Raw genomic sequence first — 57,671 nt, forward strand, 5'->3', positions numbered from 1 at the left:
TTAATGGCCGTAAACTTAAGGAAATATGCGCAAAGAGGATAAACTCTGAATCGCATACCTCGCAATAAAATAGAAAAAAAGTGAAATCGCATCGACGATTTCACTTTTTTCTATTTCAGAAGCTATTTGTCCCAGCCTCTTATTTTAGCGTAATTGAATGCCTAGTATAATAATTACCGTATCTATAATAAAACTCAATTTCAGCCTCTTGGCTTTCAATTGTGAATGTATATATCGTTGTTACTGGTTCGCAATGCTTAGTATAGGTTATTCCCATATTTGCAGCGTATTCTTCCAGGAATTCCTCTAATTCTTTTTTCTTGATTGTATTAGGCTGCTGCAAGTCCGAGTTGACCAGTTGTTTTTCTTTTAAAAATTGCTCGATGCAATTGATTAATTCTGTTTTGTTAGTAGTCATTATATAGAAGTATCATCCCTTTGCTTGTTTTTTAATCTAAAATATCCCATTAAAAAAAGTCAGAAAAGGAGTATCTTTCTATACCCTTTTCTGACTTATGTCCGGTTCCATGCCCATTCATCGCGATCAGAATTTATAATTATGAAGTTTATAGGTCAAATTTAAGTTAAGTAAGATTAATAGTATAATCATTACCCTGAAGAGTATCTTACCATCTGAGTAGCATTTATGCAAGCTTTTATGGGGAAATAATTATGGTTTAAGGATGAATGCAGTATAGCTTTTATCCTTCTCAAAGTTCCAATCTACAAAAGCGTCAGTTATGCGTGCTGATAATAACTTTTCAAAGTTCTTTTTATGCTCGCTCATTAATCTCTTCTCAAGATTCCTTTTGGCGATTTTCAATGTCTCCGAAAATCCAAGATCGATGAGCTCCTTTTCGATACTGACAAGGATTCCCTCCCTAATAATCAGGAGTGTCCTTTCATTGAGCAATTTAGAGGACGTTTTTTCCGGGGCCTTCTCAGCTTCAATGCTCAGATCGACAATTTCCTGATGGATAAATTCTCTATTCATATAAGGCTGAAAATTGAAATCCTGTTTATTTTCCAGGATAATCAGGAACATACCAGTTTTACCATCAAGATTCCAGTCGTAATAAAATTCCCTTACTTTTTCCTGTGTATTTGCTTCTATGTAGTTTTTAATTTTATCTTCCAATGTTTCCATCATTAAGTCCCTTGTTTTTTGAACGTAGACACTCTGCCGATTGCTTATGAGGGATTTTTCCATAGGTGATAAGAAATTGGTAATATAAACTGTGACAAATGGACTTGTGAAGGTACAAAAAACGTTGCCAGGCCCTCTCCCGAAATTTTCCCGCAACAGACTTCCGATATAGCCACTGATTTCTTTCTCTAACAGCATCAATTCCATAAAATACCTCGCTATACAATATACTCCTCATTATTTTCCCTTTTTACTATAGAGTAAAACTTATGACTCTTATATACAGTTTGGATTTTCCCGATATTTTATGTAGGTAAATTATTTGTGGATTACTTTTTGCCTTGAGGAAAAGCTATACATGGCAGAAGAATATCGATTTGATGTTTTGAGTGTGAAGATGAAACGAAAAAGCCTGCAAGAAGAGGTCCGGATTTTGGACCAATATTACAAGCAAGCCATTTCCGTTCTTGCTAACAATAGATAAGCGCAGGTTAAGAATGCTCTAATCCGCCATGGAAATTACTGCTTCCATGCCGGAATTAACCAGCTTTGTTAATTGCTCATTTGTTTTTTCAGTTGCCAGACCGCCGTGATAGCAAATTACATTCTCGATTTCATAATCAAGATACTTGCGCAGTGATTTTACTGCAAGTTCAATATCAGGTGTAACATGGGCAATCGGCCCTTTAAGCGCTCCTTCCATACAGAACATCGAATCTCCAGCAATCAGAGTCTTGCTGTTTTTGTGGTACAGGCTTATATGTCCAGGTGTATGTCCTGGAGTATGGATGACTTGAATCCCTCCACATACAGGTAATTCTTCTCCGTCTGTCAAAGCTCTGGTTATGATCGCTTTAGGCGGATTCGAGTAAATTTCCTTCATAGGCTCTGGAAGAGCTTCCCACTCTTCTTCAGGCATTTTGGATGGGTCTGTTTTCATTAATGGCTTAATACCCTCAATGAAAGGCTGGTCTAGCTCATGAGCGAATACTTCTATTTCTAATTCATTTACGAGTGCTTCAATATTGCCGATGTGATCAATGTCCTGATGGGTTAAAACCACAGCTATAAGATGTTTTAAAGGAACGCCCGCCCGAGCCATTTCAGTTTTGATCAAATCTATTTGACCTGGGAGTCCGGTATCAACCAGGATGGCAGAGTTCTCATCCCAAATCAAGGTGGGATTGAAGACTCCATCATGACCAAAGGCCTTCAAACTCAAATTAAGCATCTCGATCCCAGTTCCTATTCTCACACTGTTTCCCCCTTTTCATTTGTCAGACCAAAATAATTCTATATGGAAATCAAATTTCCTTTATTTTTTGTAAAAAAACCTGCATTTCGGTACATGGCTTTGTTTGATGCAAATGGGCACTAGCAGGAGGAGAGTACTTCTTTGAAAGTCTTGTTGCAAATCACGTTGAAAGCTTCATTAGAGCCAGACTAAAAAGAAAAGGCCCCCCCAAGGAGCCCTTCCATAACACTTATCAATCCTTAAAATTCTTTGGATGAGAATGGCAGAAAAAATTTAACCCCTCGCTTATTGAAGGGAAGTATTTTCATGTCTGCGATCAAATGGCTGATGTAGGCAGTAATGCATGCTGCATATACCCCGTCTACACCAACAGAAGACTGGAATCTCACGGCAATTATACTGAAAAATAGCACTCCAATTATAGAGTGTGTGTAACTGCGATGAGAGATAAATGATGCAATGATAATGAAAATCCCCATTAATATCAGCCAGCTCTCCTGTAAGGACATTCCTACGGCGAGAACGCCTATGCCTGTTACAGTCAGCATTCTCCTCTGGGTTAAAAAAGAAGAAATGATAATCATTACTGCACCTATTCCCATCCCTAACCACTTTTCTGAACTGTCGCCTCCGAAAAAGCTGTAAATAACCATTAGCATCCCGATCAGCTGTGCTGCGGGGCGGATCAGTTTATATGAGAGTGTGATCTTGTTGCTTAGCTTTCCGTCTACATCTATATCAGGAAGCAGTCCGGAAATCCCTCCTGCAGCCACAAGCAGGATTGTCGAAGAAACGTCACTTTGCATGCTGTTTGCAATGATAAATCCGGCTGTAGTACCTAAAACTGTATGTATAGTCCCATTCAAGCAATCCACCTGTTCTTTCCTTTTAAAATACTAAATTATTATATTCTAATAGATTGCTAGTTCCAATCCTCTAAAAGGCTTATCTTAGTTCAATCAAATAAAATCCTCTTCATCTGTGAAAATGTATTTCTCGAGAGAAACTGCATTTGTGTTCATAAAATCTAGACCCTCCGCTTCGAGCAATGTCTTTTGGGTCAGAAACATATCCTCATCCTTGAACCCAATTTCTCCTTTTGAATTGATGACTCGATGCCAGGGCAGATTATATTTTTCAGACATGGAGTGTAGAATTCGAACTACCTGTCTCGCTGCACGGGGGCTGCCGGCTGCTCTGGCTACTTGCCCGTAAGTCATAACCCTGCCTGCTGGGATACCTTCAATGATTCTGATCACTCTTTCGGTAAAAACCGTCATAAAATCATCTCCATTCTTTACAAAAATAATACAAAATGCCTGGCCAGTTAAGATTCAATGCTGGCCAGGCATTTTTGCTCGTTTTTCAAACGATTTGAATTTGTATATGATTCCCCAGCATATCAATCCCAAAAGCCAATAAATCGGAAAGGAGTAGATATGTTTCCATGTCAGCTCCATATAGATATCCAGCCATACCATACCAGGCTCAGCAATAAAAGCAAGGAATAATGAGAGTAAACCAGTAGCAATAAAGAACTTTTTGAATGAATAGCTGAACCTCTGATAAACAAGCATGAAAGGAATGATGACCACTCCAACATCATAAGGATACAATTGAGGATTAATGTATGGGGTCAATCGGACAGGATAAGTCCAAACCATAGCATTGCTCCCAATGGAATCCAAAAAGATGGCTGAGACACCGTAAAATAAACCAAAAGCGGTATTTTCAATTAGTTTCTTTTTATCTACGGCAATCCACCAAATAATTGCAGGGATGATTGAAAGGCTGACTAAAAACCACCATCTCGCTTTCAAAAAATTATTTTCACGCCAGTAGCTTCTTAAAACGTCATGATAATGGCTTTCTGCTGTCATTAGTTCTTCAAGTGAGATGGAATATAAGACTTGCAAATGGTTTAAGTTTTGGCTGAAAGCTTCCAATGCCCAGATAAGCATGAAATCACACCCTTTGTATATAGAGTGCGATATATTTGCACAGATTATGTAAAAATGCAGGAATGTAGCTTTATGTTTGGTTTTTCAGGTCATTGTAAATTTTCATCAAAATTACTGGCTGATGACTTGTTCTGTAGGAAAAAACACCTCTGGTTGTATGTAAATACAAAAGTCCATTATTATTTGAAAAGCTGCGGAACGATATATCCAGCACATCCTCAATTAGAAAGCGATCCGAAGCCGTTGTAATGCGATCAGAATAAATTCGCATTAATTCTTCTTTTTCTTCAAAAATTTGTTCATTATCCCTAATCTGGCGCTTTACAGTCAAGTAAAAATGGGAGCCAAGCAAAAAAAACTCCTCCTTCCTCCATTTTCTGCCGCACTATGATTTTAATCATGTGTATTGCACATCGCCATATATTTAAAAATGAATCATTTTTAAATAGTTAATAGCTACCCTGTTCAATTTGCGCTGAATTTACACTTTTATTGCTCTTTTCGTCATCTTAATGAATTTAGTCATGAAAGTAAACCTTTTACATTGGCTTGTTTCGTAATTTAGTAACGATGTTATAAAACTTGAGCGGCAGTGCCAAAATGTTTAACAGTCCTAACTAATGAAGGGGGATTATCAGTGAAGTGCATCGGTGAATTGCTCGATAGCAAAAAATATGGAGTATCAGGGAAAATTGCCGTTGTAGAAAATAAGGATGCAGTCATGAAGGTTTTTGGATTGAAGAACGACCATTGGCTAAAAGTGTGGAACATCGATTCACGAATACTGACCCTTTTTTATAAAGCTTTTGAAGAGGAGTACGACTGGTTTGTTGTTGTCTACAGTTACGAGGATTTCTGTGCAGATCCAGAAATTAAAGAGGCGATTATCTGGCATGAAATCGGGCACATTGAATTCCCTGTCTACGAGAACCAGTTATGCATTGACAACGAAATCAATTGTGACCAACTTGCGATCAGAAAAGGTCATAAAGAAGGAATGCGCAGGGTACTAGAGCTGACTTTAAAAATGGCACAATCCCTAAACCATGAACTCTTAAAAAAAATGACAACAGAACGCCATTTGAAACTGCTTGGATAAAAGGCAGTCACTATGCCAGCAGGAAGATTTTTGCTATGGAACATCTGTTGGAGCAGGATTCGGACAATTTTACAGTGGTAGCCGTTGAATCTGTCCAAATGATAGATGGATTTGGACAGTTACCCATAGTCAGCTATCAACTTCTTCTGAATAGAATAATGATTCATACAGTTTTCCACAACCAACCACAAATGCTGCCTGAATGGATCCCTCACTCATTCAGCTATCCATTCACAACCTATTTAACCACCAGCTTGCTCAGCCAACCAATGGATTACCAATCTTTACCTGTAAAAAACACCAGCCAGTATTGAAAACTGGCTGGTGTTTTTCAAAAAATATCATCCCGTATTCCTTAACCCAGCAGCCACGCCGCTGATTGTTAATAGTACTTGTGTAAGCAGCTCTTCATCAGGCTCTTCCTCACTGCGCAGTTCCTTGATCAGCTCCACCTGTAAGAAGTTCAGTGGATCAACATAAGGGTTGCGGCGATGGACTGAATCTTTGATGTTTGGAGTATGGTCAAGCAGCTCCTGATCATCTGAAATCTTCAGCAATATATTTTTCGTTCTTTCGTATTCTTCCAAAATATTTCCGAAAATGCGGTCTGCAATTGCTTTATCCTCCACCAAGGAAGAATACTCTTTTGCAGTTGGGATATCTGCTTTCATCAAAGCCATTTGCAGGTTATCTACTGTACTGCGGAAAAATGGCCATTCCTGATACATTTCTTGCAGGAGTTGAAGGTTTTCCGGGTGCTTTGCAGCAAAGCTTTCTAGCCCAGTTCCCGCGGCGTACCATGCCGGGAATAGCTGTCTGCTTTGCGTCCAGGCAAATACCCATGGAATTGCACGAAGGTTCTCGAATTTGCTGCTGTTTTTGCGGCTCATTGGTCTTGAACCGATATTAAGCTCTGCTAATTCCTTCAACGGTGTGGCCTGATTGAAATAAGTAAGGAAATCAGGGTCTTCAAACACAAGGGATTGATACTTTTTCAGCGATACCGCCGAGATTTCTTCAAGTGCCTCGACCCATTTCATATCTCGCAGATGCCCTTGTTCCGATTCAAGAAGAACATTCGCAGCTGCCTTCATCATAGTCGACGTAGCCTGTTCAAGACTTCTATAGGCAATATCCTTCAATAAATATCTGGATGAAAGTACTTCGCCTTGCTCGGTTATCTTCACTCCCTGTCCGAGGGTCTCCACTGGCTGGGAAAGCAGGCTCCGGTGCAATGGTCCGCCCCCGCGGCCCAGAGAACCGCCTCTACCATGGAAGAACTTCAGCTGGATGTTGTATTTGCTGGCCATTTCATTGATTTCTAGCTGGGCCTTATAGAGCTTCCAGTTAGCCGTTAACGTTCCGCCATCCTTGCTTCCGTCTGAATATCCAAGCATGATTTCCTGCTGGTTATTCATCTGGGTCAAGTGAGAACTGTAAACTGGCAAGTTGAATAGTGTTTCCATTATTTTAGGGCCTGCTGTAAGATCATCGATGGTTTCCAGCAATGGAGCAACATTCAAGTCAGTCTCAACTGTTCCATCAGCATGGAGCCTGTATATGCCGGCTTCTTTTGCCAGTACAAGTACTTCCAGCAGATCGGATGCAGATTGAGTCATGCTGACAAGGTAGACAGTTATCGACCTTTTGCCAAATTCCTTATGTGCTCTCTTAATCATTTGGAACACCTGGATCATTTCCTGTGTTTCTTTAGAATAATCCTCGTGCAAGAGAAGGAGCGGACGGGGGTCAGCCAATATTTTAGCCAATAATGCCTGCTTTTCATCCTCAGATAAAGATGGGTAATCCTCGGTCACTCCTACCTTCCTTAGGATTTCGGAAATCGCTGCTTCATGCTCGCCGCTATGGTTCCGAATATCAAGAGTAGCAAGATGGAAACCAAATAGCTGGACCTGGCGAATAAGCTTTTGCAAGGTTTTGAGCTCGTGATGGACCGGATGGTGCAGATAGATGCTCCGTTTGATCATCAACAGATCTTCGAGCAACTCATCAGAGGATGCATAGCCACGATCTGATTTGCCTGCCTCCTTCAGTCTCTGGATTATAATTGCAAATTTACGGCGGTAAACTTCTGATTCAACTGTCCACTTTTGGTCATCGTTAAGATACTTCTCTTCATCCTGGAGAACGGATGCCAAAAGCTCCTCACTAACGGCTGCTCTTGTGGTAGAATGACTGAATCGCTTCATCAGGTCTACAAGGACATCCTTATATTTTTTCAGGACAAGGCGTCTATGTCTTTGCAGCGTTTCCCAGGTAACTTCGGGAGTCACATTAGGATTGCCGTCCCTGTCTCCGCCAATCCAGGATCCGAAACGGAGGAAGTGCGGAACGTCCCATTCATGGTCTGAAAAATGGTTTCTTAAACTAGATTCAACCTCCTGGTGGATTTCAGGAAGTACATCAAAAAGAGTTTTGTCAAAATAATAAAGGCCGTTTCTTACTTCATCGATTACAGTAGGCTTCCGATCCCTGAGTTCATCGGTTTGCCATAGAACCGAAACCTCATTGAACAAGCTTTCTTCAATCTTGGTCCGCTCTTTTTTTGAAAGAAGCGGATTATCCATGCTTTTCAGGATATCAGCAATTCGTTTCTGGATTTCCAGGATAGAACGCTTGGTAGCTTCTGTCGGATGGGCAGTAATAATCAATTCCAATGAAATGGTATTAAGAACGTTCTGGATGATGTCTGAGGTTATTTGGTTGTCTTTCAGTGAATGGATTGCAGCATCTATAGATCCCGGCTGCGTGCTGAACTCTGAGTTCAATAGATAATCACGGCGGCGGCGGATTCGATGGTTTTGTTCTGCTGCATTGATTAAATGGAAGTATACAGAAAAAGCCCGGATGATATTCTTGCGCATTGGCACTGATAAGTTTGCAATTTCTGTTTTTAAGGCTGGATAAGTTTCAAGATCATTCTCATTTCTTATTGACTTGCACATAGCCCTGATTTTTTCTACTTTCTCGAATAACTCTACTCCGCCATGGTATACAAGGATATCACCGAGGATGTTCCCCAGCATTTTTACATCGCGGCGCAGAGGCAAACTGCTATCATTTATTTCGATTCCTGATGTCATTATGTCACCTTCCTAAAACTTGCGAGAATATTTTAAATATTAATATAACATAGTGGAGCATTGTTTGTGAAATGATAAGCAAATAATTAATCACTATAGCTTTATAAAATTTACCCCTATCTTATTAAACCTAATCACTTATCCATTTAGATACCATGTCAAATTTTATACATTCAGAAGCATGCAAGAAAGAAAGGCCTCCCATTTTGGGAAGCCTCCAATACTAATTTCTTTATCCTGTTAACTTGCTTTGTCTTTTTTTAGTGGTTTGCCGGTCACGATCAATTTTAACAACTGCTTTGATTTTGTTTTACCGGCAAAGTTTTCTGTTTCAGCAATCAAATTATGGTTCCCATTTGCTAAATCAAGCTCAATTGAGAATGTCCCCTCTCTGGATGCCTTTACAGTTCCAAGCATAATCAACTCATTTCCATGCTGCTCATAAACGTTTACCGTTGTACTCTGTTCTGCTTTACCAGTCAAAACAGCTGGTTCATTTTTAACCATCACTTCGGTCTGATCCCATTTGGGTTCGGATGGGGATTGCTGTTCTGCATCCATCGCCCAGTGCAAAGCGTTAACAAATAGCTGTTTGCCTTCCTCAGTCCAGCCGTAGTCGGGTCCTATCATATTGTTCACGGCGAAAGAAGACATTAACAGATGCACATGTTCCTTGCTTCTAAATTCGTATGCAATGGAATCACCTTTGTTTTCAGCGTCAACAAATAAGCTGGCGGCGGAAATTCCTGAGTAATTCTTGAAAGTAGCATATGGGCTTTTCTTCGAGTGAATTCTGATCAAGCCATTTTCATCCGTTTCAATTCCTGCAAACATCGGGTGTTCATCATTAGGCTTTATATAAATCGCTCCTTCATTGTAGCCTTGATGATCCAAATCAGGATTTCCCAATACATCTTTAAGTGACTGAATTGAACCATCATTTACTCCCCATGTCCCAGTGAAAACCAGACTGACTTTATGCTCATCACTCTCGGCAATTAATTGCTCGATCTGTTCTTTTGTGCCTTTGCTTGAATTTACAAGAATAAGTTTGTAATTGCCGAGATTTCCAAGGATATCCCAATTTCTTTGTTCCGCAAAAATTTCATGATTGTTCATCAGGTCTGTCAGAGATTCATCCACATCGCCAATGATGGCTGCTTCGTATCTGTTCATTTGCAGATTCAATTCTTGACCTTCATTACCAATCTCCACATCTAGTGTCTGTGATAGATATCCCTCAGCGGTAATCGTTAAGGTATAGCTGCCTGGAAGCAGATTTTCGAAAATGAAAGTCCCATTTTCCGTACTGACAGCCTCCATCTTAAAGTCAGGTTCATCAGTTGGAATGAGGCTCAATGCTGCTCCTGAAACTGGCACATTTCCTTGTTTGCCTGAAATCCGTCCTTTCAGGTCTGTACCTTGGATTGCTTCCAAAGTAAAGTCAATCACCGCACTGTTACCTAAATCGGCGACTGTAGCTGATTGTACCTGTTCAGCAAATCCTCTGGCCTTAACCTTAACCTGATACTCACCAACTCCTATGCCAATTCTATACTGACCTGATGCGTTGGTCGCGGTCTTCAAGCTCGTTCCCTCAATGGATACAAGTGCGCCAGCAACAGGTTTACCTTGTGTATCCGTCACAGATCCTTTTATTTCACCCTGGCTGGCAGTTAATGCATAATCAATGGCGTTCAGATAGATGGTTTTTGTATTTTCGGTCCATCTGTCATTCGGATTTCCATAAGAACCGATATGCATGCTTCCAAGAAGGATATGGACACTGTTTGACGAGCTGAACTTATATCCAATTGCAGTTCCCAGATCTCCCTTTTCAGGATTAACAAGGTTTCCAATTGTTGTGCCGCTGTAGTTTTGGTACAAGGAGTATTGAACGCTTCCCTTTGGATTAACCAGCAGAGGCACTGCATCTCCTTTATTGAATCCACGGAAAATAGGGTGGTTCTCATCGACCCTGATGTTGATTTCTTTATTGACATAGCCATAAGGATAAGATTCTGGGTCTCCGAACACTTTATTTAAGGTACTGATTGAACCAAACCCATACTGCGATGTGAAAATCATGCTTACTTCATTTTCATTCGCTTTTTCCACCATGGCCTTGAATCTCTCATTTGTCATCGATCCTGAAATGTCATTAACAATGATCAGCTTATAATCAGGTATTTGGTCGATTAAAGCCTCAAATTCCCCATAAGGATAGAAGTCTGGGTCATAACCATTCGCTTGAAGAAAAGGAACAATCCGGTCCTTGTTGTACGTATTAGCCAGGACAGCAATCTTATCCGAGACGACAAGTGAGACATCTAGTTTTGTCTCCTGGCCTGAAGTAATTTCAGTGCTCAAGTAAGTCGGTGTATACCCTTCTGCGAGTATTTTAATATCGTACATTCCATCCGGAAGAGTAATCTGATAGTTCCCTTCTTCATCAGACTTTGCAATTACAGGAGTTCCAATCACCTCTATACTTGCGTTTGGTATTGGATCCTTCGTTGCTGCATCTTTAATGGAGCCAGTCAGCATTCCGGAATTAACGGATTCAATAGGGTATGGCTCTTTTAATCTTTCGACATTTTTAATGGTCACGTTAAAATCCTTTGCCTGATGGCCAAAGGAATCAACTGTTAGAGTGTACGTACCTTCCTCCAGCGCTGCAAAAAACATTCCGTTTTCATCTGTTTTGTATACTTTGCCAGTTTCCTTAACTGTGACCTCAGCTGCTACAGGGCCATTTTCATTTTTTACAGATCCATACAATTCACCCACAAGAGCCTGTTTATCGGCTAAAGCCCACGAAAGCGCATTATTTAGAAGCTGTTCCCTGGCCGGGTCGAATGAATCACCAGGTTTGAATACATGACTGATGGTCATATTAGCCAAAAGTATTTCCACTGAATCTGTAGTACGTCCCTTATAAGCTACCATGCTGCCTTTTTCCCCAGTGCTATTATGTGAAAAGTCAACGATTGTTTTACCAGAATATCCTTCGAACCCATAGTAATACCCGGACTTTCCAGGAATCTGGATGACATCCCCTTTTTTGAATCCGGCAGTCAGCGGGTGCTCGCCAAGGATTGTGCCTTCTGCTCCAGGACTGCTGTTGTCCTCGAATAGCGTAGTCGGGTCATTCAGATATTCCTGCAGATAACGAATCGATCCTCTTCCTCCTGCTTGTCCAGTCCAAATTACTGAAAGGCGCTGGTCGTCCAGTGCTTTCTGGAATGCGAGGAACTCTGCCTTTGTAGGAACAAGGCTTGGAGCATAATCAGAATTGGCAAAGACAACATCAACTTCAGCAAGCTTATCCAAATCCTTATAATCCAAGCTGATAACCTTATAGCCTCTTTCTTCAAGGTATTGCTTGAAGGTTATCCCGGAAGCTGTCAGGTCAACGATGAGGCCGATTGTTGGCGTTGGAAGCAACTTGACATCCAGAACAGCATTTTCATTATCCGATATTGTTACTTCTGTATCATTACGGACATAGCCTTCTTTTTCAATCCTTACTGTATATTTTCCGGGTTCAATATCATTAAGACTAAATTGTCCCTGCAAACTAGTAACTGCAGCCCTAGGAGTACCAAGAAGTGTTATTTTGGCTCCTGCAATGGCATTCCCGTCTTTTACATTTTCTACTGTCCCTGATATCGTGCCAGCATCGGCGGCTACTTCCATCTTAATTGCCTGTGGTTCGCCATCTTCAGTGGCATTTACTTTTACAATCTTAGTGGAATAACCGAATGCGCTAACTTCTAACTCATAATCACCTTCCAGCAAAGCGATTGAGAAGCTTCCATCTTCACTGTTCGACTCAGTTGTGAAGGGTTGTCCTTTTACCTTCACTTTCGCTAATAAAGGTTTTCCGTCCTTATCCAGAACGTTTCCGCTGATGACAGGGAATTTGACATCTGCCGCCCAGAGTAGAGAATTGATCAGCATCTGTTTAGCATCGTCTGTATAATCCTTTGCGCCATGATAATAGGTAAATCCATGACCACTAAGAAGAAGTTCAACACTGCTGCCTGTTCTTGGTTTATAGGCAATCCCCAGTCCATGAGAATTTTCAGAGTCCTCGTGTTTTATCTCGGCCAAGGGATACCCGCTGTACTCTTTAAAGTATCCGACATAGCTTGCGGCCGGAGTCAGGAGTTCAATCAGGTCACCAGTTTTTGCATTGCCGAAAATCGGATGTTCCTCCAATATTTTATATTGTGCAGCACTTGTTTTTCTTATCGTGTTGCGCTCTTTAGGGTCCTGCCGGTGTTTCACTAGCTGGTTAATCCCCGAGCCGCTCCAGATTGCATCACCAAAAATCAGGCTTGTTTCCGATTGGTCGGCAGCCTTCATCATTTCATCAAACACAGCTTTTGTGAATGAAGAGCTAGGCTCATTGAAGAACACTACATCGAACTCATTCATTCTTTCCGCCAAATCGGCCGGCTGTACATCTACTGCTGTGATACCTGCTTCAGACAGCAGTGACTTGAAGTTCTTGTCAAAGGCATAATAATCCCCTACCACCCCTACTGCAGGCATTGTATGAAGCTGGATGTCTATTTCCCCGTTATGGCGTGCTACATCTATTTTTTGTGTTTGTGAGATATAGCCATCTTTTTTGAATGAGAAATAATAAACTTCTTCTGCCAGTCCTGATATTTCATATCTTCCATTTTGTCCTGTTTTAACTTCAGAAACAATTTCTCCATTTTCGTTTTTAACTTCTATGTTTACATCATGAAGTTCCATTCCAGTAACTGCATCGCTGACTGCCCCGCTAATGCTGCCTTTTTGTGATTCACCAAGTGAGATTGCTACCTCAACTGGTTTTCCATTCAGGATTGTCACCGTTTCTGTTTTTACGCCGAGTCCTTTTGAACGAATCTCGAGATTGAAGGTGCCTTCGTCATGGAAAATCGTAAATTCCCCTTCTTTGGTGCTGGTCGTTTTTACACCGGTTTCAAGAACCTCTATGCTCGCCTCTATCGGCTCTCCGAATGAATTGACAATTTTTCCGGAGACTTTCCCAAATTTTGCACTGTATAGATACTCGATGCTGTTTAAAAGGATTTGCTGCTGTCCTCGAAGCCAGGACTTAGATGATTCCCAAGGAACTGTTGCATGACTTGAAAGCAATAAATGTGCACTGTTTTCTGAAACAGCATTGTATGCTACTCCGGTTCCGACAAAACCAAGCTCGGTATTGCCGATTTTTGCAACCGTCCTTCCTGAATACTGGTTGAACCAGGCAAAATCCGCATTGTTTTCTAACACGCTGATTCGATCGCCTGACTTGTAGCCCTTAAAAATTGGATGTTCAGCAACAACCTCAATCCGGACTTCACCGCCGTCATAATCATGGCCAAGTTCTTTCGGATCTTGCAGATAGTCAGTTAAATGATGGATGGAACCGTAGTTTTGTCCCCATTGATCTGTGAAAATAATACTTACATTGTTTTCCTTGGCCTTTTGTATCAACTCAGTAAATTGTGCTTCAGAAGGCTGGACTCCATCTGTTCCATACCCTCCGTTCAAGTAAAGGACCCTGTAGCGTCCAATGTCTTTTACTACATCCCAATCCCTTTCTTCTGCTACATAACCATTTACATTCAGCAGATTTGTGATTTCACTTTTATAATCATCAAGAACAGCGATGTCGATTGGCTGAAGTTCATAGGTGAAATCATTCTGTGAACCTGCTTTTACGGTAATGTCTAATTCGCCTTCTTTATATCCATTTAATAAAAATTTTGCGTTAAAGGTTCCTTCAGAAACGTTTTCTGCCGAAAAAATCCCCGAGCTGCTGGTAAGTCCCCTGATTGGTGTGTTATTCAGCTCAATAGACACCCCTTCAAGAGATTTGCCATTTCGTTTATCCTTTACGGTAATAGAAATTGATCCTAGAGAAGCATCCTCGAGCTTAAACTCCTGCTCCTGTACGTATCCTGATACAAATAAAGCTTTTTCACTAATTTGTTTTTTGCCGTAAAAAGACACGGAAACCGAGTATTCACCTGGTGTATGTTCCATCACAAAGGATCCGTCTTCATCTGCGGTCACAGCTTTTCCGGTTTCCTTAACTGTGACAGTACCTTTGACCGGTTTTCCGGAACCATCCTTTATCAGCCCTTTTAATACACCTGGTGAGTTGTAGCTTTGGATTCCTGTTTGGAACGGAACAATTACCTGGCCGGGCAGTATCGGTATTCCCGATGTACTGTATACAGGAAGGCTGAAGTCCTTTAGTCGTTCACCGCTGTATACATCGATGACGGCAAGATTGCCATTAGTACCGGCAAAGAATAACAAGCCATTAGCGGATATGGAGCCGCTGTTCAGTGTAGTACCGACAGACCGGTTCGTCCATATTTCACTACCTGACCTGGCATCGAATGCCCGTAATGCTGGCTGTGCGGCCGATCCGATTACCACGATATTTTCATGGACAATTGGAGAACCTGCCTGTGTATCGCCAATTCCTGCAGCTTTCCACTTCTCTTCCCCAGTCTTTGCATCTAAAGCATAAAGAGTACCTGACTCAGTATTGAAATTGGTACCTGCAAGATAAAGCATACCGTCGTTATACACTGGTTTGGAGGCTACCCCTTCATTTGTTAGTGTTTTGCTCCAAACTTCTGACCCATCTTCAATTTTTAAAGCACGGAGAGTTTGATTGTCATAGCTTCCTATAAAAAGAAGGCCTTCTCCTGAGCTGGGCCCGAAATAAGTTGGCGCATCTAAAGCGATGCTCCATTTTTTCTTTCCAGTATCTGCTTCCAGCGCTGTCAGCTTTGCGCTTTGAGTTAAATCTGATGCAACGAATAATGTTCCATCAATAAAGAGCGGGGATTCATAGACTGCCAATGAGCCGACTGGCGTTGTCCATTTAATGCTGCCCGACTTTAAATCAAGTGCATAGATCTTTCCATCCTCTCCACCTGATAGATAAACTGTATCTTTAACGATGGTCGGTGAAGATCTGTTTGAGCTGCCAATTCGGACGGCCCATTGTTCCTTGCCTGTTGCCGAATCCAGGGAAACAACATAGCCATTGTCAGTAACAAGGACTATTCTACTTTCAGCTGCTGCTGGGGTGGAAAACAGGATTTTCCCCTTTGCAGAGGCATCGTACTCCCAGCTTTTCTCCAGCGATTTTAAATCAATGCTATTTGGAGAGACAGCATTCCGATGGATATTGCCATTTGCCATTCCCCATTCCTTATTGGCAGATATGGCTGATCTATTCACCTTGATTTCAACAGAAGAATTATTTTTCAAATCTATAGCTTGCGTTGTTCCTGTTATCCCTTCACCAGAAACTTGAAGTTTATAAGCTCCTTCTGGTAGATTTTTAATTTCGAAGCTTCCATTTTTGTCAGTGCGAATCGGTTCCAGTGGAGTTCCTTCTACTCTGATGTAAGCATAAGCAACCGCAGCACCTGTTTGATCAATCAGCTTTCCTGTTACTGAAAAAGCAGGGGCATTTTCAAGTTCCCAATCTACATTTAGAACTTCACCAACCTTCAGTGTGACTGTTGTTTCTAAGGTTTTATAGCCGAAGGATTTTACCCTGATTTTATGGCTGCCTTCCCTTACTTTAAAACTGAATTGGCCCTTTTCATCGATGTGGAAGGACAACCCTTCCGAAAGAATTTCAAGTTTTCCAGCTAAGGGCTGTCCATCTTTATTGGTCAATTTCCCCTTCAATTCACCTGCAAAAGCTGTTTCGGTTACAGCTTGATATATGTTCATTATTCCGCTTCCGTATGAATCATTTGGCAGTGAACCCATATGCGGCTCTACCCTGGCAGTGTTTTTTAGCGTTTCGTTGATTTCATCAATGGAAATGTCAGGCTGAGCCTGAATCAGCAGGGCGATAGCTCCTGTTACATGTGGAGTCGCCATGGAAGTTCCACTGATGGTGTTATATTTTCCTTCATTTCTTTTTGCTGGCCATGCAGAATAGATTTTGTGGCCGGGTGCTGAAATGTCTGGCTTAATCAGTCTTTGTTCCTGGCCATTTTCATCCTTCCAGAACACTGGTCCGCGGCTTGAAAAAGAAGCAGTCTGATCATAAATATCAGTGGCGCCAACTGCGAATGCTTCCGGAAAGCTTCCAGGAGATCCTATTGTCTGTGACCCTGGTCCGTCGTTTCCTGCTGCGAAGGACGGGAAGATGCCTGCGGCTACCCAGGCTTTTACATCTTCATAGAATTCAAGATTGTAGGTATTTGCATTTCCCCAGGAGTTATTGACAACATCCGGTGCTTTTGATGGGTCCCCGCCAGGAGCCATGAACCACTGGAAAGCCTGGTGGATCGCTGATAATGTTGTTGAACCGCCATCATTGAAGATTTTCGCCGCAATCCACTCTGCTCCTGGAGCAACCCCAATCGGTTCGCCTGCTCCCCCGCCAACTGCGGTCCCGGCAACGTGTGTCCCATGGCCGTTTCCATCATTGGGAGTTTGATATTTTTGGCCGGATAAGTCAATCCAGGAATACTGATGGTTCCCGTCACGGCCGCGGTAATTTTGCTTCAAGGCTTCGTGATTTCCGTCAACACCTGTATCCATAATTCCTACAACGATTCCTTCACCCTTCAACCCATATTGTCCCCATACTTTAGTTGCAAATATTTTTTCGAGTCCCCACTGTGGAAGGCGAGGGGGAGCTTCTTCCACTGTGATTTCGGGCAGTTTTAGTGTTTCATCAAGGGCGATTTCAGCAATATCGTCACGTTTTTGTAATTCTTCAAACGCATCCTTAGTGACTGACGCTGTTAGCCCATTTATTATCCAGAGCGATTCCTTTTTCTTTGCTTTGCCCTTTCCCTGCAATGCAGATAAAGCCTGGTCAATGCCTTTTTGTGAGTTCTTTGCTTTTTCTTTAAGATGTGATTGGATAGCTTCTAGTTTTTCAGTACGGTTTTTCTTCATTTTTATTTGCGGATAAATCTTGTTGAGGTCAGGCTTATCCTTCATGCGGATGAGGACATTTACCTCTTGCTGCTTTTCAAAAGCTTTTTGAAGGACTGCCTTATGGTCAGTTGGAATTTGTTCCTCTGCTTTACCCTCTAAATCGGGGATGGCGATGCCAAGTCCTTTTAGAAGGTCAATTAATTCACCATCTTCGTTTACTGTTTCCTTTCCCTGGTCCGCTTTGTCCTCCGGTGGTTTTTCTGCTTCATATTCCTTTTCGCGCTCCTTTTCTAGTTGCAGTTCCTCTGTAAAATTATTCCGTTTTCCTTCCGCAGCAAAAGCCATCTGAGGTGCGGCCGATGAAATCACGATCAGCCAGGCCAGCATAATTGCGAAAAATTTTCTTACAGCTTTCCTCTTTTTCCACTTCAAAATCTTACACCCCCTAGATTTATGTACAACCAATGTATACTGCAAAATAATGTAAAAACCTTTATAGTTTATTGAATATTTATACTATTCAGATAAAAATAAGCCTTTGGTAATAACATAATTTGGTAATATGGGCATTAAGACCTTGGAGAGGCATGAAAAAAAGACCATTAGAATGTTCTTGGAATGGGGAGGAATGTCAAATTTTATCCGGTAAATATTTTACGCACTCGCTTGTTTCTTGCTTGAAAAACTGTTTTGCTGATGAGAACTATAGCTGTGGAGGGCCATGCCCCCCATTACAATGAGCATGCCAATCCAGGAAAGCAAATTTGGAAGGGCTGTTGAAAGGATGAGCATCTCACCTGCAAGTGCGAAGAGCACCTCCATCGATTGTGTAGCTTCAACTGCAGCGAGCTTGGGCATATTGTTCCTTACCAGGTCTGTTGCCTTGAAAAAGAGTACAGTTGCTATCACACCGGAACTTATGGCGACTAGCATCGATTGAATAGTTTGCCCGGTTGATGGTGGTCCTTCTGTTATTAATCCGTAAACAGATAGAATGATCCAGAACGGCAAACTGGCTAAAGTCATTCCCAGAACTCGCTGGAATGGATCAAGGCTTCCTTGTGTCAGCTCCATCATTTTTCGATTTCCCAACGGGTAGGCGAATGAAGCAATGATAACTGGGATGACTCCTAATAAAACAGTTTTCAGCGGAATATGTATCGCATGTTGTATTTGCATGAGAATGATTCCGATAAGGATGATCATGGACATCGCTAATCCTTTGAATGGTATACTTGCCCTCTTCTGAATTTTTGCACCATTTCGGATGATCGTTTCGTAAAAAAATGGAGCCAGCAAGGTTCCTGAAATGATGGTGATCTGCCATGTTCCTGCTATAAGCCATCCGGGTGAGAAGGCAGCAGCATAAGTTAATGGCGCATAAAACAGAACAAATCCAACAAAACTCCAGCTGATCCACTGAACCGGTGCTTTTCTCATGGCATTAAAAAGCTGAAAAAGATTTCCTCTTGCAAGAACGATCACCAGCAGGAATGGAACCATGAAAAAATATCGTAAAGAAGCGCTCCAAATCCAGCTTCCTCCTGCCAATTCCATTGACTGATTGAGGACAAAAGTAAAAGCAAAAAAGAAAGCCGATAAAATCCCTAATAAAATGGGTCCCATTTCTTCACCTCAAGCCAATAATAATTTCTGCGTCGATGACTTCTTCGCATTTGTGAATACCGTAAATATGGTCAGGCAGCTTATCCTAATTTTACATAAACCAATGAAAAAAAGACCAGCAAGAATGAATCTATTTTTAGGAATTTCAACTTCCCTTCATTACTTTGTAATATATCATAAAGGGAGAAAACCCATCATTTTAATTAAAGGCTCTGTTAAAGCTGAATGTTGATTTTTAACCCCTGTTGATTGTAGTGGTAGGCGCGCAGACTCCTTCGGGATTTAGCGGGCAGGTGAGACCCCGGAAGAAATGGTCCGAAAAGAAGGGACCATTTTTCCCCGCAGAAGCGAGCGACGAGGAGGCTCAGCGCACGCCCCGCGGAAAGCGAAGCGCCTGGAACAAAAATCAACAGCCTTGATTAACAGAGCCTAATTAAAAAAAACCTGGCAATTGCCAGGACCAAATGGATTATAGCTGTTTTATTTATATAGCGAAAAATTCAACTTTATAGCGGAAATTATCTTTTTATAGCGGAATTCTTAATAATATAGCGAATCGGAAACTTGATGGGAAGTTTGTGAATATCTAGATTCCCTTAACAAATTACAGGGTATAAGAAACTCATAAACATTATGAGAAGTTAGTGAAATAAGTTATTAAAGCTCTTTCTTCTCATAGCTGATTTCATATGGTTTCTCGTAAGTTACGTAAGTTCCGGCAATGAAATCGTGAATTGCTCTTTTGTCCTGGCGCAGGCCAACCATAAATGCGCTGACGATTACACCAATACCCAGAGTTAAAATATATACCAGGCCGGCAACGATTGTTCTCATGAACATTGCTCCAAATCCAAGCTTTTCGCCGTTTACTTTCGCAATTCTTACTCCAACAATTTTCTTTCCTACTGTATAGCCGGACCAAACGACAGGTACAAGCAAAGTGTATAGGAAGTTAAGTGTAGAGGAGATTCCACTTTCCTCTGTGCTGCCTGTAACTAAGTAGCTGATGATGGCAATTGGAATCCCGATAATGATTCCATCCAAAAGGCTTGCTCCTAGTCTTACCCAAAATCCTGCAGGTCTGTTCATTATTTTTCCTCCTGTAAATTTGATTTATTTTAATAAATCTGCAATTTCCTGCTCGCCAGATTGCAAGGCGTGCATTCGTGCAGTCATACCCGAATAATCTTCCGCATCCTTATCGGCGCCTAAATTAAGGAGCGTTCTTACTGCTTCAATTTCCCCGCTGAAAACCGCGTAGGTCAGTGCGCTGTATCCGCTGCTGCTATCCTGATAATCAGGATCACCGCCGGACTCACGCAGGAGCTTAATCATGGAAACATCGCCTGTTTCAGCTGCTGTCATGAACGCTGTCATGCCGTAATCTGTCTCAAAGTTCGGATCTGCTCCATATTCAAGCAGCAGGCTTACCATTTCCTTATTGCTGTCCCTTATGGCCCAGTCTAAAGGAGAGTAGCCGCTGTAATCGGTTAGATGGATGTCTTCGCCCTTCTCGAGCAATTTTTTTGTTAACTTGAGGTCACCAGAAACCACGGCCTTATTCAATGGAGTTGTTTCCGCCTCCTCCATCCATTCCTCTTCATCTTCAAAAAAAGCTTCGGAGTCAAATAGGTTAATAGCATAATAGCCGCCTCCACCTATTAAAGCAATAAACAGGATAGAAACAGCTGCAAAAACAATTCCCGCTTTTGAATTTTTTCGGCGGATGAAAACTTCCTCTGTTTCTCCAAAGAAAGCACTGATTTCATTTATTCGTTTTGGCAGCGGCGGATGAGTTGATAAAACTTCCCCAAGCCAAACAAAAAAGCCTTTTTCCTGATTGATTTGCTCAAGATATGAAGCACGATTTACTTTTCTGTACATTGTTTTTCCAATTCCAAGCATTGTAAGACAGTTTTTAGCCGCCGCTGTGTTTTCAGTATAGTAAGCTGCATAACGGTCACAAGTATATTCACATGCCCGAAGGTACAGCTCTGCAACACCTGGAATCCACATGGAAGGCAAAATAAACATCATCTTCCCGATGTGGTTCCGTTTGATATGGGCAAGCTCATGGGCGAGGATAAAATTCAGCTCTTCTTCTGCCTCCTGGTCAACTAAATCGAACAGATCAGAGTAAATGACCACCATATTCCTGCCAAAAAAACGTGAAGCAAAAGCATTCAGTGTACCGCCAGCCTGGACAATATATATATCCGGCACCTGCTTAATATCCATCCTTGCACATAAATCCTTCACGCTGCTATAAATCAGAGGAAATTGGTTCTCCGTAATTTTCACACCGTTCAAGCGAATATTCCCAATCATTATGGCGGAAAGGATAAGTGATAACACAGCTAAGCCAATCAGAATCATGATTCCGACTACGGATATGGCAAAAAGAAGATAAGAAACAATACTAATACTTAATACAATCCAGAAATATTTATTCTCATTATTATGAATCAGTTCCTTATAGGTGTATGTACGATCTGTCATGTCTCTTAGGTCTCCTCATAAACACAATTAAACTGATTATATGAATAAATAAAGATTTGGTATAGATGTTTTTTATAGGTATAAGGACCTTATTTTGCCATTATTAGACATGAACGTCTTTTATTTTACAGAATTCCCAGCAGAATTCCAATGGTTTTTAGCATTTTCTGACTAGGATCGTTAATTTGATTCTTCAACTGTTTCATTGGTGACCACTCTTCCTGAATATTTCTTTTTTAGTACCATTTTTTTTGAATTTTTCTTAGATAACAAAAGCTCCTTATTACAAACTAAAAAAGATGAAAGGGATTTTCATAGCCCCTTCATCTCTCTTTTTACTTCTTTAATAATTCTCGCGGGTTTTTAAGAATGCTTTTCAGGCTGGCTTTTTCGACATTTTGTTTCTTTTTTTGATATTGCTCAATTAGGTCGTTCAAGCGTTCAAGCTGGAACGCATAATCGAAAATGACAGAACTTATGAGGACTAACCTAAGCTTGTGTTCTCTTTCTATGTCATTGGCCTCCATAATTGATTCAAGGAATTTGCCGGTTTCTTCGGTAAAATTACCATTGTCAATTTCTTTTATTTTACCGGCATATTTCAAGAGAATCATTTCGTGATAGTTGATTAGCTCTTCTAGATGAAAATCAAATTTCTTCGTTTCATCCCGGTCAGGTCGGCTTTGGAAAAAATGATCCTCTATTATATCCAGGAGCTTTAGCCCTTGCTGGAGGCAGGCAAGCATTTGCTTAAAAACAACAAGCTCCCGAACATCTGAAGGCTTGATTCTGGAGATTTTCTCGCGTTCTTCATCCAAAATTTTATAAAGTTCCTCAAGTTTAGCAACATCCTTTTTCAACTGATTCCACTGATTTTGGAATGTTGTTTCGGTCAATTCGTTGGATATGGCCGTCCTGATCAGAAGTGACATCGTTCTGAAGCTGGAATCCATTTGTTCCTTAAAGTTTTTAGTGAAATTCGGCGGTGAGACAATCAGGTTGACAAGGAATGCAGAACCCATTCCAACCAACACGATAATGAATTTATTGCCTGCAGCGACAATCCCTTCATAATGGTGGGAACTCATCATTACTAAAACGGTAATAAGAGTTAATGAAATAGATCCTTCCATCTTCAGCTTCAGGCTGATTATGATGACGATCACCATAACAAGCCCGATGACAATTGGGCTGTTCCCAAACAAATAGATTGATGAGACAGCGATGATTGCACCTAAAGTATTGGCTTGAACCTGTTCCAGCACTTGTTTCCAGGAACGATAGATTGATGGCTGGATTGTAAACGTAGCTGCAATGGCTGCAAACACCGGTGGCTCCAATCCCAAGGCCTTCGTGATATATAAGGCGAGAACAACAGCCAGTCCAGTTTTTAAAACGCGCGGCCCTAGTGTAATCAAAAGTATCCCTCTATTTCTATTGAAGATGATTGAAATCCTTCTCAGAGTATTTACTATTCACAATATCAGCAGCTTTACTGTTTTTGCAAGCAAAGGACAGCGGGTCAGCAGGTTTCCTCCAGCATTCTGAGAAGCAAAAGCAAAACTCTATAAATATAGTTTATGTAAGTTAGGAGATAGCTTTTTGATTGAAAAAAGGTTATCCATTTTAGGAGAGGGAAATAATAATTCTATAGCAGTTTGATAAAGGCGGGAATTATAATGATGAACTTAGACAGAAACCATGATCCTAAGCAGAACGCTCAGTTAATTGCCGATATTACTGGCAAGACTCCTAATATAAAAGATTTAGTAAACGAAACAAATGCGTTGTTCCTTGAAGTCAGCAAGAAATATAGTCCTGTTGCAGCAAGGACAAGTTCTGCCCTAACTTCCCTTTTCACTAATTTCGGGGCAACCATTCGTAAAATCGCCCAAACGAAATCTGCATTTGATGAATTCCAGCAATTTGAAACGATTGTTGATTCGAATGGAAATGTCTATCCCGAATGGATCGAACTTTTAAATGAAGAATACAATCATTTGCTTTCAGAAATAGATAGAGAGGTTCATATTGAGGATTTCGGAGCTGTCGGTGATGGGAAAACAGATTGTACCGAGGCCTTCCGGATGGCACTTGGCAAAGGACACGTAAAGGTTTACATTCCAGAGGGAGTTTTCATTACAAGAGAAGTCAAGCTCCCTTCTTACTCAATTCTTGTCGGAGCAGGCAAGAAAAAAACGGTTATCAAGCTGCATGATGCTGCTCCAAAAGGTACAAGATTGATTACTAATAAAAACCATCGGACAGGCAACCGAAATATTTATGTTAAAGGAATGTCGCTTGATTGGAACGTGGAACGCCTCGGGAATGTTGAAAAAACAAGTACTTGGGGTAACCATTCAAGCTGTCTTCTCTATGCCAACGTAAAGTTTGGATGGGTTAAGGATGTAGAGGGAATAAATCCAGGTCTGCACTGTTTTGATATCTCCTCTCCGCTGTATAATTATTACGGTGACGGCTATCGGGCCCGTGGCGGCAGTGAATTTATCTGGCTTGATCAGCTGACAGGCTATGGCTTTGGCGATGATGGGATTACTACTCATCATAGCGACAATATCTTCATTTCCAATTGCCATATGTGTGATCCTAGCGGCAAGGCGCATAAAAAAGGGTTTTCGAATTCAAATGGCATTGAAATCGATGATGGATCAAGAAATGTATGGCTGTTAAATAATTCATCAGCCAGATGCTTCGGCGGAGTGGAAATTAAGGCTCACCAAACCTCCTCAGCAGCGAACAATGTTGTCTTGATCGGTCATATCTCTGTTAACGATAACCGGTCCTATAACTTCAGGCATATCGGACATCATAAGGAAACGGATCTTGAATCGAAAACTGCCATCAATATCCGCGCTTCCAATATCGTTTCCATTAAACCGATTTATACAGATTTATATGCCAATTCTTCGCCACGGGCCCTTGTGGTGTCCGCTTATAAAAATGTTGCGATTAATCATTTCACCGTGATTGGTGACCCGCAATATGATTATGGAGAGGAGCCGGTAATCGGTATTCAGTATCGTTCCCGGAATGTCATTTTAAATCATCTTCATATTAGCGGATTCACCAAAGCAAGTCATGACCTTAAAGTATTTGGCGGCGGAAATCATGCCGACCATGTTTCGATCCGGAATCTGTATGTAAAACATTCAGCTCCGAAAGCGATTCATATTGGAAAAGGAATTGAGGAAGCAGCAATAGAGAAAGTGTTTGCAGATGCAGTGAACGGTACCACAGTCGTCGAAATAGCTTCAGAAAATGTACAAGTTGCCGGGATTGAAGCACGAGGATATAAATCTCCTGTTAAGATGAACAGGACAATAGGATAATCTTTCTTGTTTGTCAGCTTAGAGTAAAGGTTACTCTGAGCTATTTTTTAAGGCTTCAATTGCTTTCATTATTTTTATCCTTGTTTCTGTCAGCCTTGTCTCTTCTTCAATAAATACATCACTTTCTTCTCGATAGAAATCGGCGAAGCTTTGTCCTTCGTATCTTGGAACAACATGCATATGAAAATGTGTCAGTTCATCAAATTGACCGCCATTCTGGCAAAGGGTAATTCCATCAGGATTAAACACATTCCTCACTGCTTTAGATAGAAATGCAGCAGCACTCATTAGTGAAGCCGCAGTCCTTTCGTCAAGGTCGTCGAAAAACCTGGCATGGGTCTTGGGCAAGATCAATACATGTCCCTCATTGAATGGACTGTGATCCAGAATGCAGCATATAAACTCATCCTAAAATAGAATATGGACCGGCAGCTTGGCATTGGCTAATTGGCAGCCCAGACAGACCATTTTTAACACAACCTTTCTTCTGTTTTCATGTTCAGTTCCCTACTATCGGTGTTGCTGAAAGTGCATCATCACGAATAGCATCCAACTCTACAAATTCTTATCAATGGTTAAATCCGACAGGCAATGCACTGCAATAAATTCTAAAAAAATACGAAGCAGTATATTAACTGCTTCGCTGGATTCATTATGACAGGACCCACTTCTTGATTGCCTCTGCTACTCCATTTTCCGTGTTGCTGCCTGTAACGTCATCTGCGGCTTCTTTTACGACATCTTGAGCATTGCCCATTGCAATTCCCAAACCTGCTTCGGTAATCATCGCAATATCATTGAGGCTGTCCCCAACTGCCATAACGTTTTCCATCGAAATCCCCAGCAGGCTGCAGACTTTTTGCAGACCCTTGGCTTTATTGATGCCCAGAGCATTAACTTCAATATTGACCAGGCTGGAATTGCTTATTTCAAACAAGCCCTTAGCCTCCAGCTCCTTTAACACTTTTGCACGTATTTCATTATCTTCGATATGGAAACCGAATTTTAGCCACTGCTGGGATAGGAGATCCTCTGGCATTTGATTATTCCAATTGTTCTCACTGCTGATTGCCCAGAATCTGGCTTTAAATTGTTTGGATAGGTCATACATCCATTTAATATGCTCTGTATCAACCGGATTTCTTTCCACGATCTGTCCGTCCGGCCCCCATATTTCGCTGCCATTCACCGTAACAAGGTAAGATGACAATTCAAGTGATATTACATAATCCCGGGCTGTTTTTAGGCTTCTGCCTGTGCTTAAAACAACCTTAACCCCTTTCTTTTCGGCATCCCTGATGGCTTTGCGATTTTCTTCTGAAACCTCATGTTTATCGTTCAGCAGCGTACCGTCCATATCCAGGGCGATCAGTTTTATTTCTTGTTTTTGACTAGTCAACATGTCACCCCTCATTTACATTATTGTTCTTGTTGATGCTTTCGATTGCTTGCTTCACTGTTGCGAAGGTAACGATGCTAGAAAAATCAACGCCTCCTTCAACAGCGGCCTGAGCCAATTCAGGTCTCATTCCTGTTGCTATGGAGTCCACACCTAACAAGCGCAATACATTGTGTATGTCAAAAATATGCTTTGCAATCGTAGCATCAATTGTGACGATTCCTGAAAAGTCAATGATAAGACATTGAACTTTCTGTTTGGCAACTAAAGGCACTGCGCGCTCCATAATCAGAGATGCACGATCATGATCCATCTTCCCGACTAGTGGCAGGACTGCCACATCTTCCTGGACAGGAACAACTGGGGCCGAAAGAATATTCACTTCGTCTTGAACTTCTTTTATAAGCTGTGCATTCTGCCTTTCGAATGCAAAAACAGTTTCATTAATGCTGATATCGAGCATACTGTTCACCCGCTTATTAATCCAAAGCAAATCTCCAATGCTAACGTCATGTTTTAAACAAATTTCCGCCATTTTATCGATAAAGACCAGCCTTGTAGGCGGGTAGCGCAGGAGAATATCAGAAATTCTCCCTCCTTTTGCCGCTTCTCTTTCACCATTTTCCCTGCTCCATTCAATTAAAGTTTCTGAAGGTGATTCATCACGCTTATTTATAGATTCACCAAGGAAGCCAAGGTATTCGGTGTACACCACAATTGCCTGGTCAATCTCCGATTGTGGTATCTCCATCCCGATTTTATCAATTATCCCTTCTACCATTTCCATTGCGATAGCTTTGGAATTTTGCTGCAGATCATTAGCGATTGCCGTAATTGAATTCACCAAGGTCACGTCCCTTTACTTCGAAAATGCATTTTTATATTTTTCCTGATAAAACTAAGTTTTAACAATAGAATACACTTATTTTAAGGAATTTTCTTCTTTCAGCATAATGAATTTATGGATACAGTAAAAATAATACAGTTGACCTAGGATGATATTACTTATTTTACCCTTTTTAAAACGCCCCGAATTATTGTTTTTCGTAAGTTAATATTCCTTGGAGATCCTGGTTAATTCGAAGAATTCCTTTTCAGGCTTCATCCACTTTGTTCCTTTGTCGGAAACAAGATAAATCCCCTTATCCAAGTCGTAAATTACCTGGACATTCAATGAGCCTGCTGTAATTACACTTTTACCATCATAAAACATTTGTCCTTTAGTCCAATCCCTTGCACCATTGATGAGATCGATAATTTCGCTGATGGTTTGCTGATCAGTAATTGGGAAACAATCATTTCCTGTATCAGGCTGTTCGTTTATGCAAATCTCATTAGGCTGATTTTCGATCCACTTTGAACTGATAATTCTATCTGTCTTGTCAAAAATGACCTCAGTTGAATTCGTATTTTCAAAGTAAGCAGCATTGATTGTTAATTCCCAATCTTGCCCTTCCTTTTGCCAGGCAGAGATGAACCCTGCGCCATCTTCTGGAGACTTACTGGATGACTCGACAAAAACATCAGTCCATCCGTTTTGAGGGAGGACGGATTGATAAAAGGCCATTATGTCTTGCCAATGGTCGCCGCTGATTATATAACCAGGTGCTCCGTTTGGTTTTAAGCCCTTATACAGCGGAACATCCTCCGACCTTTCTGGTATAAATGACAGACCCTCATACTTCTCTTGTCTTTCCTTAAGAAAAACAAGCATCCCACTTGCTAATAGTAAAAAAACAATAAGTATGAAAAAAACCTGTTTCTTTTTCAAGTGAATCCCCCAGCTTTTTACTTTAATATTAATGTAAAAATTTGAAAAATAACATCTAATTTTTATAGTCCTCGTTTCTTTTTAGCACAAAAAAGCGTATACTGTATTTACTAAAAAATAAGCCCAGGAGGCAAATATGACAAACCATACAGAAGAGCCAAAAAAGAAGATGAGCCTGCAGGAAGCGATCAAACAGCAGCTTGAGAACAAGAAAAAAAATGCGTCCGGCGGTAAGGGTGCTATGAACCAGATGGACCAAGCGAAAAAATTAAAGAGCCAGCAAACAAAGAAAGTCAGCAATCAGCGCAGAAAAATGGGTGTATAATGAACGGCCAAAATCGAAAAGATATCTTCCCGGGTGTTAAGGTCAACATCGTCTTGAAGGCAGACCAAAGATCCGGGAAGCTCACGCCCGGAATAGTCAAGGATATTCTTACAAAGTCACCTACCCATCCGCACGGCATCAAAGTGAGGCTTGAGGATGGACAAGTCGGCCGTGTGAAAGAAGTGCTGAAATAAAAAAGAAAAAGCATTAAAGGCAATTTTAGCCTTAATGCTTTTTTTATGATCAATTCTTAACTTGTTTTTTCTTTCACCTTTTCAATAATCAGCTTATTCAGGCGCGGAGCTAATTGGAAAAGGATTGTCCCGATGAAGGCAATAACCAGTATATATATGCTTGCAAACATCTTCAGTTCTCCAGTTGCAAGGGCTGCGATAATGACGGAAAATTCACCCCGCTGTGTCAATGACAGCCCTGCCTTCAATGAATGACTCCTTGGAAGGCCATACCATTGGCCGCCGAAATACCCAACAATCAATTTATGGATCAGAGACCAGAATACAAGAACAATCAATAGTCCCATATATGGGATATCACTTGTCAGTTCAATATGGAGGCCGAAGTTCAGAAAGAAGAATGGTAGGAATATATTTCGGACTGGAAGTGCTACCTTCTCAACTTTTTCCTTTATTGACAGCTCAGATAGCATCATGCCCGCAAGGAAAGCCCCAATTACCTCCGATAAGCCGAGGAGCATTGCGATACCGCCATATGTTAAGGCAATTCCTGCAATCATAACGATAAAAATATCATCTTGCTTAATATCCTGTAAAAGTGGTTCAGCTTTTTTAAACACCACTCTGGCAAAGAAAATAGCAGCCCCAGCCAGAAGGATAATCTTTAAGATAATTAACAGGAAGTCCATTGCTGTAAATCCTTTACCAGTCAGTCCGATCAAAATCGTAACAAGGATGGGAGCGATTAAGTCCTCGAATACAAGAATCAGCAGCATGAATTCAGATTCCTTATTTTCTGTCCGGTTTTTATCCTCCATTAGTTTAGCGGTAATCGAGGAGCTCGTGGCATATACGATTCCCCCAACAATCAGGGAAGAAACCATATCAAGTCCAAAAAGATAACTTATCCCTGCGGTTACGCCGATGCCTAAAACGGCATCAAGCACCCCGCCTTTCCAAACTTTGCTGCTATTCCTGATCAGTCTATCTACAGAAAACTTCATTCCTAAGAGAAAAAACAACAGGACAAGCCCGATTTCACCTGCTGCTTCAATCACCTTAGACTCATCAAGAACTGTGGATAATCCAAGCCCAAGTAAAATATATAGTAATATATCTGGAATTTTAATCAATTTCATTCCGATTATTCCAACTAAGAACAGGACCAATAAAAATAAACCAATAGCCAATGTCAAATTCATTCACAACAACACCTTTTTATTAATAAACTGCCTTCTTGTTTAACTACCCTATCTTCTACCCTTTTTATTTAAAATGAACACGCAACTACTCCCTTTTTCGGAGTGTTAACTAGGTTAGAATTAGGCAGATATGCTAAAATTATCTAAAAGAACAGTTTGCATGGATAAAATTATTGTTTAAGAGGAGAAAAAATGAATAGTATTCCTGAAGAAGTTCTAATTCAGTATCGGCACAAAGGATTGAGTAAAACCAAGTTGGCCAAAAGAATCCTGTTTATCATATTGGGTGCTGTCTTAATGGGAGTAGGGATTGAAGAATTCCTGGTTCCAAACCGGATTCTGGATGGCGGAATTGTAGGGATCTCCATTATTCTTTCTCATTTGACGGGCTGGAGGCTTGGCCTGTTCATTTTTATTTTGAATATCCCCTTCTTTTTTGTCGGATACAAACAAATAGGCAAAACCTTTGCTCTTTCGACTCTATTAGGAATTACCGTCTTATCATTGACTACCAGCTTCCTTCATGAAGTGCCGGTTTTTACTGAAGATTTGCTGCTGGCTACAGTCTTTGGAGGGATTGTCCTTGGTTCAGGAGTGGGGATTGTCATTCGCTATGGAGGATCATTGGATGGAACGGAGATACTGGCTATCCTCGCTAACAGGAAGCTGCCATTCTCTGTTGGTGAAGTCATCATGTTCTTTAATATCTTCATCTTTGGTACAGCCGGGTTTGTTTTTGGCTGGGATCGTGCAATGTATTCAATCATGACTTATTTTATCGCATTCAAAACAATTGATATAGTGGTAACTGGATTGGATGAATCCAAGGCAGCCTGGATCATCAGTGATGAGCACAAGGAAATTGGTGAGGCGATTCTTGCACGATTAGGCCGGGGAGTTACCTACCTGACAGGTGAAGGAGCATATACTGGTGATAACAAAAAGGTCATCTTCTGTGTGATCACAAGATTGGAAGAAGCAAAGTTGAAATCCATCGTTGAAGAATTGGATGAGTCGGCATTCCTTGCGGTAGGCAATATTGCGGAGGTGCGCGGCGGCCGCTTCAAAAAGAGAAACATACACTAAAAAAGGAATGATCCTCCGATCATCCTTTTTTTATTTTATAGATGAAACTAAAAAATGAATTTGATGTGATTAACGATATGGGGTGTCTTCCTCCAGTTCCAGCACTTAGCCCCATTATTATGCGCTGGAGCTTTTTGTTCTTACCTAATCAATGAATATACATTCGTATCAAATGATTTTCCTCCTTGGACAATGTAATTCCTGAGGAGACCTTCGTATTTGAATCCCAAACCGGCAAGTACCATATTGGATGAGATATTCTCTTGAAAAACGATTGCACCGATCCGCTTTAAATCCATTTCCTGAAAACCGAATTCCAACACCCTGGTTATTGATTCCTTAGCGTATCCTACTCCCCAATAGTCCGGGTGAAGCTCATAGCCAATTTCGGCCCTTTTGTGTTTGGGTGAATAAGCATGAAAGCCAATCGTACCGATAAGCCGAGAATCATCTTTACGCTGAATCCCCCACCTGTAGCCTTTATTTTCCTCGTAACTTACCCGAAAGGCATTGATAAGACCTACAGCTTCCTCTTGCATGGTCATTAGCTCTGAGCCATAAAACTCCATTAACCTATGATTGGAAAAATTCTTGTACAAATCTCCTGCATCACTTTCTTTTATCTCTCTAAGATATAAACGCTCAGTTTCTAATTGTGGAAATTCCATAATGCCTCCCATTATATATGATGAATCCCTATAACTTCTGTTTATTTGGCTTGAACTCCTTCCTGAACATAAAAAAAGGCCGTCCTGGGACGACTTTTGTTTTACTCCTCTGCCGGATTGGCTTCTACGGCAATTTGGTAAGCATCAAGCAAATTATATTTTTGAATGTCATTATTCAAGCCTATCAAATATTGCTCACCATCTTGCTCTTCAACTTTCATAATCAAAGTGTCCTTGTTGTCTCGCAGCAAAGCAAAGGATTCACCCTTCATTTCAAACAAAGCCTCGACATCGAATTGTTTTTGGTTCCCCACATCATCAATTACCGTCACTCTATCCCGAAATGACTCCCGATCCATTTCATCACCTCCGCAAAGTCCCTTATATTTTTCCCTTTCATGCTTCCGATATTTAATAAATACATTTTTTTCATAAAGTTGGTTAACATTATTATCATTGTTTTCCTGAATTTTAATGAATGAAATTCTTTGTTAATTTAAAATAAACTTTTAAATTTACATCTTTTTTTTCAACTATATAATATTGCTAACGGACTAGTGTTTGGAGGCGGCATTTTTGAAAACAGCAGGAATCATTGTTGGATCAACGATAGTATCATTTGCATTTAATTTTTTCCTGATTCCCCATGAAATAATGAGCAGCGGCATAAGCGGCCTCGCGATTATATTATCTATGCTTACTTCAATAAATACTGGAGTCTTCAACTTCCTATTGAACTTTCCTCTCCTGGTAGTTGGTTATCTAAAGCTCGGCAGGAGGTTCATCCTCTATACGATCCTTTCAGTTGTGACCATTTCATTAACTCTATATTTAATTCCAGTTGTACCGATTGCCGAAAATTCTATCCTATCATCAATTTTTGGAGGAGCAATCGCTGGCTTAGGGATCGGAATCATCTTTCGTTCCTCCGGATCATCCGGCGGGTTTGATATAATTGGAATGCTTTTGACAAGACGCAAGGATTTTCCGATGGGAACGCTATTATTCGCGATGAATTCCATTGTCATCTTATTATCCGGATTCCTCTTCAGCTGGGATGCAGCATTAAATACCCTTGTATCCATTTATGTTCTTGGAAAAGTAATTGATAAAGTACATACCCACCATGTAAAACTTACGTTGATGATCATTACTAGAAAAGGCGAGGAAGTAAAACAGCATCTGTTAAAGAATGTTTATAGGGGCGTAACTGTGATTGATTCAGTCGGCGGCTATTCAAAAGAAAAAAGCAATGTCATTTTGACGGTCATCTCTAGATACGAGCTTACAGAGGTGAAAAATCTTATAGAAGAAATAGACCCAGAGGCCTTTGTTAATATTACAGAAACATTAGAAGTTATGGGGCTTTTTCATCGTAAGCAACATCATTGAGACAAGTGATCGAGCCCTTATTGCTTGTAAGGGCTCGATTCAGCGAGATGAATAATCAGATTACAATTTCTTGCCTGTGAACTTTTCTTGGATTATTTTTCTTTTTACACTAAAAGTATCTTGAATTTTTTAAGGTGTCATTATATAATAATTGAGTCGCTAATATTCATATTTAATTACGTCTCAGTAGCTCAGTAGGATAGAGCAACAGTTTCCTAAACTGTAGGTCGGGGGTTCGAATCCCTTCTGGGACACTCAGCTAAAGCCTTTCTCACTCGAGAAAGGCTTTAGCTTTTATTTGAGAATATGTTTTCTGGTGCAGGAGTAACAAACAAACATTAGGCGTAATTTGGTACTGAAAGAACTAGCCTCCTCGAGTGAAAAATTGTCCGAAAGCGGCCTTGATTTTGACAGAAATAACACATCCATTGAAAAGTTGTCCAAAATAAAACCTGATTCTGAATGAAATCCATTACCCCAACATAATTCTGTCATCAACTCTATGATAAAACTACCTCAGTTCGCAATTTACCAAATACTATTTTCCAAGATAATAAGATTCGCAACAGCATCCCGCCAGACAACCGTAACCACCGCAGATAATCATATCTTCAGCAGCCCATGACTTATAAAGGTATGCCAATGGCACCAAAGTTTAGCTTCATCGGCTGATAGACCTTTCAACAAGCTATGGACCTTTACAGCCCTCTGCTGCTTTTGATTATTTTAATGCTGGAACTAAACTGTTGCAGCTTTCGTCTATATTACTGTGATACTTAATCACACCAGCAATTTCCAAAATGTATTAATTATCACCAGCGGGATTAGTTTGCAGGGTTTGTGGTATTTATACACCATGACCAATATTATTGAAGGGGATTATTCAATGAGAGCTAAAATTAAAGATCTTCCGTATTTATTCTTTTTGCTGGCGATGCCAGTATTGGGAATGATATATAAATTTCTGAATACGAATCCGCGCGATGCGGTGATCCTTTCAACCGACTTCGATCACCTCATTCCATTCCTGCCTGTTTTTATACTTCCATATATCATCTGGTACGCTTTTATTTTAGGCTATTTAATTTATTTCTGGTATAAGAACACAGCTGTCTACCTTAAAACATTAAGTGTTATAGTAATTGGAGAGCTTGTCTGCTTTGTCATTTACTTTTATTTTCAAACAACTGTCCCACGCCCAGAGCTCACTGGAAGCGGAATCCTGGTCGACCTCGTAGCCATGATTTATAATCATGACCGTCCCTATAATGCTTTCCCTAGCATTCATGTGCTAACTACCTTTGCGATCATGCTTGGCAATCTGAATATCCGGAACAAGCATATTTTCCATTCTACTTTTATTCCGGTAATGGGTTCTTTGATCATTATTTCTACTTTATTTGTTAAACAGCACTATATTCTTGATATGTTTGGCTCAATGTTCCTAACAGCCTTTATTTATGGGATTGTTTTCGAACTTTATCAGCTCAAGGCTACTAGTAAAGAAAATACTGTGTACCTAAAAGATTAATAAGAAAGGCCATCAAATGGATGGCCTTTTTTTATTCTTTCTCTTTGTTTCCTTCTTCACTTCTCACATCTGGCCTGACTGGATATAGCTCGTCTGCAGCTTCTGTCTGGAATTGATAATTACGGTTGTACTGTTGCCTTTCTTCTCCTTCAGATCCATTGCGTGCAATCTATTTATGGAAGAAATATTCAAATAAAGCAATCCCGGCTGCGGATATTAGAGAAGCTACAATCAGGCTATCACCATATGTCAGACTTTCCCCTAATATCCAAATAACCATAAAGGCAAGGCTAAAGTCTGCCAATGTGGCAATGATGTTATTCGTCCTTGGCAGTAAAAATAAATCCCCTATTATATAAGAAGCAAGACCAAGGACTAACGAAATCAAAAATACATTCGTCAACGACATGTCATACATAAGACCGAGGATGATGTATAGAAGCACAATACTTGAGAGAAATTTTACCGCTATCGCTCTAAAATGTTTCATGTATCCCTATCCTTTATATTTATTAATTTACTTTGTGTCAATTTTGGTTTGCCCAGACTTTCTTCTGTAAAAATATAGCGATGATCGCAATTAAAACGATGACAAAAAGGCTGACAAAAAACCCCATCCTGATGTTTTTTTCCATGAGAGTGCCGCTTACTGCGGCTAATATCAAGAAGATGCCGAGGAATGCGATAATTTTGTTCCATGCCTTCATTTCTAATATTTTCAGCGAAGATATAATTATGAATGACCAATTAAAAAGGATTAATATTCCTGCAGCAGTCGTGATATACTCGTAGATTTTCCCTGGCAAAAGCAAGGCTGTGATAATTGAGGCAATCAGGCCGACGACTGCCAACGCTAAAGACGGAAGTGGAAGCTCTTTCCATTTCAGTTTTATTGAGAACAGCCTGGGTGCATCTCCATCTTCCGCAAGAGTAACAAGCAATGTGGTTACTCCAAATAGTGATGCTGTCATGGTGGAAAAACCTGCAACAATGATTGCTGCATTAAAAACATGAGGGAAAAATTCCAGGTTATACTCACTTAGGGCGGTGACGAAAGGGCTCTCTTTATCGTTGAACGCTCCGTGGGCAGCCATTATGACTGCAAGCCCTAAGGCAAGCACATATATAATGACCAGTACGACCAGCATAATGATGCCAGCTTTTGGAGCATCCTCTTTCTTTTTCAGCCTAGTAGCCATTAGTCCTATTACTTCAATTCCGCCATATGCATAAAAAGCATAGATCAGTGATGACCAAAACCCCTTGAACCCTTCTGCAAACAGACTTCCGGATGTTTTCGGGATATGAGGCTCCCTGGCATCAAAATTAAACCAGCCAAACAGCGCTGCCGCGGCAAGGATAATGAACATGATGATTGCAGCTGTCTTTATGACTGCTAGCAAATCTTCTACCTTGTCAAATCCTTTGTTCCCAGTCAGAACTACCCCTATTGATAAAACAGCATAGCCTGATGCAAATATCCAGAGAGGGATATCCGGAAACCAGAATTGGGAAAGTATCGAGAGGGCTGTCAATTGGCTTCCCATGATCAAGATATTTGAACTCCAATAATTCCAGCCGCAGCTAAAACCTGCCCACTGGCCGAAGGCTTTGTTTGCATAATAGCAAAATGAGCCATCCTGTGGGTCCTCTGCGGTCATCTTCGCAAGCAAACTGTACACAACATATGTGCCGATGGCTGCCAGGATGAAGGAAATCACTATGGATGGCCCAGTAATTTTAATACCGATTGCTGAACCTAGAAAAAATCCAGTTCCAATCGTACATCCAACGCCAATTAACGATAATTGCCACCACTTTAGGTCCCCAGATTCCGAGGTGCTGCCCTTGCCTGAGTCTCTTGATGGTAAGAAGAAATCCATACTCTAAACCTCCTTCAACAAGTATTATCATTCGAGAACAGTGATGTTTTTATGTAGTGAAAGTTCCGGAGATCAAAATAAAAAGCCGATTCGCATTGAATCGGCTTCATTTTTCATTCTTTTTTTTATCATTTTTCTCAGACTCGGAGTCTTTTTTCAACCCTGTCATAGTCCTGTACATTTGTGTATACATGCTTCCCTGGACAATGTTTTCAAGGAAGAATTCTCCTATAAGTGTTTTGTATTCCTCGTCTTCAAACATTTTTTTATTTTGAAGTTCCATCTCAGCCAGACCTTCATAGGTGGAAATCAATGCGTATGTGTGGTCCTCCCCTGATATTGGTGACAATAATTCTACTCTGTGGTCATAATTGTCGTTTCTAAAGCATTGCAACAATCTGAGGTTTTTGATTCCGTCAGGAAATTTGTCCTGCTTCAATTCAAAAGTTTGTATAACGATGACAGACATATCCTATCCCCCTGTGATCTTATGGTCGATAGGGTTAGATTTTTCAAACAACGGATAAATTATGCATATTGTTAAATCTGCTGTTCGAATAAATTGTTCCTGTCATTGTATCTGGTTACTAATTTCAAGAGCATCGCATTTAAGAATAAAATGATCACGCCTACAATGGCAAGCAGCATCGGATTCATTACCAGGAATCCGGTCGCCTGGCCAACAAATAGACCCATGATTGGCAGGATTAAAATACCTCCAAGCTGCTGTGCTTCCTGGAAACCCTTCGACCTTGCTGAAACAAAGACATTAACCAAAATAGTAAAGATCGTTATCAATGGCACAACCCATAATATTAAAACCATCCAATTCGCATTAGGAAAGATTAAAAAACCAAACATTCTGTATGTCAGACTGATTGTGATGATACCAAACAGCAAAAAGCTCACTAGTGTGATGACAATGGCTGGAATAAATGCTGCAAGAACTTTTCCAATAAATAGGTCCTTTATAGTTATCGGAGAAAATAACAGGGTTTCCATTGTCCTTCTTTCCTTTTCTCCTACGAAGCTATGCAAGGCTATCATCATTGCATTCAGGCACGGGATAAGCAAAAAAATCGAACCGAACATGTAATTAATCACGACATAAATAATCTGATGCTTCATGCTCGGCAAATTGTTGAGCAGTTCGCTCGTTTCCGTACCCTGCAGTCCTTTGAGGACATTCTTTACTAAATCGGTCAATTCAGCCGAAAGCGGCAGGTTTTTTATGAGTAAAATAAATGTTAATGGTAAAATGACTGAAAAGATAGCTGGCAGCAGGACCAATCCCAGCCAAACCTGAACGGAACTGGTTATCGATTTCATATCTTTTGAGGCTATCAGCCAAATATGCTGTTTATTCATGGTTCTCACCTCGAATCTTAAAGTATAGTGATTCCAGATCGATATTTTCTATTTCAACATGATGGACCCAAGCATTTCGCAGTATTTTTTCCAAAAGTGGGGAGATTTCTTCCCGAGAAGGCAAATGGAAAATAAGTGTATTCTCTCCTGAAGAGGAGAAAGGATAACCTTCCCATTCTTTGCCTTTAGGCAGCAGGTTGGTAATAACCTTCAGGCTGATTGTCTTAACATGTCTTAATTGAAGGTCATGAAGAGTCCCTGAATCTATGATTTTCCCTTGATCGAGGAATAAATATTGCTGACAGACATTTTCGAGCTGATGCAGTATATGGGAGCAGAGAAAAATGGTTGTCCCTTCCCTTTTGTTTAAGTCCTTGATGAACTTTAGGACAAGCTTGATTCCTTCCGGATCCAGCCCATTTGTTGGTTCATCGAGGAATAAGAGCTTTGGCTTATGCAGTATTGCTTTTATAATGCCTAAGCGGCGCCTCATGCCGGTACTGTAAGTACCAACCTTCTTATTCTGGTGTTTTGACAGCTGAAATTCTTCTAAAAGATGGGCGATTTGGTTTTTATCATAATTTCCGTACAGCTTGCTGAAAAAAACGAGATTATCTAAACCCGACATTTCGTGATATAAGCCAGCATTCTCTGTCAGAATTCCGCTCATCCCGCGAATTGCGTCCCCGTTTTTTAATGGATCCATACCCGATATTGAGATTTGTCCACTCGAAGGTTCAATCACACCATTCATAAGTCTGATCATAGTCGTTTTACCAGAGCCGTTTGGCCCGAGAAGGCCAACTATTTCTCCCTCTTTCACTGCCATTGATACATCTGCTAAAACGGTTTGTTCTCCGAACTTCTTTGACACAGAGTCAAGTTTTATCATATTTACAGCCATTCTGCTTTTCCCCTTTTGTTACCAGATGTCCATAAGACGGAAGCAGACTTGATTTCGTTCATTTATTTTTTATTTTGTTGAAAATATGATAAGAGAACCGGCCAAGGCCGGTTCTCTTAATGTTACACTTCTCTTCGCAATGCCTGCAGAACATCAACCTTTGTTGCTCTCTGGGCAGGACGCAGCCCGGATAGGATAGTAACAAAGTAGCAGATGACAAAGCTTATGATTGGCAGAGAAGGAGGTATATAACTGAACATTAAACCTTCTGGAGGCATTTCGCTAAATGCCTGTTTGATGATGAGCGGGAGTGCAAAATTCACCAGATGGCTGATTGCATAAGCAACAACAGTGCCAATTGACGCTCCGATCAGTCCAATATAGCTGCTTTCAAGCAGGAAGATTTTTTTTATAGTGCCAGGATTTGCTCCAATGGCTTTCATAATGCCAATATCCGGTGCTCTTTCCGTAACGGCCATTGTCATGGTATTGTATATCCCGATGGATGCTATCAGGATGGCAATTGTACCGATGAATATAAGTCCAGCCTTAACGATCGTAAACAGAACGTTAATATCCTTCAATTCATTAACTACTGAATATACTCCATAGTTGTCATCCTCTAAGGAATCGGAAATTTCTTTTACGGATTCCAGATCCTTTGCATATACTTTTACAGAATCGTAGGAATCAATTTGATATTCAGGTGCGCTCTTCTCGGTATTGTTCGGATCGACTGGCATTCCCCGTACTGTACCTGTGTAACTTTCTATTTGCTTTAGAATTCCCTCGGAGACAAAAACACTGTTATCGTAATACCATTCTTTAGCAGGCTTAGCTCGGATGCCGACAACAGTCACTTCTATTGATTTTTCAACCTCCTTATTATCCTCGATTTTCATAATATTCATCGTGACTTTTTTTCCGATAAGATTATCTTTGTAGCGGGATTCCTCTTTCACCTTCCCTTGCTCATCATATAGGGTTTCAGGGTCTGCGTCCTTCGGTACCAAGTCTTTAGTAAAATGATAACCAACTAGCAATTCATTGTCTTTCTCTGGCAGTCTGCCATCTGAAAGCTCCAGGCCAGCCTTGATCTCAGATGGCATATGGGCTACAACAGTTTCTGCTGCGATTTGATGCTTACCGATTTCGTACCTTGGAGTCTGTGCCAGCATTTTTTTCCTTGTGACAGCCTTGACATTATTTATCCCTTCGAACAATTTTAAATCCGTTTCTGTCAGCTGGCGGTAGCCGTTATCTTCTTGTTTGCCATGGACCTCGATTTCGGTGACAATACGTCTTTCCATTGTCTCTTTAACTATGGATTTATGTAAGCCAAACCCCACTGAGGCGAGAACGATAAGGAAGGTTACACTCATGGCAGTAGCCAGGATCGTCATAAAAAGCCTTGTCCTGTTCTTTTTCATATTCTGGCGGACGAACCGGAATTGGTCCTTTAATTTCATGCGAGAACCTCCTCTAATATGCGGCCATCTCTCAACTCAATAGTTCGATGTCCTATTTTAGCTACCTTCTCATCATGAGTGATGATCAGGAAAGTGATGTTCAGCTCCCTATTAAGTTTTTTGATGAATTCCAGCAGCTCTTCTTCTGTTTCCGAATCAAGGCTGCCTGTTGGTTCATCGGCCAGGATAATTGGCGGATTGACGACTAATGCCCTGGCAATGCTGACACGCTGCTGCTGTCCGCCTGAAAGCTCTCCGGGATAATGATTCTGATAGGCAGACAAGCCAACCATCTCGAGGATCGAATTTGTTTTTTGCACTCTCTCCTGCTCCTTTACCCCCTTTAATATAAGTGGCAATTCAATATTTTGATAAGCTGTCATACTGGGGATGAGCTGGAAGCTTTGGAAAATGAAACCTAGGTTCTCTATACGGAAATCAGCAAATCTGGATTCGTTCATCGATGATGTTTGCACCCCATTTATCATGATTTCTCCTTGCTTTGGCCGGATAAATCCACCGACAAGATTAAGCAGCGTAGATTTGCCAGAACCGCTGCGTCCTACTACAGTCACGATTTCTCCTTCTTTAACCTCTATCGATACATCTTTTAAAACTGGAATGATGGTTTTATTGCCTTTCTTTCCAATCACAAATTCATGGCTCAAATTTACTATTGAAATCATGTTAACACCTCATTTTATTTACTGATATTTGAATATATAGAAAATAATGTCAATAAAATAACCGAAAAAAGTTGGCGATCCTAGGTGAATCGCCTGTATCCAATTAAGCGGGGTATTTTTCGGTCATGACTTTTCTTAGCTGTTTTCTGGCCCGATGGAGTCTGGTTTTGACAGTGCCAGATTTTAAATTCAACTTAGAAGCAATTTCTTCTTCTTTTAAACCATATTGGACTCTTAATACAAGGATTTCCTTATATTCTTTTGTAAGCTTGAAAAGCAGATGCTGGATATCTTCTTTTAAAAGAATGATTTCTACTTCTTTTTCGATAGATGGGATCAGGTCCTTATCTTCGCATATCTGCTCCATTAGGCTTTGATCCGACGGAAGCCATCTTCTTCTTTTTTCGGCCCGAAGATAATCGATAGCAGTACGTCCGGCAATCGCAGCCAGCCAGGCTCCAATTTTCTCCGAATCTTCAATGGTGTCCATCTTCTTATAAGCCTTAATAAAGGTTTCTTGCACGACATCCTCAGCTAGATACCGATCCTTTGTGATACTGAATGCGATGTGACGAAGCTTTTTCTCGTGTTTTCTATATAGCTCGTCAAAGTCAATATAAACCATATTCCTCCCCCTAGATTATCGTTTGAAATGCTCTTTAATAAATTCAGGAACGTATTTGTCATTAAATGTCCGGATCTCTTTATAATTTCCTTTGGCATAGACAAATACGGCAGTGTAAGGTTCCTGGTCGAACCATCCATAACCTGCATTTTCCAGAGCCGCCTGAATCTGTGTTTTGTCCGTAAGTTTCATAGCATTTTTGCTTGATAGCAATCTTTCTACTAATTCAGGCTCTGGATATTCATTTAGTTCTTCCTTGCTGATCACTTCATCTGTCACAAGAATGTATTCGACATCGTCGGCAGTCACCATTGCCTGCTCTAGCATATTTTTTTGCTTCAGCCAGGCAATCAAGTCCTTATAAGATGCCTTTAAATTAGCGTGGATAAAATCGTTGAAATTAACTTTTATCTCAATAGTGGAACGATTTCCCCGACTATAGTAATAAGGGTCATAAGTATCTTTCTCTACTTCTTTTTTCAGTAATGAAAATATTTCCCTTATTTCATCAGGTTTTGATATGAATAAGCTGTCATTCAGCCCATCAGTGATACGGATGGAAGTAACTTTATTTTCTTTTACCTGGAAAATAGGATCTGTAGCATGTTTGTACTCCACCGATTCATAAATTTCTTTAAGCTGACGTTCGTAATCAAGTGGGTCGATCGTATACTGCCTGATTAGCTTGCTGCCGTTATTCATTTCATAAATAATAACGGCACGTTCCTGGAATCTCATATCCATTTCATTCGCTTTTCCGTTTATGATGATTTCATTATGGAGCTTACGGACCGCGGCTATATTTTCCTTTGTGTTCAATGGTTTCGGTGAATGTCCCTCAGAAGAATGATAATAGATGCCATTTGTGAATGTAACACTCTTGATATCTTCCAGATCTGGCACACGTTTTTCATACGGTGACAAAGATTGAATGATGAGAACCAGGATGACCATAGCCGCAGCAAATATTCCCAGCCCACGCAGATGGCCAAACACTCTCCATGACTTCTGTAAAACCATTTCAGCAGCAAAATAACCGATAACACCGCCTAAGGCGTAGCCAAACATCAGCCAGCCCATTTGATGCTGCATGGCATCAAAGTACATGCCGCCGAGCAGCATTGTACAAAATGCCACACCGTATTTAAAAACGATTTTTAAGCTGTGGAAGGAAATGGCTTCAGATGCAGATTCTATCTTCCGTTTTTTATAGACTATAAGAGACAGAGGATAAAAAATCAGCAAAAGAACTCCATAAAGCAATATGGCTTTCAAAGTCAGATCATTTGATTCCATGCTTGCAAGATGGGTAATCGGTGACATATTTTCCAGGTGTCTGGCCTGGATGAAGTCACTTGGGAAGCCATAAAGCATCATACCGAGACTATATACTACGATCAGGGTAAAACCAGCCGGGAATAACAGCATGATATAAGTCAGGACTCCCTGTACGGCCGAGATACCTGTTACCATGGCGACGAAAACCCCAGCTAAATAAAAAATTGTGTTAAAAAGAATCACAGTCCCTGTCCATTCAGCAATGTCAGCTTGCTGAAAGTATGGGTTCAAATCATAGATTAGATGAATAAGTGAGGTGATGACTGAAATTCCAATAACCGGCAGAATCAGGAATAACCATCCTGTCAGTGTATAAAAGTGAAATATCTTTTCCCTTTTTAAAGGGAGGCTGTGCATCAAATCAGCCGCCTGTTTTATATGCAGAAATCTGAATAGGAAAACAGACAGGATAACAGGGACACTCACAAATAGAATGATTTGTATGCCAAAGTCAAAGGAAAATATACCTCTTACGGGTGTAAAGTACTGCTGTTGATCACCTGAGTAACTCATCAGGATCCGTAATGGTACTGCGAAGAATAACCCCAGGAAATAGATGATTGAGATCCAGCCAATGCTTCGGTTGACCTGAAGCACCATCTCTTTATTAAACAACGATGTTTTTGATGGCATAGCCAATATCCCCCATTTCATAAATGAATATTTCCTCCAATGTTAATGGGAGCATATCGAAAATTACCGGCTGTGTGTTTTGGATTACTGACTCTATCTCATCCTCCTGCCCTTTAATGATGCAGAGCATGACACTGCCTCTTTTTTCACAATGCAGCATTCGCAAGTTTTCCTGCAGATGTGCAGGTGGTTCTCCTTTGTAGGCAAGCTGGACCTTGTGAATATCTGATTTTAAGTCATCCAGGTCTTTCTCCAGCAGCAATGTTCCGTTATGCAGGATTCCAATATGATCACAAATGTCTTCGATTTCCCTCAGGTTATGCGAAGAAATCAGGATGGTCATTTCCCGGTCCGCTACATCCTGGATAAGCAGGTTTTTCACTTTCTTCCTCGCAACCGGATCCAATCCATCCATTGGTTCATCGAGGATCAGGATATCAGGCATTGTTGCCAAAGCAAGCCAGAAAGCCGCCTGCCTTTGGATACCTTTTGAGAAGGTATGTATTTTTTTCGTTATGCTGAACTCAAACACTTCTGCTAATTTAGTGAAACGAGTTTCATTCCAGGACGGATAAATACTTTTGTAAAACTGTGCCATCTGCTTCACTGTATATTGTGGAAAAAAGTAAGGCTGGTCCGAAATATAGAAAATCTTCTGCTTTAACGATTCATTTTCAAAGACATTCAAGCCATCCATTGTCACCTCTCCTGAATCTTGTTTATAGATTCCGGCAAGCAATTTGATGATGGTAGTCTTTCCTGCTCCATTTGAGCCGATCAAACCGTATATTGAACCTTTTTCTATTGTCAAATTGACGTTTTTAACTGCTGTTTGTTTTTCAAAAGTCTTATTTGCATTTCTCAATTGAATCATTTACTCGCCTCCCCCTTTTGAAGCGTCTATCTCTTTTACCAAAGTTTGGATTTCTTCTGCTGAAATACCAAGATATAAGGCTTCCAGCACCAGCTTTTCCAGATCCTTTTTTACTTGCAGCATTTTATTTGCATCCTTTGCAAGGTCCATTTGATTCACAAAGCTTCCCTTGCCTTTTTGTGAATAGATAAATCCTTGAAGCTCCAGCTCCCTGTATGCTTTTTGGATAGTATTCGGATTGATTGTCAGCTCTTGTGCAAGCTGCCGGACGGAAGGCAATTGTTCATCAGGTTTGAGCACTTCATTTATGATCAGCTCTTTCATCTTTTCTACCAGCTGTTCATAGATCGGTTTACGGCTTCTCAGATCAAGCTCAAACATAATGACCCCCAATCTGTACTAAGTGTACTATTATTGTTAATACAGTTTAATTATATGCCAACCTCTTCCATAAAGATAGTAGCTAAATTCTTAATAATTTCTTAAGAAAAGTTAAGATGTTTCAGCATGGAAATTTAACCTTAGTCACAAATGTAGGGTTTTAAAGTAAGTACAATGGTTCTAACTGTGGTTTTTTATCCAGATGCACTACTCTTTTTAAAAGGATGTTCTCGCAAAGATTGTTGCTTATACCACTGTTGAATTTAAATCCTGTTGATTGTAGTGGAAGGCGCGAAGACTCCTTCGGGATGCAGCGGGACAGGTGAGACCCAGGTAGAAATGGCCCGAAAAGAAGGGTCATTTTACCCCGCAGAAGCGAAAGCGACGAGGAGGCTCACCGCACGCCCCAAGAAGAATTCGTTCTTGAAAAAGCCGGCATTTGGGCTTTTTCATAATTCTTCAGAGGAAAGCGAAGCGCCTGGAACGAAAATCAACAGACTTTTATTGCAAAGCCTTCTTTAAAAAACCATCTAGAAGGACTACTAAAAGCATATAGAAAAACAACAAAGTATTGGAAAAGAGCCTTATAAAAAGAAAAAACGCTCTAGGCTTATGCCAGAGTGTCCTATTCTTGTGCTGTAAACCTTCCTTGAGCTTAATTTAAGGACAATTCATAATGGATAAATTCTTTATCGTCGATCTGGATTTTTTTAAATTCACATTTTTCCAGAACCTTTTGTGATGCTATATTATCCAAGGTAGTTTTTGCATAAAGAGTTGTTAAGCCCATTATTTGGGCTTCTTTAATCATTAAATTCAAGCCAGCCATTGCCACGCCTTTGCCTGTGAATACCTGACCGACACGGTAGCCTATATCCCGTGCCTCTCTGCCAGTCGATATCCACAAGATTCATCCGGCCGGCTACTTTACCAAGTTCATCTTTTAACAGATAAAAAAGGGCCTTTTTTTCTGCCTGTTCTGCTAAAAGCTCTTCAAGGATATTCTTGAAGGATTCATATTCAAAATAGGTTGGCGGCCTGGGAGGTACTGATCTCTCAAAGTAGTCTTTGTTTTCTTTTTCAAATAAATATAATGATTCTGCTTCTTCTGGAGTCAATATTATTAAACGAATATTCATATACTTATTCCTTTCGGTTTCAGGTTTTTCATCCATAAAAAACCATATAGTGCTGGACATTAAATCCATATAGGTAATCCATAATAAATTGAGAGGTGAAAAAGTTGTGAAATTATTATTAATTATTGGATTGTTATTATCTCCGAATCAAGTTAGCCAATCTGATCATATATCGATGTACTTTGAAGGTGAACCAGTTGCTGAGGTCCGCAGATCTGACTTTTCTATTCCCTGGTTTGGATATCCTCTGTTGAACCATCTGATGCTTGACACACTTTATAATCAGATGGACAGGCAAATAAAAATGGAGCCAGAAAATGCTGGCCTTGACGATTCTGGCAGGATCATCCCTGAAAAAGTAGGCTATATTGTTGATGAGAAGAAATTCAAGGAAAGTTTCACCAGGAGCTTCATTGACAATAGACCTGTTCAGTTCACAATTCCTACCTTGCCAGTTTATCCGAAGGTGGATAGTGAAATTATGGCGAATATACGGACAAGACTAATTGGCCATTACATAACCTATTTTAATAATGGAAATAAAGAACGATCACACAATATCGCGTTGGCGGCGCAAGCAATCAATAATCATGTGGTCTTTCCCGGTGAGGTATTTTCCTTCAACAAAGTTGTCGGCAAAAGAACGGCAGGAAAAGGCTATCAGCCTGCTCCGATAATCGTAAGAGGAGAGCTTTCTGAAGGAATAGGAGGTGGCATTTGCCAGGTTTCTTCGACGCTTTTCAATGCCGCCGACAGGTCTGGATTAAAAATCCTGGAGCGTTATTCCCATAGCAAACGGGTCCCATATGTACCTCCCGGAAGAGATGCGACTGTAAGCTGGTATGGGCCGGATTTTACCTTTAAGAATAGTTATAAACAGCCAATCCTGATCAGGGCTAAATCATATCATGGCAAAATGATCGTCATGATTTATTCTTCTGACGAATTGAATATTGAGAAACGGAAAGTACCGAGTACAAGTTTGGAACTATCCATTCCGGAAGAAGCCTTTTAGCATAGTATCTATAAAATATTAAAACAAAAAGCTGTGCCAATAATCTGCACAGCTTTTTTGCTGATTTTATAGTTCCTTAGATAAAACAGGCCTTCTCATTTCAACGCTTTCAAATGCTGCGCCTAGCTTTTCTTCACCCTGCGCGAAAGAAGCATCAGCAGCTTCCATGTTTGGTGCATCTTTCTTCAGTTCTTCAGCCTTTGTGCTGTATGAAGCTGCAATGTCTTTAAGAGCGGCTTCCAGGTCAGCTTTTTGATCTTCTAATCCAGCAGGAATTTCTAGGCTTTCAACCTTTGAAGCTACTGCTGCTGCAGATTCACTTGCAGCGGCCTTTAATTCAGCCTGAGCCTTAGGATCATCTTCACCCTCATAAGCATTTAGGTCAGCATCAGCTTCGTTGATTGTGTTAACGAGGCTTGAATAGAATTTGTACAATTCACTCTTTGGGTTTGCTGCCGGTTTTGCAGCCTCTTCAGTTTCTTTCTTTTCTGGCTCAGCCTCTTTTTCTGCAGAGCACGCTGTCAGTCCGATTGCGAATGTAATCGCTGAAAGTAAAATCCAAAACTTTTTCATCTTGATCTCCCCTTATATCTATAAATATCGCTGTGTGTACTAATGTCATTACACACAACTTTTTCATTATAAAGGGATTATTTAACAAGTTCAATTTTTTTGTCATGATTTTTTAAAAAAAGTCCCCATTTGCAATAACGTATTGCTATTTTAAACCTTTACCATAGTAAAGAAACCAACTTCGCCATTAGAAAATTCTGAATGAATGTTGAACCCCATATTCTGATAAAGTTTGAGCGCCCGTTCATTGAAGCTTGCCACTGTTAACCTGGATATTTTACCTGGTTCAGAATCTGAAATCATTTTGAGAACGAAATGGAAAAAGATTCTGCCATATCCTCTGCCAGTCAAATCTGGCCTCATGCCTATCCCGATATCTATTGCCTCATCATTGTAGACACCAGCATGCCTGCCAGCAGGAACCTGCGCTGAAGCACCGCTGCAATAAAAACCGATTAAATCCCCATTCTCATCTACTATTGCATAATATCCGCTGTTCAATAATTCCTTTACACCTTCCTCGCCAGGCTCACAATTGTAAAAATCGTAAGGGGGATCATATTGCCAATTCAGGATTTCATAAGCTATAGAGGGTGTAATAGTTTGACTGTACAGTTTCATAAGATACTCCTTTTAAATGTCATATTATATTTATTATCCGGCCATGCTGGAAACTCCTTTTATTAAAGTTGTTTGAATATTCATTATTATTACTAATTGATTAAAAGTTTTTATCATTTTTACAGGAAAAAGGTTTAATAGAATTTTTACGCGGGAATAGTAGGACTAACAACAACACAATTAATAGACAGGAGCGATTACATAATGATTACTACATTTGCATTACTTGGTGGAGCTTTCGCAATCGCCGCTGGATTGAATTTCTTCGCTATAAATGAAAAAGCTTTTATGGATGATGAGGCTATAAACTAAGGACGCTACTAAGCGTCCTTTTTGTATTTTTTTTGAATTTTCTTTTACGATGCAGGAAATTATAGAATTGAAGAGAATGTAGTATGCAGATAATTCTAGCCTCAATACACTATAGGAGGTAAGGGAAATGCAATCTCCGGAAGTATTGCAAGGAGAACTAGTAAGTCTGTGCAAGCTGACAGAAAATGATTTGGAAGAATGGTGGCGGCTTATCCATAATGAAGAGCATCCTGAATGGAAAAAGTGGGATGCCCCCTATTATCCGCTCAAACCGATTGAGCTGGAAAAGTTCAAGGAACAGATGGCCAATCTAATACACCAGGGTTATGACCGGAAATACTTAATTAAGGCAAATGGTGAAATCATTGGAATGGTCACGTATTATTGGGAGCATGAATCATCACAATGGCTTGAGTTCGGTATTGTGATTTACTTGCCGGAATATTGGAATGGCGGATATGGAACCGATGCTTTAAAGACGTGGATTAAGCATCTATTTTCTACCTTCCCTATTCCGAGAGTCGGTTTTACAACCTGGTCTGGCAACGATCGCATGATCACTGTCGGAAAAAAACTCGGCATGATTGAAGAAGCCAGGATTAGAAAATGCAGATTATATAATGGAAAATATTATGATTCTGTAAAGATGGGGCTTTTACGTGAGGAATGGGAACAGCAGTTTCAGGAGAAAAGGACAAGCAACATCTTTAGCTTTGAACAAAGGAATCCCGAGATGTAAATTACAAAGGGTAAAAAAGCAGCACGCCTACTGGGTGCTGCTTTAGCATTGTTATAACAATTTTGCCATATAATATTCATCAACATAATTTCCATTTACAAATAACGAATGTCTTTTTGTGCCTTCAATTTGAAAGCCCTGTTTTTTATAGAGTCGAAGTCCAGCCTCATTTCCGGCCATGACAGTAAGTTCAAGTCTGTGAAGGTCTTTGTCTCTAGCCCATTTCATCAACTCTTGAAACAACTCAGTCCCGATACCTTGTCCCCGAAAGTTTTCCAGTATCCCTATTACGAGATATGCTGTATGCAAATTTCGTTTTGCGCTGCCCCCTTTGGCGATCAGATAACCGGTGAGTTCTTCATTTTCTTCGGAAAAAAATATGGCGGAATTTTTTTCAGCTGTGATAGCTGTAATCATCTTACTTTTGCTCTCGATGTCGAATTTCCTTTCTCCTGCTCCATAAAGCATATGGTCTGACGTGTTTTCAACATTCCTGATCAGCTTCGCGAAGCTTTCCGCATCTTTTTCATTAGCTTGTCTAATGACCATAACGAGGCTCCTTTTCCTTTTAATTAAAGGCTCTTTTCTAAATACCTTGTTGCTATTCTGTATGCTTTTGAAATCTCCCTCTAAACGGTTTCTTAAAGAAGGCTTTGATATAAAAGGCTGTTGATTTCCGTTCCAGGCGCTTCGCTTTCCTCTGAAGAATTATGAAAAAGCCCAAATGCCGGCTTTTTCAAGAACGAATTCTTCTTGGGGCGTGAGGTGAGCCTCCTCGTTGCTTTGCTCCTGCGGGGTAAAATGGCCCCTCCTTCTCGGGCCATTTCTACCGGGGTCTCACCTATCCCGCTTCATCCCGAAGGAGTCTGCGCGCCTGGAACGAAGAGCAACAGGATCTAAATTCAACATGATGTAACCTAGTACTTACGAAAAGATATTGCGGATACTTTCGAACAATTCTTTAAAGAAGTTTGATACTGATTGAAGGAATCCTTTATCGCCTACTGCCTCTTCAATCCTTTTTTGGATATCGGTTGAAAGTTCCTCCAACTGGGATTGGACATTGTCAAAGTTGATATTTAAATCACGCATTTTATTGAAAAGGTCAATAAGAAGCTGCCTGTCTTCTGGGCTTAACTGAATCTCTAGTGTTTTCAGCTTTTCATCGATGATCTTCTCTATATCCTCTTTATTAGCAGGGTTTTGATCAGCAATTTCTTTCTTGATTTCCGTCAAAAGTTCACTGACTTTATCCTGGTCGAGTCCTTCTTTTTTAGCGAGGTCAGTTGCCAGATTGAGTTCTTCATTCGCAACTTCGGTCCGGTCTTTGTTCAGTTCAGTTCCGTCGGCTTCATCATATGCTTTATAAATTCCAACAAGTGCTGAATGGCCGCTTACTTTTACAGGTGATGCGACTTCCACAACTGCATCCTGGATACCAGCTGTCAGCAATGCATTTGCATACATTTCATCGGTTACTTCTGTGATGTTTTCAGGAGTAACCTGTTTGATGACCAGTCCTTCACCCTTATCCTTCCTGGTGATTTTAGCAGATGAATACATATTGGAATGCTCATCTCCGCTAATGTATGTCACAAGGTCTTTACCAGTGACCACTATTTCTTTTACTTTAGTTATGTCTTTAACATCTAAAAGGCTGCGGACCTCCTGCTTCTGCTTTTCTGATAATGCTTCACCATAAACGACAATAGGCAGTCCGAATTTCTCATTAATGCTTTCTTCCTCATTGTCATCAGAGGCAAATGCCGGAATGGACATGCCGAGTATGAGTGAAAATAACCCAATAACGGCAGCAAGTTTTAGAAATTGTTTCATATGCATTGTTCTCCTTCGTTAGTAAACTGTAATACTACTTAACACTACCCCTTATGCTGAAATAAAATTCCTTCTCAGCATTTGCAAACCATAATATGATTTCCATCAGGATCCTTAAAATTAAACCAGTGATCATGCTCAATCCCTGTGACCAATTCCACATCCTTTTTCTTTAGAAAATCATAGGATGCCTCTATATCCATTGTGTTCAGATGGAAAACAGGAGTCTTGTAAATATTTTCCTTTGAATAAATCTTGCTGTCTAATACTATGCCTGTACCTTTCATGGGCAGAACATACAAATGCCCAAAAAGAATCTCTCCATCCGCCGGAAGTCCAAGGATGTCGCAATACCAGTCTCTGGATTCAGCAACATCACTTACAGGAATAAAGATGGTTCCTACTTGATTCATAATTGGATTCACTTGAAATTCCTCCTGTTCTTTCGGACTATGAATCATAAAGCCCCGATTTTTATAATTACATAGATAATACGATAATAAAAGCTGAATGGTTTCATAAAGGATGAAAGGCTCCTTCTAATTGGAGCCTTTCCGTTCTATTCTATTTGGGCTTTATCCAGGAAAATCATTTGTTCAACCAAATGATCACCTGTTCCAAATCCATGACTGTTTTGGGGAAAACGCGGATAATCTTCTGAACCATCATTTGAAACTATCCGCCAGCCAAAGTAGTATTGCGGCTGCAGATACATCTCAGCAAAAAAAGAATCAGGTAATTGGGTTTGAATCACTTTATTTTCTATAGTAATGAATTCTCTCCACTGTTTGGGGATTTCCATGTATCCATAAGAAAGCTCGCCATCGAGAGGCTGTATATATTCCATTTGTATACTTGGCTGGTAGAGTTCCTTGCCTTCGGTAACGGAATAGCCTTTTTCTTTTTTCAAATAATAGGTTAGCGATTTCAGGTTATTATCGGGATGGAAATTCCAGAGAATAATATATGAAGCTGGGTTTTCGGGTTCTGCTTTCCAGATTCGCGGCTTGAAATCAGTATCTATACTAATGAACTGCCATTTATGATATTTCCACTCCCATAGACTGCCACCGTAGCTTTGCTGATTCGTGATGAATGGCGTGAACACATGTTTTTCATCGAGCATGATGATTTCCTGGATTTCCAGTATGTCAGCCTCAGGGAATAAATCCATAATTTCCGACTTCGCAAACTTCTTTCCCGGAAAATCAGTTGGAATTGATTGATAAAACCAATAGCCCAGGAAAAATGCTGTCACAACGAGAAAGAATGCAGTCCACAATAGCGGTTTTTTCCTTTTTATGTTCAAGTCAGTTCTCCTCCTCGAAGATTGTCTCTTCAGAGCGGAAATATAATTGATCCCTGCCTGTGTTTATAAGCAGGCCTTTCCCATCGTTCTCAATAAAGATTTGAAGAGGAATTCCGCTTCCCCATTTCGGTTTTGTACCTGTCAGGATATAGGGAAAAAGCTCTTCCTGTTTACTAATCTCCATAAATGTTTCGTTATACCACTGTTCACTATAGATCGATTCAAGCCTAAAGTTGAAATTTTTGGTCGAGAGAGCATCACTATCAAACTTTACTGCTTTTCCGGTGGGATGTGTTTGAATTAAAGAAGCATCAGACCAATCACCGATATAAGTACTTATTGTTTTCTTGGGGTAGACCTGGTCATCAATAATATTGCTCAGTACGGAAGCCAAAAGGAAAATGAAATTAGCGAGGAAGCCAATCCAGGCGTATATACGGTATTTTTGCCAGCTCTTGCCTTCATTTCTTTTTGATAAAACCCAATAAAGAATCCATACACCTAGTGGCAGGATCGCCAGTTGCACGTTCTCACCCATAAACGGAAGGTTAATAGAGAAAGAGAACAATCCTATAAAAAATACCAAAATCGTTTTTGAAATCGGTCTCGGTTTCAAGTCCTCCCCTTTGCGTATCCTAAACACTAATATAAGGAGAGCTAGCCAGGTGATTAAATTGATAAAAACTGAAACTGCATTCATGATATCACCTCTATCATTTCATTGATGCAAGGAAAGCAGCATCAAGGTTTCTCTAGTCAGGCGGAACATTTGTAGATTCATTTGACAAAAGAAGTGGCCATTTATATTTAGCAGACCTTATTCACGTTAACATAAAATTAATTGATCTCGATTCTATAAGAAGCTTTTTAAGTAGTACTTCGTCAAAGCTAGATACTCCCGAAAGTAGGACTTCGCTACTGCTTGAGCAGGCGTCTTTGCTGGCAGTCCAATCATCTGTAACCCCTCGTCTTCCGCAATCATTTTTGAACGGAAAATGTGGAAGTCATTCGTAACGAGAAGCCCGCTTTTCGCGCTGTCAGGAAGCAGCTTTTTTGAAAACTTGATATTTTCGTATGTGTCAGTGGATCGATCTTCCAGCAGAATCCGTGATTGGGCTATTCCTTGGTCCATCAATTCCCTTTTGATTGCTTCTGCCTCGGAAATGTCCTCACCAGGGCCCTTTCCGCCTGAGGCAATTACAATCGTTTTCTCATGCTTTTTTAGATAATGTGCTGCAGTGTCAATCCGGGCTTGAAGCGACAGCGACGGAACGGTCCCCTTTACTCTTGCCCCCAATATGATTAAGTAATCTGCTTGTTCAGAAGGCGGCATTTGTCCATGTCGAATGATTTGATAATGTAAAAAACCGACATAAATTAAGCCAGCAATGATAATAAGGATGACAGGTTTGCTTGTCAGGATTTTTAATTTCATTTTTATCTCACCTTTTCTTTCGTCTTATTATACTACCATCCTTTACCAGAAAAAGTTTCAAAATTTTAAGGGTTTTTTATTTAAAATAATTTAAAAGAATGTTAAAAATCCACTTTCTTTGCCGAATATCAACTAGTTTTGTCACCTGTACAGGATTAACGGTTTAAACAGCGAAACCTTAATTAACTTAGGGAGGGATCTGGATGAATACTAGCGCAGTGGCAAAGATGCTTGGGGTTTCACCAAGTACGATTCAACGTTGGGTAAAGCAGGCTAACCTTCAAATGGAACGGACAGAATTAGGGCATTATCAGTTTTCGGAGGAAAGTATCGAGGTCTTAAAAGATATCAAGAATCAGCTGAATAATGGTGTGCTGCTTCAGGATCTAAAATTGAAGGGAAAGAAATCCAGAAAAGCAACTGTCTTGGCTCAGCCTGCTTCCGGTGGGCTTACAGAAGAGTTGTCGGCCCGGATGGACAAGCTCGAGAAAAAAGTAGATGGAAAAGCGGATGATATTGTATCGTACCAAATATTGCAGCATCGACGGGAACTGGAAGAAATGCAGGAAGAAATCGCGCAGCTGAAAGAGCTTATAGAGAGCTTAAAACAAGCTGCTTCAGCACAGGAAGATACCGTCCAATCCGAGAACAAACCGAAATTTACTCAAAGTGGAACGTTCAAAAAACTGAAAAAACGAAATATTATCAGTTCATTCCTGGGATTATAACAGGCCAACAATATTAAAGGAATTCTTCCGGTACTTTTGCAAAGATATACAGGTAAACAGCAAAAAACAGACTCAGTAACCTGAGTCTGTTTTAATATCCTTAGTTAGACCTTCTGTACGTTTGTCGCTTGCGGGCCACGCTGACCTTGTTCAACTTCAAATGTAACTTCTTGTCCTTCATCTAAAGATTTGTAGCCTTCTCCCTGGATTGCTGAGAAGTGTACGAATACATCCTCGCCGCCTTCACGCTCAATGAATCCAAAGCCTTTTTCTGCATTAAACCATTTTACCTTACCACGTTCCACAATTGTTGCCTCCTAGCATTTTAAAGAAATTGCAATTTAACCTTGCGTAAATATTATATCCTTGCATAAATTTTTTAAACCCTTTATCGAATAAATTTTACAAAATAAGGGCTTTAAAATGAAAAAATATAATTAGCTAATTTCTTTATAGGTCCTTTCATCGCAAATGACGAACATTTTTGCGCCATCTGGTATTTTTTCATTATGCCTTCTGGCGACGTCAAGGGCTTGACCATCTGATATTAATGTTGCACCCTTTTCGAATAGTTCCATCGCCGCGTCCTTATAGGTTATCCAATGAGGTTTTTTGTGGATTTCATACAAATTTTCCCCTTCTGTATTGCTCAGCAATTGTTTGAACAGGCGGCTTGAACCTGGGTAGATTGCAGCATTGGCCATCAGCTTGGAAACAGATTCATTTGAAAGGATAAATTCATCCACATTTGCATGTTCGAAAAGGGCAATATGTTTTTCTTTCTTTATCTCAGCGATCGTATATAAATTCTTTTGATATCGCTTTGATATGTGCTCAACCCTAGACGCGATCAAAAGCGTTTTGCCATCGGCATATTCCGGAAATTCCATCTGGTCGTCAGTGAATACAGCAACAGATTTTGATTCAAGAATATTTGCCTGCATCAGAATTTCTTCCTCTGCAGGATTGCCGCTGACAAAATGAATACGATCATGCTTCACAGGGCTTTCAATGCCATGGTCTACAATGACAATGTCACAGTCTTGTTTGGTATTTAGGATTTCATCCACAACGGTTGATAATTTTTCGTGTGATGAGCCTATAAGTATATAATGTCCCTTCCCCCTATATGACAATTTCCCTTCCTCCCTCATTTGTTTATACAGCGACAGGCTTTCAAAGATTTTTCCGATAATTATACCCATCGCACCTATTCCAAAAGTATAAAGGAGCAGCATCGTAAAGATTCTGCCTCCGTCACTGCTTGGCGAGAAATCACCGTAGCCAACTGTGACGACGGTTGTCATAGTCCACCACAGCGCATCCATGAACCTTGGGAAGGTTTCTGGCTCAAGGGCCTGGATGATAAAGCTGCTTAATAAAATGACCCCTGCAGCAATTAATAATATTTTCCACAGGCTGATTTTTACCAATCTTGAAAAGATTCTTTGTAGAAGCCACATGAAACTACCCCCTTTCTTACACAAGCCCTGCCGGAAGAAAGCAGGAAAGATTATTTGTGATCTGCCCACCTACCCGAAAGCCGATTGCAGAAGGTTTTCCGTCCACTAAAAAACTGCCGATAAGCATATGCCCTGCATTTCTTCCTTTTTCACTGTTAAAAGTAATAGTTGGGAGCTCAATATACTCCTGGTAAATAGGTGTCACTTCACTGTAGTTTTGCTGCTGTTCCTGTGTGACCAGTTTTCCAGTCGGTGCGAAAATTTGGACAGTGTCTCCTTCTCTGCCGAAAATCGGTTTCTTTACAAATGGAACTCCCTTTTTAATGAATGGATCTGGTTCGAGATAGGTTGGCAGGAAATATTCTTGAATCCATTGATGCTCTTCCGCGGTGAAATATGGATCATTAATTTCATGCAATCCCCATATAACGGCCTGTACTGCTTTGTTTTGGAGTAAAAAAGCGGAGGGTGGATTGATGATTGCGAGCTCTTTCTGCAAAACCAAATCGATCATCCATTTACCAATTCTATTGCCACTGGTGTCTTCATCCAATATAAGGCTCTCTATAGGGAAAGTCTGGCGATAGAGTATATCAATTTTCCGGCCTTTTCCATCAAAAAGGCCATGTTCAGGAATAATCTCCAACTCGTGAAGAGGAATATATTTTGCTGGCAGTCCATATAGCTGCTGAAGATAGATGACTGTATTTTTATCTTCTACATTGTCATCATGGGCGGTGAAGACGACGTAAGGCTCAGTCTCCTGCAGCCATTCTGCTGATTGGCTTACGCTGTGTCGTATGGCTTCGCCTAATTTCTCTTCCATTCCTCCATTTGGATCTTCCTTTCCGAATTCCTTTGCTGCCATACCATTAACGTAAAATAGCTCTTTGATGAATGTTGGTGTATCTGCATTGATTTCAATGCATTTATATGTATCCTCTGTCCGGACTAAGTCAAGCCTTGCAATGACACTTTCCACTGGAATGGTTTTGAGCCTAATGAAATCAAAGGTTTCTTCAGGAAACCCCATGTCCATATATGTTTCTCTGTTTGCATTCCTTAGCAGCTTACCTGCTTTTGTATAAATCCTGCCAACCCTCAATGTACATTGCCTGATCTCTTGAAGATCAGGCTCTTTTATTGGAGCAATATCATAAAGTGCATATTCCTCATCATACAGATTTGGCCAAAAATTGGTTATCTTATTATAAAAATTATTTCGTTCATTCTTATACGAGTTCATGGAATGCCTCCTATTCCATGGTGGTATCATGAATATCTTTAACATACAAAATATAAACCCCGCGGTCCTCATCAATTTCAGTAGAGGTGACTGCCATTTGGCCGAAACCCGGAACATCGCAGATATCCTTCAATAAATATCGTATGACTTCAAGATGAGTCTTACATGGAGTCGCTGTCAGCAATTTGTAATTTTCCCTTTCCTGATAACTTCTAAATTCCACATGTATTCCAAGGCCCCTATAACCCTTTTCTTCAGTGCCAGACTGATTTCTTCCGCGGTCTTCAAGCACGAGGATTTCATCGTCTCCATCCATTTCATTCGAAATCAGCTCATATTGCTGTCCTCTTATAATGAAATAAGTGCAAAGCTGACGGGCATAAAATTCATCCAATCCGACTTTATCAATAGAGTATTCGTAGAAGGGTTCATAATTCCCATGACCATCATGGATAAAATAAGTCAGTTTTTTCATTGCAATAACCCTTTCTTCTGTAAATTCAAGCAAAACTGGTTAACATTAATAAGAAAGGCTCTTAGCGACA

Annotated in this window: 58 protein-coding genes and 1 tRNA gene (1 of these 59 running past the window's edge); 13 read left to right on the top strand and 46 right to left on the bottom strand. The window is 40.4% G+C overall.

Going from position 1 to position 57,671, the window contains the following annotated elements:
• Positions 1 to 139 precede the first annotated feature (139 nt).
• Both AC3EBE_RS18625 and AC3EBE_RS18630 read right to left on the bottom strand, forming a co-directional pair.
• On the bottom strand, positions 140 to 418 hold the full coding sequence (locus tag AC3EBE_RS18625) for a hypothetical protein (protein WP_488596532.1): 279 nt from the start codon (positions 416 to 418) through the stop codon (positions 140 to 142).
• A 252-nt stretch (positions 419 to 670) separates the two neighbouring features.
• Positions 671 to 1,354: a Na-translocating system protein MpsC family protein gene (locus AC3EBE_RS18630; RefSeq protein WP_488596533.1), complete on the bottom strand. Its 684-nt coding sequence runs from the start codon at positions 1,352 to 1,354 to the stop codon at positions 671 to 673.
• Between the two features lie 151 nt (positions 1,355 to 1,505).
• Between AC3EBE_RS18630 and AC3EBE_RS18635 the strand changes: the two genes are divergently transcribed.
• A complete protein-coding gene (locus tag AC3EBE_RS18635; RefSeq protein WP_488596534.1) occupies positions 1,506 to 1,631 on the top strand; it encodes a hypothetical protein in 126 nt (41 codons plus the stop codon).
• 18 nt (positions 1,632 to 1,649) lie between these two features.
• On the opposite strand, the gene AC3EBE_RS18640 is transcribed toward AC3EBE_RS18635, so the two are convergent.
• The 5 genes from AC3EBE_RS18640 to AC3EBE_RS18660 form a co-directional block, all read right to left on the bottom strand.
• Complete coding sequence (locus AC3EBE_RS18640) at positions 1,650 to 2,402, bottom strand: MBL fold metallo-hydrolase (RefSeq protein ID WP_488596535.1); 753 nt, start codon at positions 2,400 to 2,402, stop codon at positions 1,650 to 1,652.
• A 239-nt stretch (positions 2,403 to 2,641) separates the two neighbouring features.
• Positions 2,642 to 3,268 carry a metal-dependent hydrolase gene (locus tag AC3EBE_RS18645; protein ID WP_488596536.1) on the bottom strand — a complete coding sequence of 209 codons (627 nt, stop codon included), beginning with the start codon at positions 3,266 to 3,268 and terminating at the stop codon, positions 2,642 to 2,644.
• A gap of 93 nt (positions 3,269 to 3,361) precedes the next feature.
• Complete coding sequence (locus AC3EBE_RS18650; protein ID WP_488596537.1) at positions 3,362 to 3,682, bottom strand: MGMT family protein; 321 nt, start codon at positions 3,680 to 3,682, stop codon at positions 3,362 to 3,364.
• 54 nt (positions 3,683 to 3,736) lie between these two features.
• Positions 3,737 to 4,363, bottom strand: coding sequence for a CBO0543 family protein (locus tag AC3EBE_RS18655; RefSeq protein ID WP_488596538.1), 627 nt, complete (start codon positions 4,361 to 4,363; stop codon positions 3,737 to 3,739).
• Positions 4,364 to 4,433: 70 nt separating this feature from the next.
• A complete protein-coding gene (locus AC3EBE_RS18660; RefSeq protein ID WP_488596539.1) occupies positions 4,434 to 4,715 on the bottom strand; it encodes a hypothetical protein in 282 nt (93 codons plus the stop codon).
• A 285-nt stretch (positions 4,716 to 5,000) separates the two neighbouring features.
• Here AC3EBE_RS18660 and AC3EBE_RS18665 point away from each other — a divergent pair, with 285 nt between their 5' ends.
• On the top strand, positions 5,001 to 5,462 hold the full coding sequence (locus AC3EBE_RS18665) for a hypothetical protein (protein ID WP_488596540.1): 462 nt from the start codon (positions 5,001 to 5,003) through the stop codon (positions 5,460 to 5,462).
• A 35-nt stretch (positions 5,463 to 5,497) separates the two neighbouring features.
• Positions 5,498 to 5,776 carry a hypothetical protein gene (locus AC3EBE_RS18670; RefSeq protein WP_488596541.1) on the top strand — a complete coding sequence of 93 codons (279 nt, stop codon included), beginning with the start codon at positions 5,498 to 5,500 and terminating at the stop codon, positions 5,774 to 5,776.
• A 27-nt stretch (positions 5,777 to 5,803) separates the two neighbouring features.
• On the opposite strand, the gene ppc is transcribed toward AC3EBE_RS18670, so the two are convergent.
• The 6 genes from ppc to AC3EBE_RS18700 all read right to left on the bottom strand — a co-directional run bounded on the left by ppc (position 5,804) and on the right by AC3EBE_RS18700 (position 23,049).
• A complete protein-coding gene (ppc, locus tag AC3EBE_RS18675; RefSeq protein ID WP_488596542.1) occupies positions 5,804 to 8,566 on the bottom strand; it encodes a phosphoenolpyruvate carboxylase in 2,763 nt (920 codons plus the stop codon).
• A 240-nt stretch (positions 8,567 to 8,806) separates the two neighbouring features.
• The gene (locus tag AC3EBE_RS18680; RefSeq protein WP_488596543.1) at positions 8,807 to 17,938 is read right to left on the bottom strand and encodes a carboxypeptidase regulatory-like domain-containing protein; all 9,132 of its coding nucleotides are present in this window, start codon (positions 17,936 to 17,938) and stop codon (positions 8,807 to 8,809) included.
• A 222-nt stretch (positions 17,939 to 18,160) separates the two neighbouring features.
• The gene (locus AC3EBE_RS18685; RefSeq protein ID WP_488596544.1) at positions 18,161 to 19,132 is read right to left on the bottom strand and encodes a DMT family transporter; all 972 of its coding nucleotides are present in this window, start codon (positions 19,130 to 19,132) and stop codon (positions 18,161 to 18,163) included.
• Between the two features lie 657 nt (positions 19,133 to 19,789).
• On the bottom strand, positions 19,790 to 20,221 hold the full coding sequence (locus AC3EBE_RS18690; RefSeq protein ID WP_488596545.1) for an RDD family protein: 432 nt from the start codon (positions 20,219 to 20,221) through the stop codon (positions 19,790 to 19,792).
• Between the two features lie 24 nt (positions 20,222 to 20,245).
• Positions 20,246 to 21,631 (bottom strand): M48 family metallopeptidase, encoded by a 1,386-nt coding sequence (locus AC3EBE_RS18695; protein ID WP_488596546.1) that lies wholly within the window; start codon positions 21,629 to 21,631, stop codon positions 20,246 to 20,248.
• A gap of 335 nt (positions 21,632 to 21,966) precedes the next feature.
• A complete protein-coding gene (locus AC3EBE_RS18700; RefSeq protein ID WP_488596547.1) occupies positions 21,967 to 23,049 on the bottom strand; it encodes an FUSC family protein in 1,083 nt (360 codons plus the stop codon).
• Positions 23,050 to 23,310: 261 nt separating this feature from the next.
• Here AC3EBE_RS18700 and AC3EBE_RS18705 point away from each other — a divergent pair, with 261 nt between their 5' ends.
• A complete protein-coding gene (locus tag AC3EBE_RS18705) occupies positions 23,311 to 24,981 on the top strand; it encodes a glycosyl hydrolase family 28-related protein (protein WP_488596548.1) in 1,671 nt (556 codons plus the stop codon).
• 30 nt (positions 24,982 to 25,011) lie between these two features.
• Here the strand turns inward: AC3EBE_RS18705 and AC3EBE_RS18710 are convergent, their stop codons facing one another.
• The 4 genes from AC3EBE_RS18710 to AC3EBE_RS18725 all read right to left on the bottom strand — a co-directional run bounded on the left by AC3EBE_RS18710 (position 25,012) and on the right by AC3EBE_RS18725 (position 28,151).
• Entirely contained in the window at positions 25,012 to 25,380 is a 369-nt protein-coding gene (locus tag AC3EBE_RS18710; protein WP_488596590.1) for an HIT family protein, read from the bottom strand.
• A 253-nt stretch (positions 25,381 to 25,633) separates the two neighbouring features.
• Positions 25,634 to 26,383 (bottom strand): Cof-type HAD-IIB family hydrolase, encoded by a 750-nt coding sequence (locus AC3EBE_RS18715; RefSeq protein ID WP_488596549.1) that lies wholly within the window; start codon positions 26,381 to 26,383, stop codon positions 25,634 to 25,636.
• A 1-nt stretch (position 26,384) separates the two neighbouring features.
• On the bottom strand, positions 26,385 to 27,224 hold the full coding sequence (locus AC3EBE_RS18720) for an STAS domain-containing protein (RefSeq protein ID WP_488596550.1): 840 nt from the start codon (positions 27,222 to 27,224) through the stop codon (positions 26,385 to 26,387).
• Between the two features lie 207 nt (positions 27,225 to 27,431).
• On the bottom strand, positions 27,432 to 28,151 hold the full coding sequence (locus tag AC3EBE_RS18725) for a hypothetical protein (RefSeq protein WP_488596551.1): 720 nt from the start codon (positions 28,149 to 28,151) through the stop codon (positions 27,432 to 27,434).
• Positions 28,152 to 28,287: 136 nt separating this feature from the next.
• On the opposite strand from AC3EBE_RS18725, the gene AC3EBE_RS18730 reads away from it, so the two are divergent.
• Both AC3EBE_RS18730 and AC3EBE_RS18735 read left to right on the top strand, forming a co-directional pair.
• Positions 28,288 to 28,476 (top strand): hypothetical protein, encoded by a 189-nt coding sequence (locus tag AC3EBE_RS18730; RefSeq protein WP_488596552.1) that lies wholly within the window; start codon positions 28,288 to 28,290, stop codon positions 28,474 to 28,476.
• The gene (locus AC3EBE_RS18735) at positions 28,476 to 28,670 is read left to right on the top strand and encodes a YwbE family protein (RefSeq protein WP_488596553.1); all 195 of its coding nucleotides are present in this window, start codon (positions 28,476 to 28,478) and stop codon (positions 28,668 to 28,670) included. Before AC3EBE_RS18730 ends, AC3EBE_RS18735 begins: the two co-directional genes overlap by 1 nt.
• 56 nt (positions 28,671 to 28,726) lie before the next feature.
• Here the strand turns inward: AC3EBE_RS18735 and AC3EBE_RS18740 are convergent, their stop codons facing one another.
• Complete coding sequence (locus tag AC3EBE_RS18740) at positions 28,727 to 29,872, bottom strand: cation:proton antiporter (protein ID WP_488596554.1); 1,146 nt, start codon at positions 29,870 to 29,872, stop codon at positions 28,727 to 28,729.
• A gap of 192 nt (positions 29,873 to 30,064) precedes the next feature.
• Between AC3EBE_RS18740 and AC3EBE_RS18745 the strand changes: the two genes are divergently transcribed.
• The gene (locus AC3EBE_RS18745; protein ID WP_488596555.1) at positions 30,065 to 30,958 is read left to right on the top strand and encodes a YitT family protein; all 894 of its coding nucleotides are present in this window, start codon (positions 30,065 to 30,067) and stop codon (positions 30,956 to 30,958) included.
• A 140-nt stretch (positions 30,959 to 31,098) separates the two neighbouring features.
• Here the strand turns inward: AC3EBE_RS18745 and AC3EBE_RS18750 are convergent, their stop codons facing one another.
• The gene (locus AC3EBE_RS18750; protein ID WP_488596556.1) at positions 31,099 to 31,626 is read right to left on the bottom strand and encodes a GNAT family N-acetyltransferase; all 528 of its coding nucleotides are present in this window, start codon (positions 31,624 to 31,626) and stop codon (positions 31,099 to 31,101) included.
• Between the two features lie 101 nt (positions 31,627 to 31,727).
• A complete protein-coding gene (locus AC3EBE_RS18755) occupies positions 31,728 to 31,985 on the bottom strand; it encodes a DUF1292 domain-containing protein (RefSeq protein WP_488596557.1) in 258 nt (85 codons plus the stop codon).
• A gap of 217 nt (positions 31,986 to 32,202) precedes the next feature.
• Here AC3EBE_RS18755 and AC3EBE_RS18760 point away from each other — a divergent pair, with 217 nt between their 5' ends.
• From AC3EBE_RS18760 to AC3EBE_RS18770, 3 genes are all read left to right on the top strand, one after another.
• A complete protein-coding gene (locus AC3EBE_RS18760) occupies positions 32,203 to 33,018 on the top strand; it encodes a YitT family protein (RefSeq protein WP_488596558.1) in 816 nt (271 codons plus the stop codon).
• Positions 33,019 to 33,198: 180 nt separating this feature from the next.
• Positions 33,199 to 33,272 (top strand) — tRNA-Arg (locus AC3EBE_RS18765).
• Between the two features lie 632 nt (positions 33,273 to 33,904).
• Positions 33,905 to 34,549 (top strand): phosphatase PAP2 family protein, encoded by a 645-nt coding sequence (locus AC3EBE_RS18770; RefSeq protein WP_488596559.1) that lies wholly within the window; start codon positions 33,905 to 33,907, stop codon positions 34,547 to 34,549.
• Between the two features lie 169 nt (positions 34,550 to 34,718).
• On the opposite strand, the gene AC3EBE_RS18775 is transcribed toward AC3EBE_RS18770, so the two are convergent.
• The 13 genes from AC3EBE_RS18775 to AC3EBE_RS18835 all read right to left on the bottom strand — a co-directional run bounded on the left by AC3EBE_RS18775 (position 34,719) and on the right by AC3EBE_RS18835 (position 45,918).
• Positions 34,719 to 35,039: a DUF2512 family protein gene (locus tag AC3EBE_RS18775; RefSeq protein WP_488596560.1), complete on the bottom strand. Its 321-nt coding sequence runs from the start codon at positions 35,037 to 35,039 to the stop codon at positions 34,719 to 34,721.
• Between the two features lie 37 nt (positions 35,040 to 35,076).
• A complete protein-coding gene (locus AC3EBE_RS18780) occupies positions 35,077 to 36,432 on the bottom strand; it encodes an amino acid permease (protein ID WP_488596561.1) in 1,356 nt (451 codons plus the stop codon).
• Between the two features lie 106 nt (positions 36,433 to 36,538).
• Complete coding sequence (locus AC3EBE_RS18785; protein ID WP_488596562.1) at positions 36,539 to 36,901, bottom strand: hypothetical protein; 363 nt, start codon at positions 36,899 to 36,901, stop codon at positions 36,539 to 36,541.
• Between the two features lie 71 nt (positions 36,902 to 36,972).
• A complete protein-coding gene (locus AC3EBE_RS18790) occupies positions 36,973 to 37,800 on the bottom strand; it encodes an ABC transporter permease subunit (RefSeq protein ID WP_488596563.1) in 828 nt (275 codons plus the stop codon).
• Complete coding sequence (locus tag AC3EBE_RS18795) at positions 37,793 to 38,704, bottom strand: ABC transporter ATP-binding protein (RefSeq protein ID WP_488596564.1); 912 nt, start codon at positions 38,702 to 38,704, stop codon at positions 37,793 to 37,795. The genes AC3EBE_RS18790 and AC3EBE_RS18795 overlap by 8 nt, the downstream gene beginning before the upstream one ends.
• Positions 38,705 to 38,826: 122 nt before the next feature.
• Positions 38,827 to 40,173, bottom strand: a complete 1,347-nt coding sequence (locus AC3EBE_RS18800) for an ABC transporter permease (protein WP_488596565.1) — start codon at positions 40,171 to 40,173, stop codon at positions 38,827 to 38,829.
• Positions 40,170 to 40,859, bottom strand: coding sequence for an ABC transporter ATP-binding protein (locus AC3EBE_RS18805; protein WP_488596566.1), 690 nt, complete (start codon positions 40,857 to 40,859; stop codon positions 40,170 to 40,172). The genes AC3EBE_RS18800 and AC3EBE_RS18805 overlap by 4 nt, the downstream gene beginning before the upstream one ends.
• 103 nt (positions 40,860 to 40,962) lie before the next feature.
• Positions 40,963 to 41,484 (bottom strand): RNA polymerase sigma factor, encoded by a 522-nt coding sequence (locus AC3EBE_RS18810; protein WP_488596567.1) that lies wholly within the window; start codon positions 41,482 to 41,484, stop codon positions 40,963 to 40,965.
• A 15-nt stretch (positions 41,485 to 41,499) separates the two neighbouring features.
• Positions 41,500 to 43,455 carry a DUF6449 domain-containing protein gene (locus tag AC3EBE_RS18815; RefSeq protein WP_488596568.1) on the bottom strand — a complete coding sequence of 652 codons (1,956 nt, stop codon included), beginning with the start codon at positions 43,453 to 43,455 and terminating at the stop codon, positions 41,500 to 41,502.
• Positions 43,430 to 44,329 (bottom strand): ABC transporter ATP-binding protein, encoded by a 900-nt coding sequence (locus tag AC3EBE_RS18820; RefSeq protein ID WP_488596569.1) that lies wholly within the window; start codon positions 44,327 to 44,329, stop codon positions 43,430 to 43,432. Before AC3EBE_RS18820 ends, AC3EBE_RS18815 begins: the two co-directional genes overlap by 26 nt.
• Complete coding sequence (locus AC3EBE_RS18825) at positions 44,330 to 44,710, bottom strand: GntR family transcriptional regulator (protein ID WP_488596570.1); 381 nt, start codon at positions 44,708 to 44,710, stop codon at positions 44,330 to 44,332.
• 655 nt (positions 44,711 to 45,365) lie between these two features.
• On the bottom strand, positions 45,366 to 45,545 hold the full coding sequence (locus AC3EBE_RS18830) for a hypothetical protein (protein ID WP_488596571.1): 180 nt from the start codon (positions 45,543 to 45,545) through the stop codon (positions 45,366 to 45,368).
• Entirely contained in the window at positions 45,514 to 45,918 is a 405-nt protein-coding gene (locus AC3EBE_RS18835; protein WP_488596572.1) for a hypothetical protein, read from the bottom strand. The genes AC3EBE_RS18830 and AC3EBE_RS18835 overlap by 32 nt, the downstream gene beginning before the upstream one ends.
• A 37-nt stretch (positions 45,919 to 45,955) precedes the next feature.
• On the opposite strand from AC3EBE_RS18835, the gene AC3EBE_RS18840 reads away from it, so the two are divergent.
• Positions 45,956 to 46,864, top strand: a complete 909-nt coding sequence (locus AC3EBE_RS18840) for a VanW family protein (RefSeq protein ID WP_488596573.1) — start codon at positions 45,956 to 45,958, stop codon at positions 46,862 to 46,864.
• Positions 46,865 to 46,930: 66 nt separating this feature from the next.
• On the opposite strand, the gene AC3EBE_RS18845 is transcribed toward AC3EBE_RS18840, so the two are convergent.
• Positions 46,931 to 47,437: a hypothetical protein gene (locus AC3EBE_RS18845; protein ID WP_488596574.1), complete on the bottom strand. Its 507-nt coding sequence runs from the start codon at positions 47,435 to 47,437 to the stop codon at positions 46,931 to 46,933.
• A gap of 150 nt (positions 47,438 to 47,587) precedes the next feature.
• A complete protein-coding gene (locus AC3EBE_RS18850) occupies positions 47,588 to 48,058 on the bottom strand; it encodes a GNAT family N-acetyltransferase (RefSeq protein WP_488596575.1) in 471 nt (156 codons plus the stop codon).
• A 439-nt stretch (positions 48,059 to 48,497) separates the two neighbouring features.
• Here AC3EBE_RS18850 and AC3EBE_RS18855 point away from each other — a divergent pair, with 439 nt between their 5' ends.
• Positions 48,498 to 49,109, top strand: a complete 612-nt coding sequence (locus AC3EBE_RS18855; RefSeq protein WP_488596576.1) for a GNAT family N-acetyltransferase — start codon at positions 48,498 to 48,500, stop codon at positions 49,107 to 49,109.
• 51 nt (positions 49,110 to 49,160) lie between these two features.
• On the opposite strand, the gene AC3EBE_RS18860 is transcribed toward AC3EBE_RS18855, so the two are convergent.
• The 6 genes from AC3EBE_RS18860 to AC3EBE_RS18885 form a co-directional block, all read right to left on the bottom strand.
• A complete protein-coding gene (locus AC3EBE_RS18860) occupies positions 49,161 to 49,658 on the bottom strand; it encodes a GNAT family N-acetyltransferase (protein ID WP_488596577.1) in 498 nt (165 codons plus the stop codon).
• A gap of 375 nt (positions 49,659 to 50,033) precedes the next feature.
• Positions 50,034 to 50,945, bottom strand: coding sequence for a DUF1002 domain-containing protein (locus AC3EBE_RS18865; protein WP_488596578.1), 912 nt, complete (start codon positions 50,943 to 50,945; stop codon positions 50,034 to 50,036).
• 74 nt (positions 50,946 to 51,019) lie between these two features.
• Entirely contained in the window at positions 51,020 to 51,370 is a 351-nt protein-coding gene (locus AC3EBE_RS18870) for a VOC family protein (RefSeq protein WP_488596579.1), read from the bottom strand.
• Between the two features lie 134 nt (positions 51,371 to 51,504).
• A complete protein-coding gene (locus tag AC3EBE_RS18875) occupies positions 51,505 to 52,254 on the bottom strand; it encodes a hypothetical protein (RefSeq protein ID WP_488596580.1) in 750 nt (249 codons plus the stop codon).
• A gap of 1 nt (position 52,255) precedes the next feature.
• Positions 52,256 to 52,870 carry a hypothetical protein gene (locus AC3EBE_RS18880; RefSeq protein WP_488596581.1) on the bottom strand — a complete coding sequence of 205 codons (615 nt, stop codon included), beginning with the start codon at positions 52,868 to 52,870 and terminating at the stop codon, positions 52,256 to 52,258.
• Between the two features lie 237 nt (positions 52,871 to 53,107).
• Positions 53,108 to 53,689, bottom strand: coding sequence for a YdcF family protein (locus AC3EBE_RS18885; protein WP_488596582.1), 582 nt, complete (start codon positions 53,687 to 53,689; stop codon positions 53,108 to 53,110).
• A 203-nt stretch (positions 53,690 to 53,892) separates the two neighbouring features.
• Between AC3EBE_RS18885 and AC3EBE_RS18890 the strand changes: the two genes are divergently transcribed.
• Positions 53,893 to 54,417 carry a MerR family transcriptional regulator gene (locus AC3EBE_RS18890; RefSeq protein ID WP_488596583.1) on the top strand — a complete coding sequence of 175 codons (525 nt, stop codon included), beginning with the start codon at positions 53,893 to 53,895 and terminating at the stop codon, positions 54,415 to 54,417.
• A 104-nt stretch (positions 54,418 to 54,521) separates the two neighbouring features.
• Here the strand turns inward: AC3EBE_RS18890 and AC3EBE_RS18895 are convergent, their stop codons facing one another.
• The 5 genes from AC3EBE_RS18895 to AC3EBE_RS18915 form a co-directional block, all read right to left on the bottom strand.
• Positions 54,522 to 54,722, bottom strand: coding sequence for a cold-shock protein (locus AC3EBE_RS18895; protein WP_488596584.1), 201 nt, complete (start codon positions 54,720 to 54,722; stop codon positions 54,522 to 54,524).
• A 132-nt stretch (positions 54,723 to 54,854) separates the two neighbouring features.
• Positions 54,855 to 55,880: an ion channel gene (locus AC3EBE_RS18900; RefSeq protein ID WP_488596585.1), complete on the bottom strand. Its 1,026-nt coding sequence runs from the start codon at positions 55,878 to 55,880 to the stop codon at positions 54,855 to 54,857.
• Positions 55,881 to 55,896: 16 nt separating this feature from the next.
• Positions 55,897 to 57,126, bottom strand: a complete 1,230-nt coding sequence (locus AC3EBE_RS18905) for a glutathionylspermidine synthase family protein (protein WP_488596586.1) — start codon at positions 57,124 to 57,126, stop codon at positions 55,897 to 55,899.
• A gap of 10 nt (positions 57,127 to 57,136) precedes the next feature.
• Positions 57,137 to 57,601 (bottom strand): RNA helicase, encoded by a 465-nt coding sequence (locus AC3EBE_RS18910; protein ID WP_488596587.1) that lies wholly within the window; start codon positions 57,599 to 57,601, stop codon positions 57,137 to 57,139.
• Positions 57,602 to 57,646: 45 nt separating this feature from the next.
• A protein-coding gene (locus AC3EBE_RS18915; RefSeq protein WP_488596588.1) for a DUF350 domain-containing protein crosses the window boundary here: on the bottom strand, positions 57,647 to 57,671 show its 3' end. 374 nt of this gene lie beyond the right edge of the window; the window shows 25 of its 399 coding nt (coding positions 375-399); its start codon lies off the right edge, out of view; the stop codon is at positions 57,647 to 57,649.

This window comes from Mesobacillus sp. (genome assembly GCF_057785455.1).

Coding starts and splice junctions, on each gene's coding strand:
- AC3EBE_RS18755 (WP_488596557.1), bottom strand. CDS start 31,985: ATGGATCGGGAGTCATTTCGGGATAGAGTGACGGTAATTGATGATGTG.
- AC3EBE_RS18650 (WP_488596537.1), bottom strand. CDS start 3,682: ATGACGGTTTTTACCGAAAGAGTGATCAGAATCATTGAAGGTATCCCA.
- AC3EBE_RS18655 (WP_488596538.1), bottom strand. CDS start 4,363: ATGCTTATCTGGGCATTGGAAGCTTTCAGCCAAAACTTAAACCATTTG.
- AC3EBE_RS18770 (WP_488596559.1), top strand. CDS start 33,905: ATGAGAGCTAAAATTAAAGATCTTCCGTATTTATTCTTTTTGCTGGCG.
- AC3EBE_RS18635 (WP_488596534.1), top strand. CDS start 1,506: ATGGCAGAAGAATATCGATTTGATGTTTTGAGTGTGAAGATGAAACGA.
- AC3EBE_RS18800 (WP_488596565.1), bottom strand. CDS start 40,173: ATGAAATTAAAGGACCAATTCCGGTTCGTCCGCCAGAATATGAAAAAG.
- AC3EBE_RS18850 (WP_488596575.1), bottom strand. CDS start 48,058: ATGAAACTGTACAGTCAAACTATTACACCCTCTATAGCTTATGAAATC.
- AC3EBE_RS18775 (WP_488596560.1), bottom strand. CDS start 35,039: ATGAAACATTTTAGAGCGATAGCGGTAAAATTTCTCTCAAGTATTGTG.
- AC3EBE_RS18630 (WP_488596533.1), bottom strand. CDS start 1,354: ATGGAATTGATGCTGTTAGAGAAAGAAATCAGTGGCTATATCGGAAGT.
- AC3EBE_RS18905 (WP_488596586.1), bottom strand. CDS start 57,126: ATGAACTCGTATAAGAATGAACGAAATAATTTTTATAATAAGATAACC.
- AC3EBE_RS18740 (WP_488596554.1), bottom strand. CDS start 29,872: ATGAATTTGACATTGGCTATTGGTTTATTTTTATTGGTCCTGTTCTTA.
- AC3EBE_RS18735 (WP_488596553.1), top strand. CDS start 28,476: ATGAACGGCCAAAATCGAAAAGATATCTTCCCGGGTGTTAAGGTCAAC.
- AC3EBE_RS18785 (WP_488596562.1), bottom strand. CDS start 36,901: ATGTCTGTCATCGTTATACAAACTTTTGAATTGAAGCAGGACAAATTT.
- AC3EBE_RS18715 (WP_488596549.1), bottom strand. CDS start 26,383: ATGTTGACTAGTCAAAAACAAGAAATAAAACTGATCGCCCTGGATATG.
- AC3EBE_RS18690 (WP_488596545.1), bottom strand. CDS start 20,221: ATGAACAGACCTGCAGGATTTTGGGTAAGACTAGGAGCAAGCCTTTTG.
- AC3EBE_RS18820 (WP_488596569.1), bottom strand. CDS start 44,329: ATGATTCAATTGAGAAATGCAAATAAGACTTTTGAAAAACAAACAGCA.
- AC3EBE_RS18865 (WP_488596578.1), bottom strand. CDS start 50,945: ATGAAACAATTTCTAAAACTTGCTGCCGTTATTGGGTTATTTTCACTC.
- AC3EBE_RS18835 (WP_488596572.1), bottom strand. CDS start 45,918: ATGGATTTAATGTCCAGCACTATATGGTTTTTTATGGATGAAAAACCT.
- AC3EBE_RS18790 (WP_488596563.1), bottom strand. CDS start 37,800: ATGAATAAACAGCATATTTGGCTGATAGCCTCAAAAGATATGAAATCG.
- AC3EBE_RS18780 (WP_488596561.1), bottom strand. CDS start 36,432: ATGGATTTCTTCTTACCATCAAGAGACTCAGGCAAGGGCAGCACCTCG.
- AC3EBE_RS18730 (WP_488596552.1), top strand. CDS start 28,288: ATGACAAACCATACAGAAGAGCCAAAAAAGAAGATGAGCCTGCAGGAA.
- AC3EBE_RS18855 (WP_488596576.1), top strand. CDS start 48,498: ATGCAATCTCCGGAAGTATTGCAAGGAGAACTAGTAAGTCTGTGCAAG.
- AC3EBE_RS18685 (WP_488596544.1), bottom strand. CDS start 19,132: ATGGGACCCATTTTATTAGGGATTTTATCGGCTTTCTTTTTTGCTTTT.
- ppc (WP_488596542.1), bottom strand. CDS start 8,566: ATGACATCAGGAATCGAAATAAATGATAGCAGTTTGCCTCTGCGCCGC.
- AC3EBE_RS18745 (WP_488596555.1), top strand. CDS start 30,065: ATGAATAGTATTCCTGAAGAAGTTCTAATTCAGTATCGGCACAAAGGA.
- AC3EBE_RS18890 (WP_488596583.1), top strand. CDS start 53,893: ATGAATACTAGCGCAGTGGCAAAGATGCTTGGGGTTTCACCAAGTACG.
- AC3EBE_RS18705 (WP_488596548.1), top strand. CDS start 23,311: ATGATGAACTTAGACAGAAACCATGATCCTAAGCAGAACGCTCAGTTA.
- AC3EBE_RS18885 (WP_488596582.1), bottom strand. CDS start 53,689: ATGAAATTAAAAATCCTGACAAGCAAACCTGTCATCCTTATTATCATT.
- AC3EBE_RS18805 (WP_488596566.1), bottom strand. CDS start 40,859: ATGATTTCAATAGTAAATTTGAGCCATGAATTTGTGATTGGAAAGAAA.
- AC3EBE_RS18670 (WP_488596541.1), top strand. CDS start 5,498: ATGGAACATCTGTTGGAGCAGGATTCGGACAATTTTACAGTGGTAGCC.
- AC3EBE_RS18625 (WP_488596532.1), bottom strand. CDS start 418: ATGACTACTAACAAAACAGAATTAATCAATTGCATCGAGCAATTTTTA.
- AC3EBE_RS18825 (WP_488596570.1), bottom strand. CDS start 44,710: ATGTTTGAGCTTGATCTGAGAAGCCGTAAACCGATCTATGAACAGCTG.
- AC3EBE_RS18810 (WP_488596567.1), bottom strand. CDS start 41,484: ATGGTTTATATTGACTTTGACGAGCTATATAGAAAACACGAGAAAAAG.
- AC3EBE_RS18795 (WP_488596564.1), bottom strand. CDS start 38,704: ATGGCTGTAAATATGATAAAACTTGACTCTGTGTCAAAGAAGTTCGGA.
- AC3EBE_RS18910 (WP_488596587.1), bottom strand. CDS start 57,601: ATGAAAAAACTGACTTATTTTATCCATGATGGTCATGGGAATTATGAA.
- AC3EBE_RS18845 (WP_488596574.1), bottom strand. CDS start 47,437: ATGAAAAAGTTTTGGATTTTACTTTCAGCGATTACATTCGCAATCGGA.
- AC3EBE_RS18860 (WP_488596577.1), bottom strand. CDS start 49,658: ATGGTCATTAGACAAGCTAATGAAAAAGATGCGGAAAGCTTCGCGAAG.
- AC3EBE_RS18750 (WP_488596556.1), bottom strand. CDS start 31,626: ATGGAATTTCCACAATTAGAAACTGAGCGTTTATATCTTAGAGAGATA.
- AC3EBE_RS18900 (WP_488596585.1), bottom strand. CDS start 55,880: ATGTGGCTTCTACAAAGAATCTTTTCAAGATTGGTAAAAATCAGCCTG.
- AC3EBE_RS18695 (WP_488596546.1), bottom strand. CDS start 21,631: ATGACAGATCGTACATACACCTATAAGGAACTGATTCATAATAATGAG.
- AC3EBE_RS18815 (WP_488596568.1), bottom strand. CDS start 43,455: ATGCCATCAAAAACATCGTTGTTTAATAAAGAGATGGTGCTTCAGGTC.